Source organism: Streptomyces sp. NPDC102283, assembly GCF_044766265.1.
Classification (GTDB): domain Bacteria; phylum Actinomycetota; class Actinomycetes; order Streptomycetales; family Streptomycetaceae; genus Streptomyces.
The window spans coordinates 1-57,364 of record NZ_JBIWLQ010000032.1 but is presented as its reverse complement, the minus strand read 5'-3'; the positions used below and the strand labels follow the sequence as shown (position 1 = coordinate 57,364).

The 57,364-nt window shown below is 69.8% G+C and carries 49 protein-coding genes and 3 pseudogenes (1 of these 52 cut by a window edge); 21 read left to right on the top strand and 31 right to left on the bottom strand.

Annotated elements, in window-relative coordinates:
- The 7 genes from ACIRJT_RS37415 to ACIRJT_RS37385 form a co-directional block, all read left to right on the top strand.
- Positions 1 to 1,253, top strand: partial view of a tetratricopeptide repeat protein gene (locus tag ACIRJT_RS37415; RefSeq protein WP_403918681.1) — the 3' portion only. It extends 103 nt beyond the left edge of the window; the window shows 1,253 of its 1,356 coding nt (coding positions 104–1,356); the start codon falls outside the window, past its left edge; the stop codon is at positions 1,251 to 1,253.
- Positions 1,250 to 2,914: a nickel/cobalt transporter gene (locus ACIRJT_RS37410; protein WP_403918680.1), complete on the top strand. Its 1,665-nt coding sequence runs from the start codon at positions 1,250 to 1,252 to the stop codon at positions 2,912 to 2,914. The genes ACIRJT_RS37415 and ACIRJT_RS37410 overlap by 4 nt, the downstream gene beginning before the upstream one ends.
- A gap of 179 nt (positions 2,915 to 3,093) precedes the next feature.
- Positions 3,094 to 4,404: a hypothetical protein gene (locus ACIRJT_RS37405; RefSeq protein ID WP_403918677.1), complete on the top strand. Its 1,311-nt coding sequence runs from the start codon at positions 3,094 to 3,096 to the stop codon at positions 4,402 to 4,404.
- 56 nt (positions 4,405 to 4,460) lie between these two features.
- Positions 4,461 to 4,961 carry a hypothetical protein gene (locus tag ACIRJT_RS37400; protein ID WP_403918674.1) on the top strand — a complete coding sequence of 167 codons (501 nt, stop codon included), beginning with the start codon at positions 4,461 to 4,463 and terminating at the stop codon, positions 4,959 to 4,961.
- Positions 4,962 to 5,232: 271 nt separating this feature from the next.
- Positions 5,233 to 6,882 (top strand): DUF4331 domain-containing protein, encoded by a 1,650-nt coding sequence (locus ACIRJT_RS37395; RefSeq protein ID WP_403918672.1) that lies wholly within the window; start codon positions 5,233 to 5,235, stop codon positions 6,880 to 6,882.
- Between the two features lie 251 nt (positions 6,883 to 7,133).
- Complete coding sequence (locus ACIRJT_RS37390) at positions 7,134 to 7,616, top strand: class F sortase (protein ID WP_403918670.1); 483 nt, start codon at positions 7,134 to 7,136, stop codon at positions 7,614 to 7,616.
- A gap of 359 nt (positions 7,617 to 7,975) precedes the next feature.
- Positions 7,976 to 8,359 (top strand): dihydrofolate reductase family protein, encoded by a 384-nt coding sequence (locus ACIRJT_RS37385; protein WP_403918667.1) that lies wholly within the window; start codon positions 7,976 to 7,978, stop codon positions 8,357 to 8,359.
- A gap of 283 nt (positions 8,360 to 8,642) precedes the next feature.
- Here ACIRJT_RS37385 and ACIRJT_RS37380 read toward each other — a convergent pair whose 3' ends face one another.
- Both ACIRJT_RS37380 and ACIRJT_RS37375 read right to left on the bottom strand, forming a co-directional pair.
- Entirely contained in the window at positions 8,643 to 9,545 is a 903-nt protein-coding gene (locus ACIRJT_RS37380) for a DUF4394 domain-containing protein (RefSeq protein WP_403918665.1), read from the bottom strand.
- A gap of 1,034 nt (positions 9,546 to 10,579) precedes the next feature.
- Positions 10,580 to 10,988, bottom strand: a pseudogene (locus tag ACIRJT_RS37375) (MarR family winged helix-turn-helix transcriptional regulator); the annotation flags it as partial.
- Positions 10,989 to 11,729: 741 nt separating this feature from the next.
- On the opposite strand from ACIRJT_RS37375, the gene ACIRJT_RS37370 reads away from it, so the two are divergent.
- The gene (locus ACIRJT_RS37370; RefSeq protein WP_403918663.1) at positions 11,730 to 12,209 is read left to right on the top strand and encodes a ricin-type beta-trefoil lectin domain protein; all 480 of its coding nucleotides are present in this window, start codon (positions 11,730 to 11,732) and stop codon (positions 12,207 to 12,209) included.
- A gap of 221 nt (positions 12,210 to 12,430) precedes the next feature.
- Here ACIRJT_RS37370 and ACIRJT_RS37365 read toward each other — a convergent pair whose 3' ends face one another.
- Entirely contained in the window at positions 12,431 to 12,700 is a 270-nt protein-coding gene (locus ACIRJT_RS37365; protein WP_403918661.1) for a hypothetical protein, read from the bottom strand.
- Positions 12,701 to 13,242: 542 nt separating this feature from the next.
- On the opposite strand from ACIRJT_RS37365, the gene ACIRJT_RS37360 reads away from it, so the two are divergent.
- Positions 13,243 to 14,661 carry a beta-propeller fold lactonase family protein gene (locus ACIRJT_RS37360; protein ID WP_403918659.1) on the top strand — a complete coding sequence of 473 codons (1,419 nt, stop codon included), beginning with the start codon at positions 13,243 to 13,245 and terminating at the stop codon, positions 14,659 to 14,661.
- A 388-nt stretch (positions 14,662 to 15,049) separates the two neighbouring features.
- Here the strand turns inward: ACIRJT_RS37360 and ACIRJT_RS37355 are convergent, their stop codons facing one another.
- The 6 genes from ACIRJT_RS37355 to ACIRJT_RS37330 form a co-directional block, all read right to left on the bottom strand.
- A complete protein-coding gene (locus ACIRJT_RS37355) occupies positions 15,050 to 16,156 on the bottom strand; it encodes an RCC1 domain-containing protein (RefSeq protein ID WP_403918656.1) in 1,107 nt (368 codons plus the stop codon).
- A 1,030-nt stretch (positions 16,157 to 17,186) separates the two neighbouring features.
- Positions 17,187 to 17,636: a hypothetical protein gene (locus ACIRJT_RS37350; RefSeq protein WP_403918653.1), complete on the bottom strand. Its 450-nt coding sequence runs from the start codon at positions 17,634 to 17,636 to the stop codon at positions 17,187 to 17,189.
- 417 nt (positions 17,637 to 18,053) lie between these two features.
- Positions 18,054 to 19,187: an IS630 family transposase gene (locus ACIRJT_RS37345; protein WP_403918650.1), complete on the bottom strand. Its 1,134-nt coding sequence runs from the start codon at positions 19,185 to 19,187 to the stop codon at positions 18,054 to 18,056.
- 36 nt (positions 19,188 to 19,223) lie between these two features.
- Positions 19,224 to 19,556, bottom strand: a complete 333-nt coding sequence (locus ACIRJT_RS37340) for a glyoxalase superfamily protein (protein WP_398360759.1) — start codon at positions 19,554 to 19,556, stop codon at positions 19,224 to 19,226.
- A 111-nt stretch (positions 19,557 to 19,667) separates the two neighbouring features.
- Positions 19,668 to 20,063: an undecaprenyl diphosphate synthase family protein gene (locus ACIRJT_RS37335; RefSeq protein WP_403918690.1), complete on the bottom strand. Its 396-nt coding sequence runs from the start codon at positions 20,061 to 20,063 to the stop codon at positions 19,668 to 19,670.
- Positions 20,020 to 20,403: an undecaprenyl diphosphate synthase family protein gene (locus ACIRJT_RS37330; RefSeq protein WP_403918647.1), complete on the bottom strand. Its 384-nt coding sequence runs from the start codon at positions 20,401 to 20,403 to the stop codon at positions 20,020 to 20,022. Before ACIRJT_RS37330 ends, ACIRJT_RS37335 begins: the two co-directional genes overlap by 44 nt.
- Before the next feature lie 205 nt (positions 20,404 to 20,608).
- On the opposite strand from ACIRJT_RS37330, the gene ACIRJT_RS37325 reads away from it, so the two are divergent.
- Complete coding sequence (locus ACIRJT_RS37325) at positions 20,609 to 21,577, top strand: hypothetical protein (protein WP_403918644.1); 969 nt, start codon at positions 20,609 to 20,611, stop codon at positions 21,575 to 21,577.
- A 1,104-nt stretch (positions 21,578 to 22,681) separates the two neighbouring features.
- Here the strand turns inward: ACIRJT_RS37325 and ACIRJT_RS37320 are convergent.
- Positions 22,682 to 24,517 carry an FG-GAP-like repeat-containing protein gene (locus tag ACIRJT_RS37320; protein WP_403918642.1) on the bottom strand — a complete coding sequence of 612 codons (1,836 nt, stop codon included), beginning with the start codon at positions 24,515 to 24,517 and terminating at the stop codon, positions 22,682 to 22,684.
- A gap of 64 nt (positions 24,518 to 24,581) precedes the next feature.
- A complete protein-coding gene (locus tag ACIRJT_RS37315; protein ID WP_403918639.1) occupies positions 24,582 to 25,301 on the bottom strand; it encodes a hypothetical protein in 720 nt (239 codons plus the stop codon).
- 380 nt (positions 25,302 to 25,681) lie between these two features.
- Between ACIRJT_RS37315 and ACIRJT_RS37310 the strand changes: the two genes are divergently transcribed.
- Positions 25,682 to 26,776 (top strand): hypothetical protein, encoded by a 1,095-nt coding sequence (locus ACIRJT_RS37310; RefSeq protein ID WP_403918636.1) that lies wholly within the window; start codon positions 25,682 to 25,684, stop codon positions 26,774 to 26,776.
- A 40-nt stretch (positions 26,777 to 26,816) separates the two neighbouring features.
- On the top strand, positions 26,817 to 27,317 hold the full coding sequence (locus ACIRJT_RS37305) for a hypothetical protein (protein WP_403918634.1): 501 nt from the start codon (positions 26,817 to 26,819) through the stop codon (positions 27,315 to 27,317).
- A gap of 52 nt (positions 27,318 to 27,369) precedes the next feature.
- Here the strand turns inward: ACIRJT_RS37305 and ACIRJT_RS37300 are convergent, their stop codons facing one another.
- The 3 genes and pseudogenes from ACIRJT_RS37300 to ACIRJT_RS37290 all read right to left on the bottom strand — a co-directional run.
- Positions 27,370 to 28,896 carry an RICIN domain-containing protein gene (locus tag ACIRJT_RS37300; RefSeq protein WP_403918632.1) on the bottom strand — a complete coding sequence of 509 codons (1,527 nt, stop codon included), beginning with the start codon at positions 28,894 to 28,896 and terminating at the stop codon, positions 27,370 to 27,372.
- Positions 28,897 to 29,349: 453 nt separating this feature from the next.
- Positions 29,350 to 30,012: a GPP34 family phosphoprotein gene (locus ACIRJT_RS37295; RefSeq protein WP_403918629.1), complete on the bottom strand. Its 663-nt coding sequence runs from the start codon at positions 30,010 to 30,012 to the stop codon at positions 29,350 to 29,352.
- A 16-nt stretch (positions 30,013 to 30,028) separates the two neighbouring features.
- Positions 30,029 to 30,253, bottom strand: a pseudogene (locus tag ACIRJT_RS37290) (hypothetical protein); the annotation flags it as partial.
- A 115-nt stretch (positions 30,254 to 30,368) separates the two neighbouring features.
- Here ACIRJT_RS37290 and ACIRJT_RS37285 point away from each other — a divergent pair.
- A pseudogene (locus ACIRJT_RS37285) lies at positions 30,369 to 31,122 on the top strand (transposase family protein).
- A gap of 19 nt (positions 31,123 to 31,141) precedes the next feature.
- A complete protein-coding gene (locus ACIRJT_RS37280; RefSeq protein ID WP_403918626.1) occupies positions 31,142 to 31,453 on the top strand; it encodes a hypothetical protein in 312 nt (103 codons plus the stop codon).
- Positions 31,454 to 31,897: 444 nt separating this feature from the next.
- Here the strand turns inward: ACIRJT_RS37280 and ACIRJT_RS37275 are convergent, their stop codons facing one another.
- Entirely contained in the window at positions 31,898 to 33,226 is a 1,329-nt protein-coding gene (locus ACIRJT_RS37275; RefSeq protein ID WP_403918623.1) for a class I SAM-dependent RNA methyltransferase, read from the bottom strand.
- A 217-nt stretch (positions 33,227 to 33,443) separates the two neighbouring features.
- Positions 33,444 to 35,492 carry an APC family permease gene (locus ACIRJT_RS37270; RefSeq protein WP_403918620.1) on the bottom strand — a complete coding sequence of 683 codons (2,049 nt, stop codon included), beginning with the start codon at positions 35,490 to 35,492 and terminating at the stop codon, positions 33,444 to 33,446.
- Between the two features lie 322 nt (positions 35,493 to 35,814).
- Between ACIRJT_RS37270 and ACIRJT_RS37265 the strand changes: the two genes are divergently transcribed.
- Complete coding sequence (locus ACIRJT_RS37265; RefSeq protein ID WP_403918618.1) at positions 35,815 to 36,483, top strand: potassium channel family protein; 669 nt, start codon at positions 35,815 to 35,817, stop codon at positions 36,481 to 36,483.
- Positions 36,483 to 37,160, top strand: coding sequence for a TrkA family potassium uptake protein (locus ACIRJT_RS37260; RefSeq protein ID WP_032793112.1), 678 nt, complete (start codon positions 36,483 to 36,485; stop codon positions 37,158 to 37,160). Before ACIRJT_RS37265 ends, ACIRJT_RS37260 begins: the two co-directional genes overlap by 1 nt.
- A gap of 90 nt (positions 37,161 to 37,250) precedes the next feature.
- Here the strand turns inward: ACIRJT_RS37260 and ACIRJT_RS37255 are convergent, their stop codons facing one another.
- From ACIRJT_RS37255 to ACIRJT_RS37220, 8 genes are all read right to left on the bottom strand, one after another.
- Positions 37,251 to 38,042, bottom strand: a complete 792-nt coding sequence (locus ACIRJT_RS37255) for a DUF3159 domain-containing protein (RefSeq protein WP_403918615.1) — start codon at positions 38,040 to 38,042, stop codon at positions 37,251 to 37,253.
- Positions 38,043 to 38,045: 3 nt separating this feature from the next.
- Positions 38,046 to 38,471, bottom strand: a complete 426-nt coding sequence (locus tag ACIRJT_RS37250) for an OB-fold nucleic acid binding domain-containing protein (protein ID WP_403918613.1) — start codon at positions 38,469 to 38,471, stop codon at positions 38,046 to 38,048.
- Positions 38,472 to 38,546: 75 nt separating this feature from the next.
- Positions 38,547 to 39,242 carry a response regulator gene (locus ACIRJT_RS37245; RefSeq protein WP_403918611.1) on the bottom strand — a complete coding sequence of 232 codons (696 nt, stop codon included), beginning with the start codon at positions 39,240 to 39,242 and terminating at the stop codon, positions 38,547 to 38,549.
- A gap of 124 nt (positions 39,243 to 39,366) precedes the next feature.
- A complete protein-coding gene (locus tag ACIRJT_RS37240; protein ID WP_403918608.1) occupies positions 39,367 to 41,910 on the bottom strand; it encodes a DUF4118 domain-containing protein in 2,544 nt (847 codons plus the stop codon).
- Positions 41,911 to 42,091: 181 nt separating this feature from the next.
- The gene (locus tag ACIRJT_RS37235; RefSeq protein WP_403918605.1) at positions 42,092 to 42,826 is read right to left on the bottom strand and encodes an ABC transporter ATP-binding protein; all 735 of its coding nucleotides are present in this window, start codon (positions 42,824 to 42,826) and stop codon (positions 42,092 to 42,094) included.
- 159 nt (positions 42,827 to 42,985) lie between these two features.
- Positions 42,986 to 43,759 carry a DUF3710 domain-containing protein gene (locus ACIRJT_RS37230; protein WP_402103103.1) on the bottom strand — a complete coding sequence of 258 codons (774 nt, stop codon included), beginning with the start codon at positions 43,757 to 43,759 and terminating at the stop codon, positions 42,986 to 42,988.
- A gap of 1 nt (position 43,760) precedes the next feature.
- On the bottom strand, positions 43,761 to 44,291 hold the full coding sequence (gene dut / locus ACIRJT_RS37225) for a dUTP diphosphatase (RefSeq protein ID WP_403918602.1): 531 nt from the start codon (positions 44,289 to 44,291) through the stop codon (positions 43,761 to 43,763).
- A complete protein-coding gene (locus ACIRJT_RS37220; protein WP_050360243.1) occupies positions 44,288 to 44,872 on the bottom strand; it encodes a PaaI family thioesterase in 585 nt (194 codons plus the stop codon). Before ACIRJT_RS37220 ends, dut begins: the two co-directional genes overlap by 4 nt.
- 58 nt (positions 44,873 to 44,930) lie before the next feature.
- On the opposite strand from ACIRJT_RS37220, the gene ACIRJT_RS37215 reads away from it, so the two are divergent.
- Positions 44,931 to 45,389 (top strand): DUF3093 domain-containing protein, encoded by a 459-nt coding sequence (locus tag ACIRJT_RS37215; protein WP_403918599.1) that lies wholly within the window; start codon positions 44,931 to 44,933, stop codon positions 45,387 to 45,389.
- A gap of 39 nt (positions 45,390 to 45,428) precedes the next feature.
- Here the strand turns inward: ACIRJT_RS37215 and ACIRJT_RS37210 are convergent, their stop codons facing one another.
- The 4 genes from ACIRJT_RS37210 to ACIRJT_RS37195 form a co-directional block, all read right to left on the bottom strand.
- Positions 45,429 to 46,382, bottom strand: a complete 954-nt coding sequence (locus ACIRJT_RS37210; RefSeq protein WP_403918597.1) for a hypothetical protein — start codon at positions 46,380 to 46,382, stop codon at positions 45,429 to 45,431.
- A 13-nt stretch (positions 46,383 to 46,395) separates the two neighbouring features.
- The gene (locus ACIRJT_RS37205) at positions 46,396 to 46,692 is read right to left on the bottom strand and encodes a DUF4193 domain-containing protein (RefSeq protein ID WP_003965732.1); all 297 of its coding nucleotides are present in this window, start codon (positions 46,690 to 46,692) and stop codon (positions 46,396 to 46,398) included.
- A gap of 405 nt (positions 46,693 to 47,097) precedes the next feature.
- The gene (locus ACIRJT_RS37200; protein ID WP_403918594.1) at positions 47,098 to 48,342 is read right to left on the bottom strand and encodes a sensor histidine kinase; all 1,245 of its coding nucleotides are present in this window, start codon (positions 48,340 to 48,342) and stop codon (positions 47,098 to 47,100) included.
- 5 nt (positions 48,343 to 48,347) lie between these two features.
- A complete protein-coding gene (locus tag ACIRJT_RS37195) occupies positions 48,348 to 49,001 on the bottom strand; it encodes a response regulator transcription factor (protein ID WP_030577291.1) in 654 nt (217 codons plus the stop codon).
- Positions 49,002 to 49,385: 384 nt separating this feature from the next.
- Between ACIRJT_RS37195 and ACIRJT_RS37190 the strand changes: the two genes are divergently transcribed.
- Positions 49,386 to 49,559 (top strand): hypothetical protein, encoded by a 174-nt coding sequence (locus ACIRJT_RS37190; RefSeq protein WP_403918592.1) that lies wholly within the window; start codon positions 49,386 to 49,388, stop codon positions 49,557 to 49,559.
- Between the two features lie 104 nt (positions 49,560 to 49,663).
- Here the strand turns inward: ACIRJT_RS37190 and ACIRJT_RS37185 are convergent, their stop codons facing one another.
- Together ACIRJT_RS37185 and ACIRJT_RS37180 are read right to left on the bottom strand one after the other, a co-directional pair.
- Complete coding sequence (locus ACIRJT_RS37185; RefSeq protein ID WP_361881325.1) at positions 49,664 to 50,464, bottom strand: inositol monophosphatase family protein; 801 nt, start codon at positions 50,462 to 50,464, stop codon at positions 49,664 to 49,666.
- 45 nt (positions 50,465 to 50,509) lie between these two features.
- Entirely contained in the window at positions 50,510 to 51,637 is a 1,128-nt protein-coding gene (locus tag ACIRJT_RS37180) for a ferrochelatase (RefSeq protein ID WP_403918589.1), read from the bottom strand.
- A 221-nt stretch (positions 51,638 to 51,858) separates the two neighbouring features.
- Here ACIRJT_RS37180 and ACIRJT_RS37175 point away from each other — a divergent pair, with 221 nt between their 5' ends.
- Both ACIRJT_RS37175 and ACIRJT_RS37170 read left to right on the top strand, forming a co-directional pair.
- Complete coding sequence (locus ACIRJT_RS37175) at positions 51,859 to 53,103, top strand: MFS transporter (protein ID WP_403918586.1); 1,245 nt, start codon at positions 51,859 to 51,861, stop codon at positions 53,101 to 53,103.
- Entirely contained in the window at positions 53,063 to 54,382 is a 1,320-nt protein-coding gene (locus ACIRJT_RS37170; protein ID WP_403918584.1) for a D-arabinono-1,4-lactone oxidase, read from the top strand. The genes ACIRJT_RS37175 and ACIRJT_RS37170 overlap by 41 nt, the downstream gene beginning before the upstream one ends.
- A gap of 90 nt (positions 54,383 to 54,472) precedes the next feature.
- Here ACIRJT_RS37170 and ACIRJT_RS37165 read toward each other — a convergent pair whose 3' ends face one another.
- On the bottom strand, positions 54,473 to 55,528 hold the full coding sequence (locus ACIRJT_RS37165) for a hypothetical protein (RefSeq protein ID WP_403918581.1): 1,056 nt from the start codon (positions 55,526 to 55,528) through the stop codon (positions 54,473 to 54,475).
- Positions 55,529 to 56,103: 575 nt separating this feature from the next.
- Between ACIRJT_RS37165 and sepH the strand changes: the two genes are divergently transcribed.
- Positions 56,104 to 57,201 carry a septation protein SepH gene (sepH, locus tag ACIRJT_RS37160; protein WP_403918578.1) on the top strand — a complete coding sequence of 366 codons (1,098 nt, stop codon included), beginning with the start codon at positions 56,104 to 56,106 and terminating at the stop codon, positions 57,199 to 57,201.
- Positions 57,202 to 57,364: the final 163 nt, after the last annotated feature.

Genomic DNA, 57,364 nt, shown 5'->3' with positions numbered 1-57,364 from the left:
CGATGTTCGCCGTCGGCGCGGTCATACTGACACCCGGCGGGAGCACCGCTCCCAGTACGGCTGGCATCGGCCAGCCGGGTGGGGCGCCCCGTGGGTCGGTCGAGGCGCTCCAGGCCCGGGTGACCCGTCTGCCGAAGGATCCCGGCGGCTGGGCCGCCCTGGGGATGGCCTATGTCCAGCAGGCGCGCAGCACCGCCGACCCGGCCACCTACGACCGGGCCGAGAAGGCGCTGCGTACCTCTCTCTCGGTACAAAGCGTGGACAACACGGACGCGGAGACCGCCATGGGCGCCCTGGCCGCGGCACGCCACGACTTCCCCACCGCGCTGCGCTGGGCTCGCAAGGCCACCACCAGCGGGCCCTACAGTTCCTCCGCCTACGGAGTCCTCGCCGACGCACACACCCAACTCGGCCACTACGAAGAAGCCGACGAGGCCGTCCAGAAGATGACGGATCTACGCCCGGACGCCGCCTCCCTCGCCCGCGCCTCCTACGCCTTCGAGCTCAAGGGGAACACCGACCGGGCCCGCGCCCTGATGCAACGGTCTCTGGCGGCAGCGGCCACCCCGGCCGACAAGTCGTTCGCCCACAGTGTTCTGGCAGCCCTTGACCTCCAGGATGCGAACCCCCGCCAGGCCCTGGTCAGGACGCAGAACGCGCTCAGGACCGCCCCGACGGATTCGGCCCTCCTGGAGACCCGGGCCCGCGCCTACCTGGCTCTGGGCGACACCACCCGGGCCGTCGCCGACTACCGGGCGGCCGTCGCGATCGCGCCCCTGCCGCACTACCTGTTGGGCCTGGGCGAACTCGAACAGTCCCTGGGCCACCGTGAACGGGCCAAGGAGAGCTACGGCCTCCTGCGCGCGCAGGACCGTATCCGGGAAGCCGCCAACGACCCGGCGGACACCGACGCGATCCTCTTCGAAGCCGATCACGGCAACCCGCGACGCGCTGTCACCCTGGCCGAGGAGACCCTCCGCAACCGCCCCTTCGTCGCCGTCCACGACGCCTACGCCTGGGCCCTGCACCGGGCCGGCCGGGACACCGAAGCCCTCGTCCAGGCCGACAAAGCCCTTGCCCAGGGCACCCGCAGCGCGCTCTTCCGCTACCACCGCGCCGCCATCCACCACGCCCTCGGCGACCCCGGCGCGGCCCGCCGCGACCTGACCGAAGCGCTGCGCGAGCCGGGCTTCCACCCCCTGCACGCCAACACCGCCCGCGACCTGCTCCAGCGAATCGACACCACACCATGAACCACACCCTGCGCCGAGCCCTCACCACCCTGGCCGCCGGCGCCCTCGTCGCCGTCGCGAGCGTGGCGTCCGCCCCCGCCGCCACCGCCCACCCCCTGGGCAACTTCAGCGTCAACTACCACACCGGCCTCGTCCTTCGCCCCGACCGGATCGACGCCCACGTCGTGGTCGACCATGCGGAGATCTCAGCCCTCCAGGAACGCTCCGCCATCGACACCGATCACAACGGCAGGGTCAGCGACAACGAATCGCGCGTCCACGCCGAGAAGACCTGCTCGGACCTGAGCGGACAGCTCCACCTGAGCGTGGGCGGTACCCAGGCGGACTGGAGGCGGTCCTCGGCCACCCTGGTGTACGAGAACGGGGAAGCGGGCCTCAAGACCAGCCGCCTCACCTGCTCGCTGACCAGCCCGGCCGACCTCACCGAGCCCGCCGGCATCCGGGCCGAAACGGACTACGACACCAAGCGCGTCGGCTGGCACGAGATGACCGCGACCGGCCAGGGCGTCAGGATCACCCGGACCGACGTACCGGCAGCGTCCACCACCCGCGAACTGCGCCAGTACCCGCAGGACCCCCTCGCCTCCCCGCTGGACCAGCGCAAGGCAGAACTGCGCAGCGAACCCGGGCAGGGTGCGGGGGCCCTTCCGGCGATGGCGGCGGACCTTCCCGGCGCGGTTCTGGTCAGCGAGGCGCTCGCCAAGGTCACCGGGGCCTTCGACTCGCTCGTCGGCGCCCGCGAGATCACTCTGCCCGTGGGACTGCTGGCCCTGTTCCTGGCGCTCGTCCTCGGGGCGTCCCACGCGGCGATGCCCGGCCACGGCAAGACCATCATGGCCGCCTACCTGGCGGGCCGCCGCGGCACCCGGCGGGACGCCCTCACCGTCGGCGCCACCGTCACCCTCACCCACACCGCAGGCGTCCTCGTCCTCGGACTGGCCCTCCCGGTCTCCACTCATCTGGCGGGTGAGACCGTCCTGTTGTGGCTCGGTGCCGCTAGCGGCCTCCTCGTCACCAGCATCGGCCTCTGGCTCCTTCTGGGCGCGGTCCGGGGCAGGCCGCAACACAACCACCATCACCACGGCCACAGCCACAGCCACAGCCCCAGCCCCAGCCACAGCGGCGTCGGCCATCACCACAGCCACGACCACGACCACGGGCCCGGTCGTCCCCACCACCACGGGCCCGCCGTACCGGCCCCCGCGATCGACAGCGCGCCGGCCGAGGAGCTTCGGTCGAACCCCGCGGTCGTGACCCTCAGCCCGCCGGACCACGAGCACCACCTGTCAGGCACATCAAGGGCCCCTGAGAAGACCCGGCGTACGAGCAGGTCCGGCCTCATCGGTATGGGCATCGCCGGCGGTCTTGTCCCCAGCCCCTCCGCCCTCGTCGTACTCCTCGGCGCCGTCGCCCTCGGGCGTACGGCCTTCGGCGTCCTCCTCGTCATCGGCTACGGACTCGGCATGGCCGCCACCCTCACCCTCGCCGGACTCCTTCTCGTCCGCTTGCGCGAAAGGATCGAGAACCACGACCGGGCCCGGACCCTCCGCCACAACACCCTGCTCAGGAAGCTGGCACGGACCGGCCCCGTCATCACCTCACTCCTCGTCATCGCCGTCGGCCTCGGCCTGACCCTGCGCGCGGCCGCTGGCAACGGCTGACTTCCGCCTTGCACCTGGCGAACCAAGCGTCCGCGCCCGGAGCATCAGCATGCGGCGGGTTTTCCTCGGGTACTCATGGAAGGTCTGCTCACCATGAGCTGAGCGGAGGCGGTGGGGTTGATGTGAACGCTAGGCACGGGCTTCTGGTGCTGATGGGCTCCGGCGAGACGAGCCCGACCATGGTCACACTGCATCGGGAGGTCACTGCCCACCTTTCCCGCGCAGCCGACGCGGTGATCTTGGAGACGCCGTACGGCTTTCAGGTCAACCGCGACGACATCTCCACCCGCGCCAGGGAGTACTTCCGTCGCTCGGTGAGCCTCGCGACCGCGGTCGCTCCGGACGCTGAGATCGACGGCCCCTCGGGCGAGGGCGGCGCGGACAAGGTTCGCGACCGAGTCCGCAGGGCGGAGTGGGTCTTCGCCGGTCCCGGCAGCCCGTCGTACGCGCTGGGCCGCTGGAACACCATGCGCCTCGGAGAGATTCTCCGCGAGCGAGTGAGCCGCGGGTACGGCGTGACGGTCATGGCTTCCGCGGCGGCATGCACGGTGGGATTCGCGGCGCTGCCCGTCTACGAGATCTACAAGGCCGGACATCCCCCCGAGTGGCTCCCCGGGCTGGACCTGATGAGCACGCTCGGACTACGGGTAGCGGTGATCCCGCACTACGACAACACCGAGGGCGGCACGCACGACACGCGACTCTGCTACCTGGGCGAACCCCGCCTCATCGCTCTGGAAGAGAGACTGCCTGACGACAGTGCCGTCCTCGGCATCGACGAGCACACAGCCGTCATCGTCGATCTCGATACCTCGCTAGTACGGGTGTGGGGTCGGGGCACCATGACGATCCGGCGTAAGGGAATCAGCACCCCGGTGTTCGGCGGCACCACGCTGCCCTTGGAGCAGTTGCGTGGCCTGGTGAGAGGCACACCATCCGCAGCGGTCCCCCCGTCTCGTCGGTCCCCCGAGGACGCCGGCGACGTCGCGCACCGGTCCGGGGACGACGCAGCCACGCTCCAAGAAGCTTTTGCTGCGGCCGAGTTGAGATTCAGCGCCGCCCAAAAGGCGAGGGACGCCGCGAGAATGGCCGACGTTGCGGTGGAGCTGGAGTCGGTGATCGCGGCCTGGAGCGCCGACATGGAGGAAGACCTGGGTGGGGAAGGGGCCCGCACGGTTCTGCATGGCATGATCCGGCGTCTCGCAGGAGCCGCCGGACGGGGTCTGTGCGAACCGGAGCGCACACTCGGGCGGATCGTGACCCCTCTGCTGGAGCTCCGTACGAGGCTTCGCACGGGGGGGCCTACGAGCTGGCCGATGTGGTGCGCGAGGCCGTGGCAGCCGGTGGCGTCCAGGTCCGCGACTCAGCACAGGGCAGCGAGTGACGGTGGGAAGGGGAAGTCGACGACCAGCAGGCCGGTTCCCGTGCGGAAACGCAGAAGATGCGACCCTTTTCGACTGAATTGCGCATCTGCGTATGGTTTGCAATAAGATCATCGAAGGACGCCTCCCCTCTGGGGTCACCGCCGACGATGGAGCCGTGCACCATGCCGCTCACCCCGCCCGAAGCGCCCGATGCGCCGCCGGTCGCTGTCGAGGTGGTGCTGCTGCGGCACGATTCGGCCGAGGGCTTCACCTACCGCCGACTCGTCACGGCGCTGGGCAGGGGAATGAACCCGGACCGGGCAGCGAGGAGTCTCGCGCTTCTGAACGGAGACGACGACACGCATGTGGTGCACTCGACCAGCTGGCGCGCCACCCGCCAGGGCAGGATCACCCTGACCTATGTCGTCCACCCGGACCCCACCCCTGACCGCCCTGGCACTCCACTACTTGAACCGCACGTGATCGCACACTCCCCCCGGCCGGGCCACCCGACGCCTCCGAGCCTGGAGATGGACCACGTCGTGGCACACGCCGTACGGCACCTTGCGTTCCTCGAAGGCGCCGCCCCCGCCATCGCCGCGCATCTCGCCACGCATCCCGAACTCGTGCGCTCGCTGCGCTCCCTGCCCTCGACAGCCGCCGGAGAAATCCAGTACGCCTGACTCACGCCACTTCGAGCGCATCCGGCCACGGCGGGCCGGAAGGCAGGTGCGTCTCCATTCAGCTCAGCCGCCGTTGCGGTGCCGTCTGCCTCATGGTGACCTGAAGTCGACCCAGAGTCACATGATGGGATTGTTTCCGCACCGATCGTCACTCAGAGCGACTTCGTGCGGTCCCGTGGCCTTGGAAGCTTCAGCTCCCAGCCGCCCCACCTGGACTTTCCGGAGGGCAAGCGGCTCTCACCGGAAACGGACCCTCATGCACTCTCCCCGCATGCTCCGACGACGCCCCGCTTCCCGCCGGGCCGAGCGCACCCTCGCCGCCACCGGCGCGCTGGCCCTGCTGACCGCCGCAGCGGTCACCGGCCTCACTCCCGCCTCCAGCTCGGCCTCCAGCCACCGCGAAGCGCCGCTGATCGCCGGAGACCCGAGGGCCGACAACACCGATGTCTACGCCTTCACCAGTCCGGACAAGCCCGACACCGTCACCCTGGTGGCGAACTGGCTCCCGTTCCAGGAGCCCAACGGCGGTCCGAACTTCTACCCGTTCGCCGAGGACGCCCGCTACAACATCAAGATCGACGCGGACGGCAACGGCAAGCCGGACACGACGTACACGTGGGAGTTCACCGACCACGTCCGCGACGACGCCGACCAGTTCCTCTACAACACCGGTGTCGTGAAGTCGGTCAACGACGAGACCCTGAACTTCCGGCAGACCTACAGCCTGAAGGTCACCGACAGCAGCGGGAACACCAAGACGCTCCTGAAGGACTCCCCGGTCGCGCCCTCGAACGTCGGCAAGGCGTCGATGCCCGACTACGCCTCCCTGCGCAAGGAGGCAGTGGTTCCGCTGCCGGACGGCGGGACGACCTTCGCCGGCCAGGCGTCCGACCCGTTCTTCCTGGACCTGCGGATCTTCGACCTCCTGTACGGGGGCGACCTCTCGGAGACCGGCCACAACACGCTGGCCGGCTACAACATCAACACCCTCGCCGTCCAGGTGCCCAAGTCGACGCTGGCGCTCAAGGGCGACGCGAAGCGCAACCCCGTCATCGGTGTGTGGTCCACCACGGACCGTAGAGGAGCCGACGTCACGGGCGCCGCCGGCAAGGACAGCGAGGACGCGAAGGCGACCGGGGCCCGGGGTGCGCGTGCCAAGGACGGGAACACCGACGAGTGGCGGCAGGTCTCCCGTCTGGGCAACCCGCTCGTCAACGAGGTCGTCGTACCGCTGAAGTACAAGGACGCCTTCAACGCGCTCAGCCCGGAGAAGGACGCCACGATCGCCCCGGTCGTCGACAAGGTCAAGGACCCCATCGTCCCCAAGCTCATCCAGAACATCTACAAGGTCCCCGCCCCCGCCACCCCGCGCAACGACCTCGTCGAGATCTTCCTCACCGGGATCTGCAAGGAGTGCGGTCCGATCAAGGCGGACCTCAACTCGCAGCGCCTCAACCAGGACGTCGACAAGGCCGCGGTCGTTCCCGCGGAAATGCTGCGCCTGAACATGGCCGTCCCGCCGGCCGCCAAGCCCAACCGCCTCGGCGTCCTGGGCAAGGACCTGGCCGGCTTCCCCAACGGCCGCCGGCTCAACGACGACGTCGTCGACATCGAGCTCCAGGCCCTCGAAGGCGCCGCCCAGACCGGGAAGATCGTGCCCGCCCTGGCAGCCGGCGACGCCGTCGACACGCCCTACCGCGAGCCCGGTGACACCTTCCCCTACGTCGCGCTGCCCAACACCGCGGCCGTCAACCAGGCCGACTCGCTCCACCCCGACGGCGGCGTCGGCGCCGGCCTCGGCGGCCTCGCCTCCGGCGACGGATTCCCCGTCGCACCCGTCACCGCCCTGGGCGGCGGGGCACTCCTGGCCGTGGCCGGAGTGCTGGCCCTGCGCCGACGACGCGGCGCCGGCCAGGCATGAACAGCCCGTACCTCCCCGGTCGCCCGATCCGCCGTCGGCGGGTCGGGCGACCGGCCCGTGCCACCACCACCACCCGCCGCCCACGACTGCGGCGAATACCCGGCAGGCGGGGAACCGCTGGAACGATCGCCATAGCCGTCGGGGCAGCACTGGCCTGCATCGGCTTCTCCACTCTGAGCACCGGCTCCGGACAGGTACCAAAACTGATGGACAGAGGCAGCCTGCCCGTTCACCCGGGATCCGGCCAAGCCATGACATCCGGCGACCTGACGCCCGCACCACCGGTCCGCATCCGCATACCTACCATCGGAATCGACCAGCCCCTGATCGGCCTGCGCGTCCAGCAGGACGGCCGTCTCGGCGTTCCCGACGAGCCCGAAAACATAGGGTGGTGGAGCGACGGTCCCCGCCCCGGTGGCCCCGGCGCGACGGTCGTCGTCGGCCATGTCGACTCCGCCACAGGCCCCGGAGCCTTTCACGGACTCTCCACGATCGGCCCGGGCGACGAAGTGACTATGGTCCAGGAGGACCGGTCCACCATCACCTTCACCGTGCGGGCGCTGCGCCAGTACGGGAAGGACGCCATCCCCGACAGCCAGGTCTATGCGACCAGCGGACCACCCGCCCTGCACCTGATCACTTGCTCGGGCACCTACGACCGCAGCCGCCGCGAGTACCGGGACAACCTCGTCGTCTACGCCACCCTCGACAACGCGGGTGTGCCGAAGGGATGAACGCGAGCCCCGAGACCGGGACCTCCTACGGTCACCGATATCGATCGCTCGCGCACCTTCCAGACCGCGGTCTCGCGCTCTGCGACCGACCGCCCCGGACTGCTTCGCCGAGGGCCGTGTCCGCCGAAAGCAGGCGTCACGATCGTCATCGGGCATGACCCGCCCGGCTCCCCTGCTTGACGTCGGTGGTTTCGAGCAGTTCTGGAACGAGAGCTTCGACCGATTGGACGCCTACGTGCGGGACCTGAAGCAGACGAGTGAAGCGGAGTAGCTGATGAGCAGGACAGGACAAGGAACGCCGGCGCAGTCGGCGACAGCCGACCGTGAGACCGTCGTCTCCCAGATCATCGTCGCTCCTGGTGTTCGAGGCGTTCACCGACGTCCGACACCTGCCGCACTGGTGGGGGCCGGAGGGGTTCACCACCACCACGCGTGACCCCTGGGTGCTGCCGGGCGAGACCACGTTCCACTTCGTCAACGACGGCATCGAGTCCGCGCTCGAACAGGCCCGCGAGGCCGCCGGTGATCGCGACGTCCGCATCGCGGGCGGCGGCGCGACGATCGTGGAGTACGTGAACGCCAGCCCGATCGACGAGTTCTCCATCGCGCTGTCACCCGTGATCTTCGGCTCCGGAATCCGTCTGTTCGAGGGCGTGGACGCGGCCCGCGTGGCCCTGGAGCAGGTCCGCGCGGAGCCCTCCCCGAGGGTGACGAATCTGACCTACACCGTCCGGGAGCGGTGACCGCCCCGAACTCGGCACGCTCCCTCCGCGCTCAGCTGCCTGCGGACGGCCCAGCCCGCCCCGGCGGCGAAGACGGATGGCGATACGCGCTCACCTATTGGTGCGAGGAGCTGGCCCTGTACGCCGACACGGTGTCCGAAGTGCTGTCGCGAGTACCTGACTGAGCTGTACACCGGCGCCTCTACCGGCAGGTCCGAATGCTGATCACGGCGGTGGTGGAAGGAGCTGGTGTGGGGCGGGAAATTGGTGCCGGCCTCGCTGGCCGGCACCAAGCCCTCTGTGCTCAGCTCTGGTTCAGGGGCAGCGCGACGTCGGTGACCTGGTGGTTTCGGGGGAACTCTCCGATGCTCTCGGCCTGGCCGGTCAGGACGTTGACCTCGTAGAAGCGGTAAGCGCCGTTGACGCTCAGCGCCGCGAAGCCGTGGTTCGTGCGGGTCCGGTGGGAGAAGTAGATGTCGAATCCGGCGTTAGGGCCGGCGTTGACCCCGAGGTTCCCGGTGGGGACGAGGGTGCCGACGTTGGCGGGCGACTGGAGCGAGACCCGGTCGTTCGTCGCGTCGATGTCGAACAGCGAGGTCGCGGTGTCCGCGTTGAGGTCGTTGTTCGTGTAGGCCGCACCGGTCACGCCCTTGGCCGATGACGGGGGCGTCGTCGGGTTGGTCAGCGGGCCGTCGACGGTGGTGGTGAGCGGGGCGGCCGGGTCGTCGATGTTGTGGCGCAGGTTCTGGCCGGTGTCGCTGATGACGCGCAGCCGGTTCGCCGCCGGGTTGAAGTCGACTCCGAAGAAGTTGCCGGCCGGAGCCACGGTCAACTGCGAGACCTTGGTCGCCTTCGCGTTGCGGGTGTTCAGGGTGTAGATGCCGCCCTTGTCGCCGACCCCGTACAGCTTGGCGTTCTGCACGCGGAAGTCGATGCCGACCAGCTTGGTGTCCTTCTTCAGCCCACTGACCTTGCCCAGCTGCCAGGGCTCGGACGGCGCTCCGGTGCGGAACTCCACCAGCCGCTGACCGGAGGTCAGGCCGATCACCGCGAGCCCGTCGTCTCCTGCCTTCTGCTCCCGCGTGTCACCGGGCCCGCCCTGTACGGCCTGCGTGGGCAGCGGACCGGCCGCCCACGCGCCTGCCGATGCCGGCACAACCATGGACACCGCTGCGGTCAGGGCCGCGACGAGAACTGCTTTGCGCATCTGTGTCTCCTACGGGGTGCGACTCCCGACCATCGGGCGTCAACAGCGACAGGAACACGTACGCACCTGGGCCGCCCGTCGCACAGGCCCATCCAGCCCCAACCCCACGGGGAATGGCGACCGATACTCCAGCGGGCGGGGACAGGCCCACCGCGCCCTCGATGAAGCTCGCACGCAGGTTCGCGAGGTCTCGTCTGCCGTTGGGAGAGCGACCGCTCGCGGGCCACGGGAAGTGGCCCTGTTCCACTGTCCAAGGCGCGATCAAGTACGCCGACCCCCGGTACATCTGACACCTGGCTTCCATGCCCGGTGCCACCCCAACGCCATCGTCAAGGACTCCCCCGGTAGTCCCGCTCATGTCGCCGCCGCGGCCCCGGAAGTCAGCTCGGCGGTCGTTCAGGAGGCGATGATGCCCCATCCGGGCCCTTGGTCCTGCCGGCTGATGCGCGGGTTCGGTGTGGTGGTCATGGCCGGAGCGTACGCGCGGCGAACCACTGAGAACAGCCCCGGACACCTGCCTCACGCCGGACGGTTCAGCCGCTGCGGCGCGGCCGCAGCCGGGGTGATCGTGGTCAACCCTGCCGATTCGGCGGCTAGGCGTTGCAGGGCCCGTGCCCGGGATGCCTCGCTGGGGCGCACCTGCCCGCTCGGCGGCCACTTTGGTACAGAGCTCCTCGAGGGCCTGGCGGCCGTCTGCGAAGTTCTCCTCCGGTTCCCGGAGCCGTTCCCGGAGCTGCCGTTCGGCCGGCTTCTGGATCTTGGGGCGGGTGTGCTGCCGGGTGGTGGTCCAGGTGGCGCGGTGGGCGGCGATGACCTCGCGGTATCTTTCCGGCGGACCTGCCCGCTGCATCGGTGCGGCGGGCGCTGTCGGCTGCGGGACCGATTGGATGGCCGCCGTGGCGGGGCCGGCCTCTACGGGAGCGGGCGCCAGGACGTGCAGGGAGCGGATGTTCGCGCCCTGCACCCTCTCGTTGGCCGCCGCGATCAGCTTCGGTGCGCTGGGCCGTGACGCCGGATCGTCGCATAGAGCGGCCTCATGCGAAGTCGTCGGGGACGATACGCATCTTCTCCGCGATCCGGGCGAGGGCCTTCTGGTCGGCGGTACTGAGGGAGCCCAGGACCAGACTGCGTACCGCGCGCAGGTGCGTGGGTGCCGCCCGGTCCACGATGTCGAAGCCTGCGTCGGTGAGTTCGGCAAGGGTGTAACGCCCGTCGGCCGGGTCAGGGGTCCGGACGACCCAGCCGCGCTGCTCGCACCGTTTGATGACGTTGGACAGCCGGGAGAGCGACCCGCTGGCGAGGAAGGCGAGCTCCCCCATTCGCAGCTTCCGCTCCGGGGCCTCGGAGAGGTGGCTGAGCACGAGGTACTCGAACAAAGGTGATGCCGTGCTCTTCCCGCAACGGTGACTCCAGCTTCCCCGGCAGCAGCAGCACCAGCAAGATCGGAGTGACACCGAGCTGGTCCAGGGCGCGGGCCCGGTCACCGAGGTCGAGCTCACGGGGGATGTTCAGGCCCCTCGGTCAGAGGGTGTAGACGGGCGCCTCCATGCCAGCCCGGTGTCTTCGGGACTGGCACCCAGTGGCAGCAGCTCGGTCACCTCGTGACAGCCATGATCACGACGGCTGGGGTGCCTGCGCAGGGACAAACGTGGCCATCATGGCTGATTCCCATCTGATGCCACCGACGTGCCCATTCACAAGCAGTCGTGGAGGGTGGCTGTGAAGCCGGGCGGGGGCCCGTGTCCTGCTGCCCTTCGGCCGGCCTCACTTCGCACTGGATTTTCATCAGCATTGCGGCGTGCTTGGGCCGAATTCTCGGGGACGTACTGGATCCGAACCGCTACGGAAGACGATTCCGCGTCAGTGAGCGGTCGTCGCTGCTCCTCGATCGAGATCTGAGCCAGACTCTCAGGTCAACCCGCAGGTCAACCGGTCAAAGCCGGTCTGTGGAGCGGATCCCGGGGCGGTGCCGTAACTGGGGTGTCCTGGTGTACTTTCTGGCTTCTTTTGAGCGACTTTCGGGTCATCTTACGTAGCGGATCTTTTGGATGAATATTCTAAGCAGGAACCATTGGCCAACCCTTGAGCGGTGTAGTAATTACTCTGCGTTCGGCGCCGAGTTGCCTATCCATCTCGAAGGTCGGGCGTGAATCCCGCTTCTCTAGCAAGGATGGATTTCCTCGCATGGCAATCGCTATCCGCAAGACACTCGCTCTCACAGCTCTGGCGCTGACCGCTTCCTTCCTGCCGACTGCCGGGGCACAGGCCGTGGAAGCGGCTTCCCCGGCCCTGCGTGCTCCCGGGCTGTACTGTCTCGCGAATGCCTGGAACACCCCAAACGTGTCCACGAAGCCGTGTGACGCGAAGGACCAGGGCCAGCACTGGACCCTTTCGGGCCACCAGATTTCCCTGACCAACGCCCCGGCCTACTGCCTCGCCAACACCTGGAACGCCGCGGACGTCTCGGTGAAGCCGTGCGACCCCAAGGACCAGGGACAGTACTGGAATGTTTCGGGCCAGCAGATCGCCCTCACCTATGCGCCGGCCTACTGCTTCAGCAACGCGTGGAACACCCCGAACGTCTCGACCAAGCCGTGCGACGCGAAGGACCAGGGCCAGCACTGGGTGATCTTCAAGGACCAGATCAGCCTCGCTGCCGCCTGACCCCCGCTGCGCAAACGGCCTTCCCGGCCAGTCCTCGCAAGCAAGGGACCTGCACTCCCAGCCGGCAGAGGTCCCTACGACTTCTGACATCCCGCCCGTAGGTCGCCGCACCGGCCGAACCCCGACCTGGTTATAGCGGCGACCTGCGAGGCTGGCACGGATCCTGGAGAGCAGAGGCAGCCGGTCGGCGAGGTCACCGTCATAGCCGCGGACTCCGGCGGCTACCACCAGCCGCCGGGGGAACGCCAGATCGGGGTGGGCCGGCCGGTGATCCTCCGGTGCGCGAGGACACCGAGGATGTACCAGCCTTTCACCGACCACCAGGCGATCCACGCCTCGGCTACCAGCAGGCAGACCACCAGCTTGACCACGCCGACGAAGAGGGCGGCTCCGCCACCGGAACCACCGCCTCGGCTCCGGCCCCCGAAGAGAGGGACGGAACCGCCGAGGGACAGCGGACCGGGCAGCGGGACGGACCAACGCAAGCGCACGGTGTTCTCCTGACGTTGCGGCACTGGGACGGATACGCCGCACCGACAGGTACAACGAGACAGGGGTTCGGGCCGCTTCGCGGGGCCTATCCCGACGACCAGGCACACATGTGCTGGTGGTCGGTATCCGGAGGCGCTCTGCGAACACCCCGAGCCTGGCATAGCCCCGCCACCCGGTGAGAACTCACACACGGCCGCCCTCCCGGCGGCGTCAAGCAACCGGTGCGTCAGCTTTTGCCGGGAAGCGGACAACTATGGAGGTTCTGCATCGCTGACGTTGTCGGGTCGCAAGGATGTGGTGACTTCGCCGGACGTCGGCTCTGCCGGTGTGCGGGCGGGGTAGGGCTGTTGCGGTGCTCGTTCCTGCCGCAGCGGTGCGCGAGGTGTGCAGCGTGCCCAGAGTGGTGGCGCGGTGCGCGCTGTACGAGGCCCTCGGACCCAGTGGTCTAGACCGCGGGGTGGGGCCGCGCGACCGCACCGCTGCCGGTTTCCGGGTCCTTCGGACCCGCCGTCGGGTGCGGACTCGATGAAGGGGAAGTCCTGTGACTTCTGCACCCGCCAGACCACGCCGTATCCTGGCCAGCTTCGGGCGGCGGCTGATCTCCCTCGCCGCCGGGACCGCTCTGGCCGTCTCGGGCCTGGTGGCGCTCGCCGCACCGGCCCAGGCCACGAACGGCCCGCTGGCCTACGTGACCAACTCCGGCGGCAACACCGTCTCGGTGCTCGACACGAACACCAACACGATCACCGGCAGCGTCACCGTCGGCAGCCAGCCCATCGGCGTCGCGGTCAACCCGACGCAGCCGCGCGCCTACGTCACCAACCTCGGCAGCAACACCGTCTCGGTGATCGACACCGCGACGAACACGGTCACCGCGACCATCCCGGTCGGGAGCACTCCCGTGCTGGTGGCGGTCAACCCGGCCGGGACCCGCGCCTACGTCGCGAACAACAGCAGCAACTCGGTCTCCGTCATCGACACCGCGACCAACACGGTCATCGCGACCGTGCCCGTCGGGGCCGGCGCGAACGGCGTGGCGGTGAGCCCGTCGGGCGCCACCGTCTACGTGACGAACAACTACGCGGCCAGCGTCTCGGTGATCAGCGCCGCGACGAACACCGTCACTGCGACCGTCCCGGTCGGTTCTTCCCCCTCCGGGGTGGCGGTCAGCCCGTCAGGGACCACGGTGTACGTCACAAACAACAGCGCCGACGACTCCGTCTCGGTGATCAGCACGGCGACCAACACCGTGACCGCGACCATTCCGGTCGGGTCAGCCCCCAACGGAGTCTCCTTCACCCCCTCGGGAACCCGGGCCTACGTCGCCGACAACGGCGGCTCCGACGTGACAGTCATCAGCACTGCCACCAACGCGGTGACCGCGACCGTCCCCGTCGGCGCCGCCCCCGCCGAAGCCAGGGTCAACCCCGCCGGCAGCGCCGCCTACTCCACCAACCTGAACGACAACACCGTCTCGGTGATCAGCACCGCGACCAACACGGTCACGGCCACCATCACCGGGTTCAACAGCCCCTACGACATCGCCTTCTTCCCCAAGCCGTCGCCGAAGCAGGCCGACATCGACGTCAACCTCGTCGCGCAGCCCCACCTGGGCATCCTCGTGCCCTACCTCAGCTACACCCTCACCGCCCTGAACACCGGCCCCGACGCGGTCACCTCCGCGACCCTCACCGCGGCCCTCCCCGCGGGCACCACCGCAACGAACCTCTCCCCCGGATGCACTGTTTCCGGCACCACGGTCACGTGCGCCTACGGGGCCATCGCCAACGGGACGAGCGTGAACAAGACGTTCCGCGTCCCGCTGAGCGTGCTGACCCTCGGCCCGGTCACCGTCACCGGCCTGCGCACCGCCTCCGCACCCACCGATCCCAACCCCGCCAACGACAGCGCCACCGCCACCTGCACCGCCATCTCCATCATCCTCGTCACCTGCCCCTGACACCTCCCACGCGGTGAACCGCGTACCACGCACCACCGTTGCCCTCCACCGCCGCACCGGTGGAGGGCAGCGGCACGAGAAGCGCGGAAGACCCAGCGCCGGGGAAGCGCCCTCCATACAGTGCAGGCCGCCGACGTCTTCACAGAGGCTCATCCCGATCGTTCGCCCGACCCGCCGCTCCATCCGCGCGCGCCAACAGGCACACGCTGGAGTGAGAGCTCACCTACAAATGGAGTCGATCGTCACCGACAAAGCCACGCGCCTGTTCCTGACGGGCGGTGGGGAGGCCGGAGGCAGGAATTTCGGGTCGCTCGCGTCGGTACGGACACGCGCCCCGCGCCGGAGGCCGGTGCGGGGCGCGTGTGTAGTGCGCGGTGCCGTGGTTCGGTCAGTACACGTAGGTGGTGTTGCCGCCCAGCGAGGCGATGACGGCCTTGTAGCCGGAGCCGGGCAGCTTGACCGCGTCGAACCCGGAGGTGGCGGTGCCGTTGCCGAGTTGTCCCTCGGCGTTGTTGCCCCAGGCGTGGACGCTGTCGCCGATGATCGCCAGGCCGTGTTGAGCACCTGCGGTCAGGACCTTGGCGCCCTTCAGCCGGGGGATCTCCACCGGGGCGGTGCGGTTGGTCCGCGAGGCGTTGTCGCCGAACGTCTCATCGCCTTCCAGGAGCTGGCCGTCCTGATTGCTGCCCCAGCCCCACACGTTGCCGTTGGCGGTGACCGCGTAGTGGTGGTGGGTGCCGGCAACGATGGTCTGCACGCCTTCCAGCCAGTCGACGTCCACCGGCACGGTGCTGCTCTTGGTGCTGCTGTTGCCCAGCTGCCCGTAGAGGTTGTAGCCCCAGCTCTTGACGGTGCCGTCCGCGGTCAGTGCGAGGGCATGGTGACCCCCGGCTGAGATCGCGACGATGTTCTCCAGGCCGGTAACCTGGCGCGGCACCGAGCTGGTGGCCCGGCTGCCGATACCGATCTGGCCGTGAACGCCCCGGCCCCAGGCGTAGACCTTGCCGTTTTCCAGGAGCGCGAGACTGAAGTCGAAGCCAGCGGCGATCTGCTTGACCTTCGGCATTCCCTGGACCCGGTCAGGCGCGGTCCGCATGTCGCCGGTTCGGTTGTTGCCGAGCTGCCCGTAGGCGTTGTCGCCCCACGAGTACACCTGGCCACTGCTGTCGAGGGCCAGGGCGTGCGAGCCGCCGGCGGCGATGTCCTTGATGTTCGCCAGCCCCGGAACGCTTCCCGGCACCAGCTGGTCCTCGGTTCCGCCGTTGCCGAGCTGCCCCGTCACGTTGTCGCCCCAGGCTTTCACTGTGCTGCAGGTCCGCGCGAGCACGAAGGCGCTCCCCGAGGAAACCCCGCCCGCCACGAGCTGGTCCACGTCCGCCCGCAGCAACGACGTGACCGGACCCGGCGCGTGCCGGTCCTCGGTGGTGCCGTCACCCAACTGGCCCGTGTCTCCCGCGCCCCAACTCAGAACCGCCCCGGCCTGCGCATCCGCCATGATCGTTTTCCTGTAGCCGCAAAGGTTTTGCCTGTACGCGGCCAGCCTGTCGGTCAGGCGCTGCAAGATCGACCGACGTGCTGGGACGTCACTCGAAGGGGTAGGGCCCTGCTGGATATCAAGATCGCCTGTCAATCAGTCAAGATCACCTGCCAACGGTCAGTCACGGACGCTTGCCGCTCGAGTACGCGCCCTTCGCGAGGAACACGGATGGACGCCCGAGCGCCTGGCGAAAGAGGCCGGTATCCAGCCCGCGACGCTGGCGTGCCTGAGCGCGGGGGTGTGATTCAGCCAGGTTTCTTCACTGTTGGCGCACTGGCCGAGGTCCTTGAGGTCTCGCTCGATGAACTGTTCCGGCAAGCACAAGGCGGCATCGGCATTGTCGCTGGGCGGAGGGCCCGCGCGATGTCTGGCCCGCATTTGCCGGCCGCAATCAGGGACGTTGGGCAGCGATGGTCACTCGCATGAGTGACCATCGCCTGTCGCCGGTCTTCCCCGGCCTCCACGAACCGAATCGCCGCGGGCGGGAGCGCACCGGAGCCGGGGCTCGCCGGGCGGGTTCGTGCCCGACGGGCGGCCGTGGGCTCTCGGCCCTGTCCGACCGGTCGCCGTGGTGCCCCGCCCGCACTGGGGCGGTGGTCAGGCGTTAGGCGTCCTGGCCGACGGCCTTGGCGGCTCGTTCCACCACGTCGGAGGGCGTGTCCTTGACGTCGCCCACGGGGGCGGCGACTCGCTCGGCGGCGGGCCTCGCCCTGCGAAGGGTCCTGCGTGCTCTTGGTGGCCTCGTCGGCCTCGGAGGCGAGGTCCTTGAACTTGTCCTGGATGCCCATGCCGGGATGCACCTTACGGTCGGTGTCCGGGGTGGGTCGTAGCGACTGCTGCTCTGGGCTCTGGGTGGCCATGCGGCGGGTCGCCGGACGGCGCAACGCCCGTCCGGGCGGTCTCGGAGCGGCGCGCATCGGTCAGGGCCTCGGGTTCGCGCGCAGCCCGCTCCTGCCTGATCCGGGCAGGAGCGGGCTGCTTCGAGCGCCTACACCGCTGCTACGGCGCGCTGCGAGGTGACGGCTTCCCGGCCCATCGTCCTCGTCACGGTGACGTAGAGGGCCTTCTCCCCCTCGAGCTCGGCCGTCAGGACTTCGCCGAGCTTCCCCGCCGGCAGCGCAACCGTGTCCGTCGTCTCGCCCGTCGTCTCGCTCATCAGCGACAGGTAGCCCTCGGACACGCCGTTCAGCAGGTACTCGGTCCGGGTGACCTTCGGTAGGTCCATGTCGGCGGTCCCGGAGACGGTGTCCTCATACTTCTTGCCGGTGAGGATGTCGATGCCCACGAGCTTCACCTGTCCGCCCGTGGTGGCGAGCTCCACGATCTTGCACGGGAAGCCCTTGAGCACCACGTAGCCGTCCTTGCGCAGCTCCGATGCCCGCACCGCGTGGGTTCCGGAAGTCACTGCGGTGCCATCGTCGGCGAAGTCGTCGTCCATGTCTGTTTCCTCTCGGCCAGCCAGGGTCGGCGAGCGACCCGCCGCCCCGCCTCGCGGCCCGTCAAGACGCTCGCACCGTACGGCTGGCACAACGAACCGGCGCATAAGAGGTATCGGCCCCGAACGGTCCACTGACAGCTCCCAGGTCCAACCACGTGCTGGCCGCTGTCCTTGACGGCACCACGCCGCAGGCGCACGTCCGGGCAGGTAAGTGGCTCTCGGCGCACAGGGCCGGTCCAGTTACCGGCGGCGGCCAGCCCGATGCCCGGCATGCCGACGAGCAGGACGTTGCGCGGCTGGAGTACGTCGGTGACGGTCCGGGTCACCGTCGTGCGGCCGGCACGCTCACCCTCTTCAGAGCTGCCGGGTCGTTCGTGCGGCCGGTGCGGGGGTTCGTGCGTGCCCGCTAGTGCCGCATCAGGCAACGTTCGCCCTGTCGACCACGGCTCGTAGTCGTTGATCGGCGGCGTGACGGTTTCGCCAGATGATGTAGCGGCGGATCATGCTGCCCTGCTCCTTGTGGCTGGCATGGTCGGTGCCGTCCAGGGCGAAGTAGCGCAGGGCGGTGAACTGGGCCTCAATGCGGTTCAGCCACGAGCTGTTCGTAGGCGTGTAGGCGAGCTCGACGTTGTTGGCCGCGGCCCAGTCGCCGACCCGGCTGTCCTTCTTCGTGGTCAGATGCGGGGAGAAGTTGTCGAACACGATCGCGATACGGATCTCGGGCGGGTAGAGGGTTCGCAGGTAGCGGCAGAACCCCAGGAACTTCGTCCGGTTCTTCTTCAGCCCGACGTGGCCGTAGAGCTTGTCCCGGGCAAGGTCGTAGGCGGCGAACAGGTGCCTGACCCCGTGCGGGCGGGTGTAGGTCGCCCGCCGTCGGGGCCGGGGCTCCCGGTCGGGGTCCTTATGCCGTCCGCCGCGCTCGGCCCACTGCCGACCGGGGTGGGGCTGGAGGTTGAGCGGCCCGAACTCGTCCAGGCATAAGACGACTTCGGGCTCGCCCTCCTCGGGTATGACCTCGTCGTCGGCGATGGCATAGAGGTGCTCGACGCGGGCCTTCTTGGCGGCATAGTCAGGGTCGCGGGATGTCTTCCAGGTCTTTATGCGTTGAAAGGACACGCCCTCCTCTCGGAGCAGGACCCGAAGGCCCTCGTGGCTGATGTCGTCGACCACCCCCTCGGCGACCAGGAAGTCGGCCAGCTTGACCAGGCTCCAGGTCGAGAACGGCAGACCGTGCTCGGCGGGCCTGGACTTGGCGATCTTCTTGATCTCGCGCCGTTCGGGCAGGGTGAACGTCCTGGGCCGACCGCCCTTGTACTTCGGGTAGAGGGACTCGAAGCCGTCGGCGTTGAAGTTGTGGATCACATCCCGGACCCGGTCCGCGCTGGTGAACGTCACCTCGGCAATCTTCGCCACGGGCATGCCCTGCGCGGACAGCAGCACCATCTGCGCCCGTCGCCAGGTCACCACCGATCCGCTGCCCCGGCGGATGATCCGCAGCAGGCGCTGCCCCTCGTTGTCATCGATCTCGCAGACGCGTACTCGCTCAGCCACCAGCACAGCTTCCCTGCCGCGCGCTGCCGGCCATGGTCATTGCGTCGGCGTGCCGATCCGCAGCCGGTTGCCGTCAGGGTCGCGCAGTTCAATCTCACGCGCCCACGGAGCATCCTTCGCCTGCACACCGAACTCGGAGGCGATGGCCTCGACATCACGAACGCGGAGGTAGACCAACGTGTCGGGACGGGCATCGCCCTTGTGCTCCGACAGGAACAACCGCACCCCGCCCCGGGCGACCTCGACGAACGCGGGAAGTCCCGCTTCGAAGCGGTGTTCCCACTGGTTGGCGAAGCCCAGCCGCTCGTACCAGGCGACCGCCGCCGCAGCGTCCTCGACGCGAAGAATGGGAATGACCTCTTCGTCCATGGAGTCATCGTCGCAGACCACCCAGGGCGAACGTTGCCTGATGCGGCACCAGCAGGGGGCCGTCGGACGGTGTGAGGCTCATGTCCCTTTTCCTCTGCTGCATCACCGGGCCTACAGTCCCAGCCGACGCTGTCGTGAGGCGTAGTTGTGCAGCGCCTCACGCAGGTCTTCGTGGGTGACGACGGGCCACAGCCGCTCGTAGAAGTACAGCTCCGACTGCGCTGTCTGCCAGGTCAGATACCCCGACATCCGCTGCTCGCCCGAGGTGCGGATCACCAGGTCGGGGTCGGCCAGCCCCGCCGTGCCCAGATGGGACGCGAACTCCCCCTCCCACCAGGACAGGTCCTCGGCCGGCTCCTGCGGCCACCGCTCCCGGTACTTCTGCGCCAGTGACCGGGCCGCGGCGGCGATCTCCCATCGTCCGTCGTAGGCGACGGCGAAAGTTGGCCTGCACTCCCTCGACCTACTCGGTGTGCCGCTGCACGTCCTGGAACGCCTTCGCGACAGGTGGGGGCAGCAAGTCCAGGGATCCGATCACCCTCACCTGCCAGCGCTGTGCCTCGGTCAGACGTGCGCACAGGCTGATGAACGACTGGTAGAGATCTGCAAGTTCCTGAGGGCTGCGCTGCAGGTTCCAGACGGAGAGGATCCACTGCGTCACCATGGTGACCCCTTCCTCCTCGCACCACTGCAGGACATCAGGGATCTTGCCGATGCCGCGGCGGTGCCCCTCGTCCGTGCCGAGACCACGCTGGGCGGCCCAGCGCCGGTTGCCATCGAGAACGAGAGCGACATGCGCCGCCACTCCCGGGCGCACCGTGGTGACGAGTACGGACGATTCGGTCATCGCGGCTCCCAGCCCAGAGCTGATGGAGAAGACAGAAAAGGAACAGCCCGACAAGTAAGAAGGACACTCCCGGTGGGCGACGACAGAGTGGTACGCCAGGGTGCACAGGCCCGCGACCGGCGACCAGTTCGTCTGTTCGTCCGAAGGGGTGAGGGATCACATGTGGGCGTGTGCGTGGTCGCTTCGTTGGGAGACGCTGCTGTCCATGATCTCTATCGAGAAGCTGAGGCAGCCCGCTGTCCGGGCGTTCATCGAATCCCTGAACGACCGGGACGAAAAGGCGTTCGCCGAAGCGGTCCATGGGAAGTTCACCTACACCTGCGGGGCGGAGGAAGGCGATGCCGCCGGCTTTTACCCGGCCCACATCCAGTTCGTGGTGACGGACCAGAGCAGTGACGGATGCACTCTGACCGGCGTCATGCTCAAGGCAGACGATGAGGTCGCCGCCCGGTTGACGTTCTTCCCGGCGGGATACGAGAGTGTGGGCAAGCTGGGCATCTCCACGGACGTGGAGATCCCGAGCGATTCCTTCATCGACGCCCTGGCCCACCTCGGCGGCGGCCGGGCGGAGCCCAAGCCCGCGGTGGGTACCCTTCGCCGGCTGAAGCTGGGTGACCACTACTTCGTGCACCGCTGGGGACGGGGAGGGATGGGCAGTGCCGACTGGATCAACACCGGGGAGAAGGCGTCCGATCCGGACGTCTACCAGAGCTTCCACAGCCCGGCCCATGGCGAGCAGACCGATGAGGTGCGGGTGAGCCGTGTGGTCTCGCGCCTGAGCGTGGACCTCGGCTGGGACGGTACCTATCAGAAGGCCACCGCCCGCTTCCACGCGACGCTGTCGTTCTGGGAGGCGGTGGCCTGGTTCTCGGAGAAGTACCGCCTGGCCGGCGATTCCATTCCCAAGGTCATGGGGACGCTGACGCTGACCGGTCCGCCGACCCTGACTGCCCCCGAAGGCAAAGTGATCAGCACCGAGGAGATCACGGTCACGGGTGGCAAGCCGCCCTACCCGATCGACTTCACGCGCGAGTTCCCGCTCACCGGCCTGCCACTGGGCACCTACACGCTCACCCTGGCCAACGCTGTGAAGACGGGCGGCTACTGGTCCAGCAAGTACAACACCACCGTCGCACTCAGGGACCACACCATCAGCTTCACCGTCGGGGGCTGACGCCCCGCGGCCCCGGTGCGGGCCGCCCGCACCGGGGCCGCGACCTGGGCGGTGGCCCGGCCGCCCCGGTTCGTGCGGCACCAGGGCAGCATGTGCGGCCGGTACGCGTCGTTCCCGCTGCGCCGCTGCCCAGGACCTGCCGCACCTGTGCGAGCCGGAGCCCGTCGACTGGAGTGAACGCGGTCAGAGAGGGGCGCGGGTCGGACACGCGCCGGTGTCCCGTCCGGGGAGGACCCGGACGGGACACCTCGGCGTCGGCGACTTCGCCGACGACGTCATCGCCGCCCACCGCGCCTACCTGCGGCTCTCCCACTAGGGCAGCAACGACCGGGCCCGACGCGCGCCACGGCAGCACCGCGGCCAAGGCTCCCAACCAGCCGCACCAGCTGGCCCCGCTCCTGACCGCCTACCTCGACAACCTCCACCGCACCGGACTAACGCTCCCGGGCCGGACCGGAGCGGACGGCCGCCTGGAACCGCGCCGCCGACCGCCTCCTCGCTGGCACCCCCAAGTACTCCAGCAGCCGGCTCTCGGCCGAGCAGCTCGCCGCCGAAGCCCAGGTCAAATACTGGATCGTCGCCCAGAAGCACACCGACCTGCGCGACCACTTCCAGCTGCTGCAGATCTCGGTGATACCGGAGGTGGTCCAGAGCTGTTGCAGCCCGTCCATCATGGCGAGGGCGGTCTCCTCGTCGGCTGCGTGATGTCGAGTACGACGAGCCCGGGCTCGCTGACGTGGCGGACGTCGATGACGGAATCCATAACTGGGGCGACGCCGCGGCCGCGGTTCCGGTTCGCGGCCGGGGTGTGCGCCACCCAGATAAATGAGCGCGCGAGTGTGACTGTGCACGGTAGTCGGCGTTGATGGACAACTACCGTGCTCAGTATCCCTGAGCGCGCCAGTTGGCGTCTTTCGCCAGGTGGCGCGCTCAGGTACGTCTGGTTCCTGACCCGCATGCGGCAGACATACGGACCGTCGAATGACAGCACCGTTTCGAGGCGGCGTCGGGGCAGACCCGCCGGATCAGGTACTTCTGCGGGCCGGCACGAGCCCACCTTCCCGGCCCTCCCCGGCCGCACGCGCATGCCACGCTGTTCTCAGGTCACCGGGTCCTGAAGCGGCGGAAGAGGTTGCGGGCGACGTGTACGCCCGGCCCGCCGAAGCCGACGATGTCGACGCGCCCGTCGCCGGTGATGTCGGCCAGGAAGCGGGAGTGGCGGTCGACCCGCCAGCCGCCTGCGTCCTCGTTGTACCCGAAGCCGCGGCACACCAGCTGGGCCTGCTCGAACGTGCCGTCGCCGTTGTTGTGGGAGACCCAGACGCCTTCGTTGCCGAAGCCGATGATGTCGGGCTTTTTGTCGCCGGTGACGTCGGCGAGGAGGCGGGGGTGCTTCTCGCCCGTCCACCCCTGGGCCTGCCCGTAGTCGTTGAGGACGAGCTGGGAGGGCTCGAACGTGCCGTCGCCGCGGCCGCGGGCGATGACGACACCTTGGGGGCCGAAGCCGACCACGTCCGGCACTCCGTCGCTGGTGGTTTTGATCAGGAACCGGGGGTGCTCGTCGATGGAGCTCCATCCCTGGTCGACCCCGAAGTCGTCGAGGATGTAGAGAGGTTCGGCGAATACCCCTTCTTCGTCCTGGAGGGAGACCCAGAGGCCGTCGTCGTGGCAGCCGACGATGTCGAGCCTGCCGTCGCCGGTGGTGTCGGCGAGGAAGCGGGGGTGCTTGTCGATGAGCCAGCCGCCGGCTTCCTCGCTGTGGCCGAAGGCCCGGAGTGCGGGTTCGTCGGGGAGCGGTGCGAACTTTCCTTCGTCGTCCTGGAGGGAGACCCAGAGGCCGTCGTCGTGGCAGCCGACGATGTCGAGCCTGCCGTCGCCGGTGGTGTCGGCGAGGAACCGGGGGTGCTTGTCGGCGAGCCAGCTCCCGGCCTGCGGGCCGTGGCCGAACGCCTTCAGGGCCGGTGCGCCGCCCGCTGGCGTGAACGTGCCGCCCTCGTCCTGGACGGACACCCGGACGCCTTCGGCGGCAAGCACCACGACAGTTGGACGGCCCTCGCCGTCGAGGTCCGCGAGGGTCCACAGATCCTTGGGACTCGCGGAGGACGTGGGCGGGTGAAGAACCCGTTCCTCGTCGTCGAAGGTCCCGTCCCCTCGGCTGGAGGAGGTCACCGCTCCCTTCGCGGGTTTGATCCCGATGATGTCCGCGAGCCCGGTTCCGGTGGTGTCGGCGAGGAACCGTTCGCCGAGCCCTGCCCACCAGCCAGGTTGTCCGGCAGGGCAAGGGCTGGAGTTGACGGTCTGCCACTTTCCGGCGTCCTGGTCGCTGCCGAACTTGTCCAGGACCAGCAGGACGTTGCTGAAGGAGGGCGTCGCGTCGGCCGCCGGCCGCAGGGCGGTCTTGTTGTGGGCCAGTCGCCAGGACTGGCGACTGTTCCAGTGGCTCAGCGTGGCCCAGTGCAGCACCAGGTCGCTGGTGCGCTCCGGTTCGGCCGGCACCAGGCGCCACCGCTGGCTCTGCGCACTGCCGTCGTACTCACCAAGGACGATCCGGGTGTCGTCCGGGCCGGGTTCGGCGAGGTCGAGAACGGTTCCCTCGACCGCGCCCTCGATGAGGTAGAGGCCCGCTTCACCGTCGACGGGGACGAGGCGCCACTGCTGGCCCTTCTTGTTCGCTGCGGCGTCCCACTGGCGGACGCCGCGGTCCGCGGCGGCGGGGTTGTCGAGCACCTTGCCGCTGACCGCGTTGCGGATCACATATGCCGGATCGTCCTGCGCGCCGGGCGCGGGGGTGAACTGCCACTGTTGCGGGCCCGGGCCGTCCTTGGTGTGATCGCGGACGACGAGTGCCCCGTCCGCGCCCGGTACGGCCTTGGTGCCCAGGGGCTGGCCTGTGGCGGCGTTGACGATCTCCAGCTTCAGTTCGTGCGTGGGCACGGGCATCGTGGTGCCTCTTCCAGGCGGGTGGTGCGACGGCTCGGGACAAGTGCGGCGTGATAGCTGCGGATCACGTGAAGACGTGGTGGTAGGGGACGTCCCACTCGTTGGGGAGCCGCGGGTAGAAGGTGTTGATGACCGTTCCGGTGAAGTCCCCGCCCCAGTTGTAGGTGAGCCGCGCTTCACTGTCCTTGACCACCGCGTGGTCCTTGAACCCGAGGATGGCGTCGGGGTGGGTGATCGGCACGAAAGTGATTCCGCCCCACGGCGTCACCGTGACAACCCACAGCTGGGTGTCCTCCACCGCACCGTTCTTCCCGCGCCACTTGTCGCCCACCTTGGAGGGCAGGCCCACCTGCAAGGTGTCGGCCGTGCTCTGCGGGGCGTCCTGGTGGACGGTGACGCGCCTGCGCTGCGGCTTCGGCGCCCCGTCGTCGCCGCGACCGGCATCCGCGTCGCCCGCGCCGGCAGCCGGAGGTGCGACCTGGCCTGCGGCGCTCTCGATGAAGTACAGCGGGCGCTGGCCGAAGAAGCCGCCGGGGGTGATGTGCCAGAGGTGGCCCTGCGCCTCCTTGGTGGCCGGGTCGAGCGCGGTGGCCAGCTTCACGCCCTTGTCGTGGCTGCTCGCCCCCAGTTCCGCGGGTCGCAGATATCCGCCGTTGAAGGCGTGGACGAGCATGACCGGGCGGTTCTCGACCAGTGCGGCCACAATCGCGTTGTCGTAGCTGTTCACCGCCACCGGGCCGCCGACCACCAAATTCGACATTGCCGTGCGTTCTTGGGTGTACATCGCGGAAACCTCACCTGTTCTTGATGTGGAGAACAACGCCTCATGCGCTCAGTGAAGTGGTTTATCACGTGCCATTACCGCACGCTCCAGCACTCGCGATCGGTTCGGCTTCATAAGCGAATGTATGATCGGAGTAAATGCACCCAAATTGGCAACTTTCGAGGTCAGGATGCTAAGGCGGGATGCTGGGAGGTCCTCGATCGGGTGATCAAAGCTGCCGAAAGATCTTGATCACCCGTTTGAGTGCGATACCCGGAGACGCCTCCACGGGCTGATGGGGTCCTGCTAGCTTCGCTTGCCGGAGCGTGTGCAGATTCCTCCTTTTCCCTTTTTGCCATTTCACCGAGTGCGGTTTCGGCCAGATCATTCGAGGACAGAAATTGCCTTCCAACGCGTACAACCTGGAACGGGCCAAGCGCCGGCCGCTGACGAAGAAGAACCTGCGGGAACTCAACATCGAGCAGACCTGGCAGTCCATCCTGGATCACCCGAATCTGGTCTACGTCGACGATTACGGGGTGCGGCACAAGCCCGTGGGGTTCTCGGTGAACAAGTCGAGCTTCGGCTCCTTCCCCGGCTCCGCGTACGGGCTGGGCTGGCTCGCCTACATGAACCTCGGGGAGCCCCTGATCGAGGAGCGGCGCAACATCACCCAGCCCCCGCCCGACACGTTCTCCTCGCGCACCTACGTCAACCGCAGCGGCTCCGATATGACCTTCACCGACTCGGTCGACTTCACCGTGTCGAACGGCGCCACCTGGTCGCTCTCGGGAGACACCAACCTCACCTTCGGCGGCAACGTCAGCGCCCAGCTCCAGCTGGAGCTGCAGAGCAAGCTCGGTCTGAACCTCCAGGGACAGCTGGGGACGCAGCTCGCGAACCAGATGGCGAACAGGAACGCCAACACGGTGAGCAACAAGAACAGCAAGGACAGTGTGGGGGTGGACAACGACAATACGGTCGAGACGGCGGTGAGCAACGGGATGACGAACTCCGCCTCGGCCACGATGACCGGCTCTGTGGACTTCACCACCACGGGCAGCGCCTCCGGCACAGCGGGCCTCAACGCCGCGCTTGCCGCAGGCATCGCGGCCTCCGTCGGCGGATCCCTGACCACCGGCTGGACATCACAGTCACAGATCTCCGGAACGGTCCCCCCGGGATCCCGCGTCGAGACCATCGTCACCCAGCGCCGTGCCCTCAAGCAGTACACCTACGAGATCCCGGTGACCTTCTCCGGGCTCCTCGCGGTGAACTACGCCGTGCCGGTGACCGTCCTGACGCCCCCGCAGCCGGACAACTACCCCCCACTCGCCAAGCTGGTCGCCCGCGACATCGCCGACCTCGACCTCGCCGGCGGCGGCTTCCGCATGAACGGGCTCGCCGAGGTCGTCTCCGCCTTGGAGGTCCACCACACCATGTTCGACGGCGAGAACCTCACCGACAGCGAACGAGACCTGTACAAGCAGCCGTGACCGGCAGGCAGTACCGCCACAACGACCAGAGGTGACGACCATGGTGTTCAAAAACGTCTTCGACTCCGCCGGAACGGGCGCCGGGCTCTTCTCGGTGACCACCAGCGGCGACAAGCCGCAACCAGGAGCGGGTGTCGACTTCGAGGACGCCGACGACGACACGTACGACGACACGACCACGAGCCTGTTCACCAGCGGGATCCACGGTGCTTCCCACCGGGCGAAGATCGTGCAGGAACAGGCGCCCGAAGCCCGGGCCATCCTGGGCTTCCTCGCCTCCTTCATCCAGACCACCCAGGCATCCGCCGGCACCCAGGCCGCCTACGCCCAGGACCCCGGATCCGTATCCGCTGCTGCGGCCGCCGGCATGGACAAGTCCAGCGAGACGGTGAAGCAGAACGGCGACCTGCAGAAGGACGAGGGCCTGCAAGCGCCGAAGAGGGACGACTTCAAGGCACCGGACGCCCCGGCGTCCCCCACGGCAGAGGAGCCTCCCAAGGCACCCAAGGCCACCGCCGAGAAGCCGTCCGATCCCAAGTAGGTTCACAGGTCCGAGGGGTCAGGGGCGGTACCGCCCCTGACCCCTCGCGTGTTCACACGGGCAGCAGCTGCCACTGGCGGTCGCGGTGGTCGCCCTGCGCGCTGTATTGCTTGATCACCGTGGGGGCGTTGGTCTCGACGCGCAGCAGCAGACCGCTGTTGCGGTTCGCGATCTCATACACCCGCGGGCTGTCGGTCACCGATCCCACCGGGATCAGCCTCCACAACTGGTGCTCGGCGTCGCTGCCCTCGTAGGCACGCTGCGCGACCACCGCCCCGTCCGCGGTGCCTCCTCCGACGACCTCCAGCACCTTCCCGCTGCGCACGTTCTCGATCCGGTACAGGATCTCGCCGTCGTCCTGGCCCGTCGCGATCAGCCGCCACCGCTGGTGAGACCTGGGCGAGGCGAGGGACTGGTGGATCTCGGCTCCGTCCTTGGTGGACTCACGCTGGACCCCCATCCGCAGCCTGCTGCGCACATTGGCCCAGGAAACCACCGTGCCCGACTCGGGCAGCCCGGCCATCTTCTCCGACGCGATCTTCCGGATCCGGTGGTTGAGGTGGTCGGCGATGTAGAGGGTGTCGACACAGTCCACAGCGAGGCCGAACGGACTGTTCAGCTTCGCCGCGGTGGCCGGGCCGTCGTCCCCGCCGAAGGCCGCAGCGCCCGTCCCGGCAACCGTGCTGATCTTTCCGTCAGCCGCGACCCGCCGAACCCGGTGATTACCGTACTCGGAGATGTAAAGAGCTCCGGTGGTGTCCACCACGATCCCGTATGGCCTGTTCAGCTTCGCTGCGGTAGCCGGGCCGTCGTCCCCCGCGAAACCCGCAGCACCCGTCCCGGCCACCGTGCTGATCTTCCCGTCAGATGCCACCCGCCGAACACGGTGGTTACCGGAATCAGCGATGTAAACGGCATCGTCACGGTCCACTACCACCGCGTACGGAGTGTTCAGCTGGGCCGAACCCGCCGCCCCTCCGTCGCCCCCGGAACCGGCGGCTCCAGTGCCCGCGAACGTGGTGATCTTCCCGTCGTCCGTGACCCGCCGAATCCGGTGGCTGCCGATCTCGGCGATGTAGAGAGCCCCGGTACTGTCCACAGCGACCCCGAACGGCTTGTTCAGCTGCGCCGAAGCAGCGCGTCCGTTGTCGCCACCGGAGCCGGCAACGCCCGTCCCGGCAACCGTGCTGATCTGCCCGTCGGCCGTAATCTTCCGGACCCGGTGGTTCGCCGCGTCAGCCACGTAGACCGTGCCAGTACGGTCCACCGCCACCTCGCGCGGGCAGTTCAGCTGAGCCGAGGCGGCAGAGCCACCGTCCCCCCCGTAGCCCGCGGACCCAGTTCCGGCGACGGTGCTGATCTTCCCGTCAGTCGTGACCCTCCGGACACGGTGGTTGCTGTAATCGGAGAAGTAGAGAGTGCCGGTACTGTCCACCGCGATCCCGTACGGCAATTTCAACTGCGCGGAGCGGGCGGCATCGTTGTCCCCTGCGAACCCAGCAACCCCGGTCCCCGCGACCGCGCTGATCCGGGGTGCCGAGTCCTCGCTGCCGTTGGCTGCCGTCTGAGGAGTGCTCACTGTCGTCCCTTCGCCGTTCACCGACCGCTCACTACAGTCGGCTGTAGGTCGATTCCAACAAGACATGCGGGCGTTCGGTCGGCAAAGTCACCAATGGGTGCCTTAACGAATAACGTTGACGGAGGACCCCGCAGATCTGCTGCGATCCGCAGTCAGCGCCTGAAGGTGACAAACCGGCGCGGCGAGGCGTGCAGACGGCGATCTGCGCGGACACCTACCCGGTAGCCGACCGACATGCTGCGCATCTGGAGGAGACACGGAGCCCTTTCCAACCTGACGGTGTGCGCCGGTGGTTGGCGGGTTGCGCGAAGCGGTGAAGCTCCTGATCCCTCGGGCAGCCGGTCCTTTGCGACAACGAGGCTGCTGATGCCCGTGCGGGTGCAGCCTGCCCTGATCGGTCGGCCGCACCCGACCGTGTGGCCCCTGCCCGTAGTGCGCCCGGCGCCGGGGCGGTCAGCTGCCGACGATGGCTGATGTGATCACGGTAGTGGTGACAATCGCTGTCAGCGCCTGCTGAGCGGCTTGAATGACCTGCCGAACAGCGGGCGCCGCCCACTGACCCTGCGCGATCACTGCCATTCTGGCTTCGACGAGGGGCTTGTCAGCGGCAGGGAAGGCCAGCTTGGCCAGTCCTGCGCCATGCAGGAGAGCGATCAGGCCCACCGTCTGCTCCTGCGGTTCTTCGCCGTGCAGCACAGCAGCTTCAAGTCGCTCTAGGACGGCCGCCTCGACTGAGCTGTCGGCCTCGGGGTAGCGGTGCACCGGGAAGAGCCCCAAGACCTTCTTGGTCTCCTCGCGGACCAGGCCCTTGTCCACCAGGCCCTTGCTCGCTGCGGCGACCGCGTCCTTCTTCAGGTACTCAATCCAGTCAGCGGTCTTGCCAGGCTTCTTGTAGTCCGCGATGGCGCTGAGTGCGTCGTCCAGGCTCGGGAGGCCGACCGGCGTGGAGTCAGTCACCGAAACGATGTCGCCGTCCACGGCGATCCGGCCTGCGATTGCGAGCTCCACCAGGGACGCCCCCGCGATAGCCGCAGCTACGTTCGCGGGCTCACGCGCGACGCCGGATTTGTCGTCCAGCGACAGGAGTAAAAGTTGTTCTCCCAGAGTTGTTTCCATCTTTTCTGACTCTCCTTCATTCGTGCTCAATAAACATGCTCGTAGTCGCTGGACCTAGCGTTGGAGACGTGTAGATCGCGAACTCCCGGCGCAGCGCCGAAAGTGCCGCCAGATACCCGGACATTCCATGCACGCTTGGTCCCGGCGGAGTCGAAGCCGAGCACAGATAGACCCCGGGCAGGGGGGTTCGATAGGGGTCGAAGCGTGCAGTGGGGCGCAGGAGGCTCTGCCGGATAGTGAGCCTTTCAACCCGCCCGCGATGCCGCGCTGTTGGGGGTCAACGGGCTGTACGTAACGACGAAGCTCCTGGTAGACGGGTCTCGACCAAGATCACCCGTGTTCGCCAGGAGCTTCTCGTGCTCGTCTACCCGTCCTCGATCGATCTGTCCAGCAGCACCCTGCGGTACCTGACCGAGCAGCTCGCAGTACGGCAACGGGAGATCGGTACGCGGTGGCGGCGGCTGCCCGCCAGCCGTCAAGCCCTGCTCGCCCTGGCCCACCTGCGGTGCGGCGACACCTACGCCCAGCTTGCCGCCGGCTTCGGAATCGGCATCGCGACCGTCTACCGGTACATACGCGAGGCCATCGAAGTCCTGGCCGCTCGCGCCGACCCTGGCCGAGGCGATGGAGACCGCCCGGACGAAGGCATTCGTGATTCTGGACGGCACCCTGCTGCCGATCGACCGGATTGCCGCCGACGGCCCGTACTACTCGGGCAAACACAAACGGCACGGCATGAACGTGCAGGTCCTAACCGACCCGTTCGGTCGCCTGCTCTGGGCATCCCCGGCCCTGCCCGGCTCCACCCACGACCTGACGGCCGCACGGACGCACGAGATCGTCGACGCGCTCGCCGCCGCGGGACTGAAATGCTGGGCGGACAAGGCGTACCAAGGCGCCGGCCGACAGATCCGCGTCCCCTTCCGTGGCCGCCGGCTCAAGCGATGGAAGCGACGACACAACAGCAGCCACGCCAAAATCCGGTGCGTCGGCGAGCAGACCATGGCCGTCCTGAAAGGCTGGCGCCTACTGCGGAAGCTCCGCTGCAGCACCAACCGGATCACCGACATTGTGAAGGCCGTCCTCGTCCTTCACCACGCCTCAACGTGAAGTTGGAAAAGGCTCATGGATGCGCATCGCCCGCTTCGACTACACCCCCTCAAACCGCCTGCGCTTCATCCTCCGCGGCGGCAGCCCGCACCATGCGAGCGAATGGGCCGATGTCCCCGACCGGCCACTAGAAGACCAACTCGCCGAAATCGCACAAGAAGTCGACCTCCGCGGCAAAGCCGCAGAACACAAACGCCTTGCAGACCAGCAGGCCAGGGAAGCCCAGCAGAGGTGCTGGGAAACCGCCATGGAGGAAGCGCGCACCGCATACGCCTATCGCGTCAAGCACCTCGAGAACAAGCAGACGCCTGGCACCAGACCAAGCGCCTGACCGAATACGTCACAGCAGTACGCGACCACGCCACATCGCTGCCACCCGGACAGGAAAGAACAGAGATCGAGGCGTGGCTCGCCTTCACGGACGCCCGGCTCCAGCACCTCACCGAGTCCGCCACAGCGCCGAAGCTGCCCACCCCAGCCAAACCCAGCGGCGACGGCCTCAAGCCTTTCCTCGGCCACTGGAGCCCTTACGGACCCCGTTCCTACTGAGCCTTAAAACCGGCGATATCGAGCATCGGTTCACCAAGAGACGGTAAAGAGGGAGCCCCCTCAAGCCGTACTCGACACACCGTCACCTGCAGAAACGGGCATCTGACACCTCATCAGAACGTGCGTCAAACGTGCGTCAGAAGGGCCCAACGTGCGTCGAATATGCGTCAAGATATCGCCCGTAACGCCCACAGCGCACATAACGCACACTCGGCGAAACCGCAGGTCAGACGCCCTTTGCGGCGGGCTCAAGGATCGCGACGCACTCGACATGGTGGGTCATCGGGAACAGGTCGAACGCCCGCAGCGTCCGCACCTTGTACCCCCCGTCCCGGAAGTACGCCAGGTCCCGTGCCAACGCCGCGGGATCACAGGCCACGTAGGCGATCTTGCGTGCGCCCAGCCCCGACAGGTGCTTGACGACCTGCTTGCCGGCGCCCGCGCGCGGCGGGTCCAGGACGATCAGGTCGCACTCCGTGATGCCGGTGCGGGGCAGGACCTGGTCGACCTTGCCGTGTTCGATGCGGACCCGGTCCAGGTCCTTCAGGTTGTGGCGGGCGTCCTCGACCGCGCGCTTGCCGGACTCGATGCCGAGGACCGCGCCCTTCTCCCCGAGGCGCTGGCCGATGGCTCCGGCGAACAGGCCGACGCCGCAGTAGAGGTCGAGGGCCGTGTCGTTCTTGCGGGGCAGCAGGCCCTGCATGACCGCGCGGACCAGAGTGTTGGCCGCCTGCGGGTGGACCTGCCAGAAGCCGCCGGAGCCGACGCGGTAGGTGCGGTCGTCGGCGCGCTCGCGGACGAAGGCGCGGCCGTGGACGCGGTGGACGCCGCCGTCCTTCTCCTCGACGCGGAGCACGGAGACCGGCTGGTCGAGCTCGACCAGGGGGAGCCGGCCGCCGGGCTTCGGAGTGAGGATGATCTGGCGGTCGTTCGAGCCGGTGGCGGTGATGGCCTCCACCGCGGCGATCTGGGGCCACTCGCGCTTCTCGACGCCGAGCTCCGAGACGCCCGGCGCGGCGATCAGGCAGCGGTCGATCGGCTGGACGTCGTGCGAGCGGTGCTTGCGCAGGCCCGCGCGGCCGTCGGCGTCGACGGCGTACTGGACACGGGTGCGCCAGGCCGGCACCTCGCCCGCGGGGAGCTTGTCGCCCTCGGCCGGCATGACCGTGCCGTCCCAGCCGGCCTCCTCGGGGGTCAGGCCCGCCAGGCGCAGGAGCTGCTCGGCGATGACCTCGCCCTTGAGGCGGCGCTGCGCGCCCGGCTTGGCGTGCTGCCAGTCGCAGCCGCCGCACATGCCGGGGCCGGCGTACGGGCAGGGGGCCTCGACGCGGTCCTTGGACGGCTCGATGATCCGTACCGCGTCGGCCCGCAGGAAGCGGGAGTCCGTGTCGCCGTCGGTGACCCTGGCGATGATCTTCTCGCCGGGGAGCGTGTGGCGTACGAAGAGCACCTGGTTCCCGTCGGTGCGGGCGATGCAGTGACCGCCGTGCGCGACGGGCCCGACCTCGACCTCGTACTCCTCCCCGACCAGCGACGACGTGGGTTCGTTCTGCATGAGGGGAGGCTCCAGGGAGAAAGGGGGCAAACGGTCGGGCCTGCGGCCGGACGACAGCCCACCAGTCTACGCGGGCGTGGTCAGGACGCTGACCACGCCTGGCCCCCGCCGCCTCGCGCCCGCAGGCCTGACCCTGGCATCCGCACGTCACGGACTGGCCCCACCCGTCGCGGTCACACTCGCGCGGCCTCACCCTGACGGCCTCACCCTGAAGGCCTCACCCCTTGCGGGTCGGCTCCTTGTGCCTCCGCTCCACCGGGCCCCGGCGGACCGAGCCCGGAGCGCTCCAGTCGGCGCGCTTGCGGGCCCGCTTCTTCGCCGCCTCGGAGGACTGGAGCTGGTACGGGACGGAGGTGACCATGACGCCCGGGGTGAAGAGCAGTCGGCCCTTCAGGCGCAGGGCGCTCTGGTTGTGCAGCAGGTGCTCGTACCAGTGGCCGACCACGTATTCGGGGATGTAGACGCTGACCACGTCGCGCGGACTCTGGCGGCGCAGGCCCTTCACGTACTCGATGACCGGGCGGGTCACCTCGCGGTAGGGCGAGTCGAGGATCTTGAGGGGGACGTTGACGGCGCGCCGTTCCCAGTCCTCGCGCAGCGCCTTCGTCTCGTCCGGGTCGACGCTGATGGAGAGCGCCTCCAGGTGGTCGGCGCGGATCAGTTGGGCGTAGGCGAGGGCGCGGAGCGTGGGGCGGTGGAGCTTGGACACGAGGACGATGGCGTGGACGCGGGAGGGGCGCACGCTCTCGTCCGCGGGCGTCTCGTCGGCGGCGATCTCGGCGGCGACCCGGTCGTAGTGCTTCCGGATCGCGGTCATCGTGCCGTAGAAGATGACCATGCCGAGCAGGGCCACCCAGGCGCCGTGGGTGAACTTGGTCGCGAGGACGATCACCAAGACCATGCCGCAGAAGAAGGCGCCGAAGGCGTTGATGGCGCGGGAGCGGGTCATGTGGCGGCGCTTGGCCTGGTCCCGTTCGTCGGTGAGCAGGCGGTTCCAGTGCCGCACCATGCCGGTCTGGCTGAGGGTGAAGGAGACGAACACCCCGACGATGTAGAGCTGGATCAGCCGCGTGGAGTCGGCGCCGTAGACCCAGACGAGCAGGATCGCGGCGCCCGCCAGCAGCACGATGCCGTTGGAGAACGCGAGGCGGTCGCCGCGCGTGTGCAGTTGGCGCGGCAGGTAGCGGTCCTGGGCGAGGATCGAGCCGAGCAGCGGGAAGCCGTTGTACGCGGTGTTCGCGGCGAGGAAGAGGACCAGGGCGGTGGCGGCCGCGAGGACCATGAAGAGGAAGGAACCGTGGCCGAAGACCGCCTCGGCGACCTGGGCGATGACCGGGTCCTGGGTGAAGTCCGCGCCGACCGGGACGCCGTCGCGGATCAGGTCGACCGCCGGGTTCTCGGCCATCTTGACATCGGTGGCCAGGGCCAGGCCGATGATGCCGCAGAACATGGTGACGGCGAGCAGACCCATCATGGCGAGCGTGGTCGCGGCGTTCTTGCTCTTCGGCTTCCGGAAGGCGGGCACCCCGTTGCTGATCGCCTCGACCCCGGTGAGGGCGGCGCAGCCGGAGGAGAAGGCCCGCAGGAGGAGGAAGACGAGCGCGAAACCGGCCAGCCCCTCGTGTTCGGGCTTGATCTCCAGTTCGGAGGTGGGCGCGTGCATCGTGTCGCCGAGGACCACTCCCCGGAACGCGCCCCACAGGATCATGAGGAAGACGCCTGCCACGAAGAGGTAGGTGGGAATGGCGAAGAGCTTCCCGGACTCCTTGACGCCCCGCAGGTTCATCAGGGTGAGCAGGACGATGGCGCCGATGGCACAGAGTGTCTTGTGCTCGATGACGAACGGGATCGCGGAGCCGAGGTTCTCGACGCCGGAGGAGATCGAGACGGCGACGGTGAGGACGTAGTCGACGAGCAGGGCGCTGGCGACGGTCAGTCCGGACTTGGGGCCGAGATTGGTGGTCGCGACCTCGTAGTCGCCGCCGCCGCTCGGGTAGGCGCGGACGTTCTGCCGGTAGGAGGCGACGACCGTGAACATGAGGACGACGACCGCGACGGCGATCCAGGGGCTGAAGTGGTACGCCGACACCCCCGCGATGGACAGCACGAGAAGGACTTCTCCCGGTGCGTACGCCACCGAGGACAACGGGTCGGACGCGAAGACGGGGAGAGCGATGCGCTTGGGGAGGAGGGTCTCCCCGAGCTTGTCGCTGCGCAACGCCCGGCCGATCAGGATCCGTTTGGGCAGGTCGGTCAGTTTGGACACGCTGAGGATCGTAAGCGGAGCCCGTGGCCGAAACGCACGCCCTTTCGACGTGGCCCCGCAATCTCCTGCGGTCGGCGGAGAACGCCCCGTCATTCTTTAACGCAATCCTTGCACTTGTTCGGCCTATTTTGCTTTCCCTTTGCCGGAGTGCGCGAGGATGCGGACACTCGGATGAGGGATCGACTTCCCCGGCGCTTAAGCTCGACACCGGGCCGCGCCGCGGGTGTGTGTCCCGTTGTTTGCCCAGCAAGCTGAGAGAGAAGTGTGAGCAGCGTGTTTTCGCAGGTCAGCCGGATGACCAGGACGGCGGGGTAGGCGCACAGTGCACATCGTCATCATGGGCTGCGGGCGCGTCGGAGCCGCTCTCGCACAGACCCTGGAACAGCAGGGGCACACCGTCGCGGTGATCGACCAGGACCCCACGGCGTTCCGTCGCCTCGGGTCCGGATTCGGCGGTCGCAGGGTCACCGGGGTCGGCTTCGACCAGGACACTCTCCGCGAGGCGGGTATCGAGGACGCCGGGGCGTTCGCCGCGGTCAGCAGCGGCGACAACTCGAACATCATCGCGGCCCGGGTGGCCCGCGAGATGTACTCCATCGAGAACGTCGCGGCGCGGATCTACGACCCTCGGCGCGCCGAGGTCTACCAGCGCCTCGGCATCCCCACCGTGGCGACGGTCCGCTGGACGGCGGACCAGATGCTGCGGCGGCTGCTGCCTTCGGGCGCCGAGCCCCTGTGGCGCGATCCGAGCGGAGGTGTGCAGCTCGCCGAGGTGCACACGACGCCCTCCTGGATCGGCCACAAGATCAGCACGCTCCAGGAGGAGACGGGGGTCCGTGTCGCCTTCCTCACCCGGTTGGGCGAGGCCATACTGCCCAGCTCGCAGACCGTCCTCCAGGAGGGCGACCTGGTCCACGTGATGATGCGTACGGACGAGATCGCCAAGGTCGAAGAGGCCTTCGCCCAGGGTCCCGAGGAGGACGGTCACTGATGCGTGTGTCGATTGCCGGGGCGGGCGCGGTGGGCCGTTCCATCGCCGCCGAGCTGCTGGAGAACGGGCATGAGGTGCTGCTGATCGACAAGGCGCCGACCGCCATCTCGGTGGAGCGGGTGCCGATGGCCGAGTGGCTGCTCGCGGACGCCTGTGAGATCACCTCGCTGGACGAGGCCGCGCTGCAGCGGTGCAACGTGGTCATCGCCGCGACCGGGGACGACAAGGTCAACCTGGTCGTCTCGCTGCTGGCCAAGACCGAGTACGGCGTGCCGCGCGTGGTGGCCCGGGTGAACAACCCGAAGAACGAGTGGCTGTTCAACGAGTCCTGGGGCGTGGACGTCGCCGTCTCGACGCCGCGCCTGATGTCGGCCCTGGTCGAGGAGGCGGTGAGCGTCGGCGATCTGGTCCGGCTGCTGCGCTTCAGCCACGGCGACGCCAACCTGGTGGAGCTGACCCTGCCGCCCGAGTCGGCGCTGGCAGGCACCCGGGTGGGGGACGTCGCCTGGCCCGAGGACACCTCGCTGGTGACGATCATCCGGGGTACGCGGGTGCTGACGCCGAGCCCGGAGGAGTCCCTGGAGGCCGGTGACGAGCTGCTGTTCGTGGCCGCCCAGGCGCGCGAGGAGCAGCTGGAGGACCTGTTGTCGGTCCGCCGCGATCCGTCGGAGGACTGACCGGCAGGACCGACAGGACCGACCAGGGGAAGGGGCCCGGAACCGCTGAGCGGTTCCGGGCCCCTTCCCCTGCGATGCCAGGTGTACGGGTCAGGCGTCCGGGGCGCGAGGCGCCGCGGCGGCCTGCGCCTTGCGCTCCTTCTCGGCCTGTTCCTCGGCCTCCATCTCGGCGAATACGTCGATGGGCGCCGGCGCCTTCGCGAGAAAGACCCAGGTCAGATAGACCGCGAGCAGGAACGGCGGGATCTTCAGCGCGATGAGCACCCAGCCGAACTCGGTGGTGTCGCCCCACCAGTAGAGCGGGAAGAGGATCGCGCACTTGGCCAGCAGGATGAAGCCCCAGGCGTAGCTGGCCTTGGTGTACGCCTTCTTCCGTCCCGGGTTACGGGTCCGCCAGGAGAGGTTCTCCTTGAAGACCGGGCCGAGGATCAGGCCGATCAGCGGCACCCCGGCCACCGCGGTGCCGATGTAGGCGACCGCGAGGCCCAGGGTGTAGAGCATGCCCGGCAGGTAGAAGTCCTTGGCGTCGCCCGTCATCTTCGCGAACAGAACGCCGAAGGCCACCCCGAAGACGCCGCTGAAGGCGTGCTTGACGGTGTCCCGGCGGATCAGCCGCACGGCGACGAGCGCCAGGGACACCGCCAGGGCCGCGAGGGCCGAGGCGTTCAGGTTCTTGTTGATGGTGAAGATCGTGACGAAAAGCAGCCCGGGCAGGACTGTCTCCACCATGCCGCGCACGCCGCCGAAGGCCTCGAAGAGGGCGGCCTCCGTTACGGCCTTCGCCTCGTCGTCCTGCTGGGCGGTGTGCCTCCCGCCGGCGTGCTGCGGGGCCGTACGGTGGGGCTGGTCCGTTTCGGACGTCGGCTTGTCGAGAGACGTCACCGGCTACTCCTTGGCGAGCGGTCGGAGTTCGTATGTGGGGTTGAACAGCACCCGGCGGCCATGGCTCATGGCGACCCGCCCCGAGGCGATGATCCTGCGGCCGGGCTCGATACCGACGATGGAGCGACGGCCGAGCCAGACCACGTCCAGCGGCTCGGTGCCGTCGAAGAGCTCCGCCTCCAGGGCGGGCACTCCGGCCCGGGGACGGAGGGTGACGGTCCGCAACGTACCAGCCACCTTCACGATCTGCCGATCGGAGCACTCGGAGATCCGGGTGCACCCGGTGGCCTGCGCGTCCTCCTGCAGCTCCCGGGACTCCAGGTCCTCCTGGGAGCTGGAGAGCCGGTCGAGCATACGGCGGAAGCGCCCGGAAGGTCTCGCCGCATTCCCGGCCTTCCCGGCTTTCTCGGATCGGGGAACAGCACTCATACCCGAAGGGTACCGGTCCTACGGGCGGTACACGGAGGCCCTGGGCGACCACTCGAAAGGATGACCCGGCGCCCGTCAGTCGCGCTCGAAGCGGTAGCCCATGCCCGGTTCGGTGACGAAGTGCCGGGGGTGCGAGGGGTCCGCCTCCAGCTTGCGGCGCAGCTGGGCCATGTAGACCCGCAGATAGTTGGTCTCGGTGCCGTAGGAGGGGCCCCAGACCTCCTGGAGGAGCTGCTTCTGGCTGACCAGACGGCCGCCGTTGCGGACGAGGACCTCCAGCAGATGCCATTCCGTGGGGGTGAGGCGTACGTCGCGCCCGGACCGGTGCACCTTCTTCGCCGCCAGGTCGACGGTGAAGCCCGCCGTCTCGACCAGCGCGAGGTCCTCGGCGCCGCCCTCCTGACCGACCGGTTCCGCACGGCGTACCGAGGCACGCAGCCGGGCCAGCAGCTCGTCCATGCCGAACGGCTTGGTGACGTAGTCGTCCGCCCCGGCGTCCAGGGCCTCCACCTTCTCGTCGGAGGTGTGGCGCGCGGAGAGTACGAGGATGGGCACCCGGGTCCAGCCGCGCAGGCCCCTGATCACCTCGACCCCGTCCATGTCGGGCAGCCCGAGGTCGAGGAGGACCACGTCGGGGTGGCGGGCGGCGGCGAGCTGGAGGGCGGTCGCCCCGTCGGGCGCGGCGTCGACCTCGTACTGGCGCGCCTTCAGGTTGATCACGAGGGCGCGGACGATCTGCGGCTCGTCGTCGACCACAAGCACCCTGGTCATCGCGGACCTGCCTTTCTGCTGCACGGGGAGGAGGGGAGAGCTGTGTACGGGGAGGAGGCGGCGGAGGGAGGCGTCCGGGGACGGGCGGCGTGCGCCCGGCGGCGTCCCGGGCCTCGGGAACGTGTCATGAGGTGGCCCGGGCCGGCAGCTCGGCCTCCGCCCGGACGCCGCCCGGCGCCGCGGTGAGGGTCAGGACCATGGTCAGCCCGCCGCCCGGGGTGTCCTCGGCGTCGAGGGTGCCGCCCATGGCCTCGGCGAAGCCCCGGGAGACGGCGAGGCCGAGGCCCACTCCGGCGCCGCGCGGGGCGTCCCCGTACCGCTGGAAGGGCTCGAAGATCCGGTCCTTGGCCTCGTCGGGGACGCCCCGGCCGCGGTCCACGACCCGTAGCTCGACCCGGCCGCCGAGGGCGCTGGCGGCCACGGCGACGGGCTCCTGGCCGGGGTTGTACTTGACGGCGTTCTCCACGATGTTGGCGACGACCCGCTCCAGGAGTCCCGGGTCGACGGCGACCATCGGCAGCGTCTCGGGGATGTCGAGGTCGACGCTGCCCTCCGGGACGCCGCCGAGCGCCATCGGGACCACCTCGTCGAGGTCGATCTCGCGGATCAGCGGGGTCACGGTGCCGGTCTGGAGGCGGGACATGTCCAGCAGGTTGCCGACCAGGTGGTCCAGCCGGTCGGCGCCGTCCTCGATGCCTTCCAGGAGCTCCGCCTCGTCCTCCTCGGACCAGGCCACGTCGTCGGAGCGCAGCGAGCTGACGGCGGCCTTGATGGAGGCCAGCGGGGTGCGCAGGTCGTGGCTGACGGCGGCGAGCAGGGCGGTCCTGATCCGGTTGCCCTCGGCGAGCCTGCGGGCCTGCTCGGCCTCCCCGACCAGGCGCTGGCGGTCCAGGACGACGGCGGCCTGGGCGGCGAACGCGCCGAGCACCCGGCGGTCCTCGGCGGGCAGCACCCGGCCGGAGAGCGCGAGGGCCATGTTGTCGCCGACCGGCATGTCCACGTCGGCGTCGTCGGGGCGGGTGACCGGGGCCGGCCCGACGGACCCGGCGCAGGTCCACGGCTCGACGTCGCTGCTGCGCTCCAGGAGGGCGACGGACTCCATGGCGAAGGTCTCGCGGACCCTCTCCAGCAGGGCGTCCAGGGCGGTCTCGCCGCGCAGCACGCTGCCCGCGAGGAAGGAGAGGATCTCCGACTCGGCGCGCAGCCGGGCGGCCTGGTGGGTCCGGCGAGCCGCCAGGTCGACCACGGAGGAGACCGCCACCGCCACCGCGAAGAAGATCACGATGGCGACGAGGTTCTCCGGGTCCTGGACGGTCAGGGTGTGGGTCGGCGGGGTGAACCAGTAGTTCAGCAGCATGGAGCCGACGGCCGCCGAGGCGAGCGCGGGCCGCAGTCCGCCGAGCAGGGCGGCGGCCACCGTCAGGAAGAGGAAGAGCAGGACGTCGTTGGCGAGGCCGGGGGCGTCCTCCATGGAGCGCAGCACCACCGCGAGCAGGACGGGGCCGACGACGCCGACGAGCCAGCCCCAGATGATCCGGGCGCGGCCGAGCCGGGCGCCGCGGGCCATGGGCAGACCGCGGCCCTTGGCGACCTCCTCGTGGGTGACGATGTGGACGTCGAGGTCGGGCCCCGACTCGCGGGCGACGGTCGCGCCGACCCCGGGACCGTAGATGTACTGCCAGGTCTTGCGGCGGCTGGAGCCCAGGACGATCTGGGTGGAGTTGACGCCGCGGGCGAACTCCAGCAGGGCGGCCGGTATGTCGTCGCCGATGACGTGGTGGAAGCTGCCGCCGAGGTCCTCGACCAGGGTGCGCTGGACGGCCAGCTCCTTCGGGGACGCGGAGGTCAGGCCGTCGCTGCGGGCGATGTAGACGGCGAGGATCTCGCTGCCGGAGCCCTTGGCCGCCATCCGGGCGGCGCGGCGGATGAGGGTGCGGCCCTCGGGTCCGCCGGTCAGTCCGACGACGATGCGTTCGCGGGCCTGCCAGGTGGTGCGGATGTTGTGCTCGCCCCGGTACTGCTGGAGGTACTCGTCGACCCGGTCGGCGACCCAGAGCAGCGCCAGCTCGCGCAGCGCGGTGAGGTTGCCGGGGCGGAAGTAGTTCGAGAGGGCCGCGTCCATCTTGTCGGGCTGGTAGATGTTCCCGTGCGCCATCCGGCGCCGCAGCGCCTGGGGCGACATGTCGACCAGCTCGATCTGGTCCGCCCGGCGCACCACCTCGTCCGGCACCGTCTCCCGCTGCCGCACCCCGGTGATCGACTCCACCACATCACCCAGCGACTCCAGGTGCTGGATGTTCACCGTGGATATGACGTCGATCCCGGCCCTCAGCAGCTCCTCGACGTCCTGCCAGCGCTTGGCGTTGCGCGAACCGGGAACATTCGTGTGCGCCAGCTCGTCCACCAGCGCCACCGCCGGCGCCCGCTCCAGCACCGCGTCCACGTCCATCTCCGTGAACACCGAGCCCCGGTACTCCAGCTCCCGACGCGGCAACAGCTCCAACCCGTGCAGCATGACCTCCGTCCGCGGCCGGTCGTGATGCTCCACGAATCCGATGACCACGTCGGTGCCCCGCTCCACCCGCCGGTGGGCCTCCGAGAGCATCGCGTACGTCTTGCCGACGCCCGGTGCCGCGCCCAGGTAGATCCGGAGTGTGCCGCGTCCCATGGCCCCATTGTCTTCTTCCGTCCGGCCCTGTCGTGTGGAGGGCCGGTGGCGCCCGGTGCGGCTGCCGTCCTCGACGCTACTCCGCCCGGGGCCGTGGTTCGGTCCCGGGAGTGCAGGTGGGGAGCGTATTGACGGAACTCTGATGCGCGCCGGAGCGGGCGGCGGGGGCGCTGGGGGAACGTCAGCCGTGTTCGACGATGTGGCCGTCGCTCAGCTCCAGGACCCGGTCGGCGAGGCCCAGCAGCTGAGGGTCGTGGGTGGCGACGAGGGCGGTGACGTTCTCGCTGCGGACGACCGCACGGAGCAGTTCCATCACGGCGAGCCCGGTCTCGGCGTCTAGCTGTCCGGTGGGCTCGTCGGCGATCAGGAGGGCGGGTCGGTTGGCGAGGGCGCGGGCGATGGCGACGCGCTGCTGCTGGCCACCGGAGAGCTCGCCCGGACGCTGCTCGGCGTGGTCGGCGAGGCCGACGAGGGAGAGCAGCAGCGCGACCCGCTCGTCACGCTCGGCCGGGTCGGCCCTGCGCAGCCGCAGGGGTACGCCGACGTTCTCGGCGGCGGTCAGGATCGGGATGAGGCCGAAGGACTGGAAGATGAAGCCGACCCGGTCCCGGCGCAGCTCCAGGAGCCCCTTCTCGCCGAGCCCCGCCAGCTCGGTGCCGTCGACGGTGATCCGGCCGTCGTCCGGGGTGTCCAGGCCGCCGACCAGGTTGAGCAGGGTGGTCTTGCCGGAGCCGGAGCGGCCCTTGAGCGCGACCAGTTCGCCGCGGGGGATCTCGAACGAGACCCCGCGCAGGGCGTGCACGGCCGCCGCTCCGCTCCCGTAGGAGCGGTGCAGGTCCTCGACCGTGACCATGACCGTGCGGGCCGGGTCCTCGGCCAGGGCCGTGCCGGACTGCCCGCTGGTGCTCTCGGTCATCATGCTCCCCCGTACTCACGTGCTCACGTGGCCTGCGTCGTCGCCCGCCAGTATGTGCGTGCGGCACACGGCCGGGCAATGGCCGGTGGGCCGCACCCGCGGAAAGGGTGCGGCCCACCGGCCTGTGCTGCGACTACCGCGAAGTCCCGCCGCGTACCGCTAGCGAACCTCGGTGATCTCGGGCCCGCGCTGGAGCTGGCCCATGCCGCCGGAGAACTTCGAGCTCTCCTGGTCCTCCTGCTGCACACCCTCGGGCACCATCTGGGCGTCGTTGGGGAGCTTGAGGACGATCGGGTCGCGGGGAGCCATCGGGCCGTCGCCGCGGACGACCACGGTGTCCCGGAAGATCGTCTCCAGCAGCCCGGCGGCCTCCGGCTGGACGGCGCCCTGGCCGGAGATCACTCCGCGCAGGAACCAGCGCGGCCCGTCGACGCCGACGAAGCGCACGAGCTGCACACCGCCCGTGCCGTCGGGAAGCTGTACGGGGACCTGCGCGCGCAGCTCCCAGCCCAGCGGGCCCTCGACCTCGTCGATGATGCCGCCCTGCTGGGTGATGCCCGAGGCGATCTCGTCGCGGACCTCGCCCCAGATGCCCTCTTTCTTGGGGGCCGCGAAGGCCTGCAGCTGAACCGCGCTGTCGCGCAGCACCACGGTGGCGGCGACGATCGCGTCCCCGGCCACCTCGACGCGCAGTTCCATGCCCTCGACCCCGGGGACGAAGATGCCTCCCAGGTCGACCCGGCCCTCGCCGGGCTGGGTGACCTCGGTGCTGTCCCAGGGTCCGTCCGGCCTGGGGGCCGGCGGAAGGTTCATCCGACGGGTGCCCTTGGCGGCGCCGTCACTGCCCCCGGGCTCGTCGGCGACCTGCTCGGCCTCGCGCACCTCGTCCGCCTCGTCCTCGGCGGAACCACTCTTCTTGCGACGTCCGAACACGTCACTGTCCTTCCCGGTCGGATACGACCGAAGCGTAGCTGTTCCCACCGTGGGTGATCCCGCCCTCGGCGCCGTCCACCGACGCGTGGCCGCCGGTGGACCCGAAGCCCCCTTCGGCCCGCGCCGAGCCGGGAAGTTCCGCCACCTCGTGGAAGCGCACCTTCTCGACCTGCTGGACAACCAATTGGGCAATCCGGTCGAACCGCTCGAATCGCACGCTCTCGCGTGGATCGAGGTTGACCACGATCACCTTGATCTCCCCACGGTACCCGGCATCAACCGTCCCTGGGGCATTCACGAGGGCCACTCCGCAGCGGGCCGCGAGGCCGGAGCGCGGGTGGACGAACGCGGCGTACCCGTCGGGCAGGGCGATCGACACCCCGGTGGGGAGCACCGCGCGCTCGCCGGGGGCGAGTTCGGCGGCCTCGGTGGTCACCAGGTCGGCCCCGGCGTCGCCCGGGTGCCCGTACGCCGGAATCGGCACCTCCGGGTCGATGAGGCGGATCAGTACGTCGACGGGGTTGCGGGTCACGGGTTCACCTCGAACGCGCGGGCGCGCCTGACCTGGTCGGGGTCGGACATGGCGGCCTGGATCTCGGCGGGCCTGCCGTTGTCGATGAAGTGGTCGACCTTGACCTCGATGAAGAGGGCGTCGGCCCGGACCGCGACGGGCCCGTCGGGGCCGCCGATCCGGCCGGTGGCGGTGGAGTAGATCTTCCGGCCGTGCACGGCGGTGATCCGGGCGTCGAGGTGCAGCACGGTGTCCACGGGGACGGGCCGGACGAAGTCGGTCTCCAGCCGTCCGGTCACCGCGATCGTGCGCAGCAGCCAGTTCAGCGAGCCGAGGGTCTCGTCCAGCGCCGTGGCGAGCACGCCGCCGTGGGCGAGGCCGGGAGCGCCCTGGTGGGCGGGCTGCACGGTGAACTCGGCGGTGACGCTCACCCCCTCACCGGCCCGCGCCATCAGGTGCAGTCCGTGCGGCTGCCCCCCGCCGCAGCCGAAACAGTGTTCGTAGTGCGCTCCGAGAAGTTCGCCCGGGGCGGGCGCGTCGGGGTGCCGGACCGGCGCGACGGCGTCGGCCGGGGGTGTCAGAGCCGCTGATGTTCCACTCACAGGCGCAGACCTTACCCGCGCGGCGGTCCGCCGGTCGCGCCGTGCCAAGCTTGGTTCCATGCAGCCTTCCGCACCGCCCTTCGACGAACGTCTCACCGCGCCCCGCTCCTGGTGGTTCATCGCCTTCGGGGTCGGTATCGCCTGCGCTCTGATGCTTCTGCCGCTGGGCACCCTGCCGCTGCTCGCCGGGCTGGCCGGCGGCACGGTCGCCGCCGCGCTCCTGGTGAGCAGCTACGGCTCCGCCCGGATCCGGGTGGTGGCGGGGGCGCTCGTCGCCGGCGACGCACGGATCCCGCTGTCGGCGCTCGGCGAGCCCGAGGTGCTGGACGCCGAGGAGGCGCGGGCCTGGCGCACGCACAAGGCCGACGCCCGTGCGTTCATGCTGCTGCGCGGCTATGTGGAGACGGCGGTGCGGGTCGAGGTCACGGACCCGCAGGACCCGACTCCGTACGTCTACCTCTCGACCCGGGACCCGCAGGGCCTGGCGGCGGCGCTGAGCACCGTCCCGACGGCCTGAGCGCCGCCGAGACCCTGACGCGAGGGCCCCGAAGGGGGCTCAGGGGCCCTCGATCTCCTTGGGCAGTTCGGCCGGGTCCAGGGGCTGTTCCAGCGGAGGCAGCGCGGGCAGCCGGTCCCAGCGGATCCGGTCCTTGCGCAGGTCGTTCCTGATCCGGTCGGCGAGCTTGCGGGTGTCACGGCGGTTCATCGTGGCGCCGACGGCGGCGCCGATCATGAACGGGATCAGGTTGGGCAGATTGCGCGCCATGCGCTTCATGATCTGCTGGCGCAGTTCGCGCTTCAGCTGGCCGCCCAGCGCGGCGTTGAGCGTGGTGGGGCGCGTGATGTCGATGCCGCGCTCCTCCGTCCACGACGTCAGATACGCGGTGCTGCGCTGGCCGATATTGCCGGGAGGCCGGCGGCCGTAGACCTCGTGGAGCTCGGCGACGAGCTTCATCTCGATCGCGGCGACGCCGGTCACCTCCGCCGCCAGCTCGGCGATCATGGCGGGTGGTACGGGCATCATGGCGGCGGCCCCGATGCCCGCGCCGACGGTCGCGGTGGCCCGGCAGGCTCCCGTGACCAGCTTGTCGGCCAGCTCCTCGGGCCCCAGCCCCGGGAACTGCTTCCGCAGGGTGGCGAGGTCGCGCACCGGCACGCGCGGGGCCGTGTCGATGATGCGGTCGGCCAGCTGTGCGGCCAGTGCCTTCGCGCCGTCCCGGCCCTTGCTCACACCCCGTTTCACTGCGTGCAGGCGGCCCCCGGTCGTGGGCTCCGCCTGGTCCTGCTCCGCGGACCGGTCCGGCGACGCTGCCGCCCCGGCCACCTCGAGCGAGGCCGAACGGCCCCGCTCGTCGTCGGAACTGCCGGAGTGATCCGGCAGGGTGGCGGACCGCTCGGCAGACGCGTTACCGCCTTCTGCCGGGCCTGTGCCGCCTGTACCGTCCTGGTTCGCCTCCGGGCCGTGCCGGCGCCAGGGGCGCCGCTTCCGGAACGGTGTATCGCCTGCCACGGCCGACCCGACCTCAGTCGCAGTCGCGGCAGATGGGCTGACCGTTCTTCTCGCGGGCCAGCTGGCTGCGGTGGTGCACCAGGAAGCAGCTCATGCAGGTGAACTCATCGGCCTGCTTGGGCAGCACCCGGACGGCCAGCTCCTCGTTGGAGAGGTCCGCGCCGGGCAGCTCGAGTCCTTCGGCCGCGTCGAATTCGTCGACGTCGACGGCGGATGCCGTCTTGTCGCTCCGACGCGCCTTGAGCTCTTCGAGGCTGTCCTGGTCCACGTCGTCGTCGGTCTTGCGTGGGGTGTCGTAATCCGTTGCCATGTCGCTCTCCCCCTCTTGGGTGTCTACGGGTGTCTCAGCGCACGTAACGCGTGAGAGGCCGGACTTGTGCCCGACCTGAGGCGGAGATTTTGCCTCACATCAAGGTCTGTTACTCAATCGACACCCAACCGGGCGCCTCGACGAGGCTCGGCTTGGGTGGCGATGGGGACCGTACACGGTCCCGACTGCGCAGTTCACGGGTACCACCCCGTGTACTTCCCGTGATAACGATCCTCGAAAACCCGGACGATTACCGGCTTTCCGACAGAGTCGCGATCACGGAGAGTAGATGACCGGAAAATCGACTCTGTGATCGATCACACATGACCCACCCGGGAACGGGTCCTGAAAATTCCGCCCAAAGCGAACATGAAGATTCGGTGCAGAGTCACATCGTGCAGCCTCTCAGACCGGCAGGGTGACGCGCATCACGAGACCGCCGCCCTCGCGGGGCTCCGCGATGATACGGCCTCCATGGGCCCGCGCGACGGACCGGGCGATCGACAGGCCGAGCCCGACACCCTTGTCGCTGCCCGTGCGCTCCGTACGCAGCCGCCTGAAGGGCTCGAAGAGGTTGTCGATCTCGTAGGCCGGGACCACCGGGCCGGTGTTCGAGACGACGAGCAGGGCCTGGCCGTCCCGCACCTCGGTGGTGACCTCCACCCAGCCGTCCACGGGCACGTTGTAGCGCACGGCGTTCTGTACGAGGTTCAGCGCGATCCGCTCCAGCAGGACGCCGTTGCCCTGGACCACCGCCGTGGCCCGCTCGCCCCGGATCTCGACCTTCTTCGCCACCGCCTCCGACCGAGCCTGGTCGATGGCGCGCTCGGCGACCTCAGCGAGGTCGACCGGCTTGCGCTCGACGATCTGGTTGTCGCTGCGGGCCAGCAGGAGCAGTCCCTCGACGAGCTGCTCGCTGCGCTCGTTGGTGGCCAGGAGGGTCTTGCCGAGCTGCTGGAGCTCCGGCGGGGCCTCCGGGTCGGAGAGATGGACCTCCAGCAGGGTGCGGTTGATCGCCAGCGGGGTGCGCAGCTCGTGCGAGGCGTTGCCGACGAACCGCTGCTGCGCGGTGAAGGCCCGCTCCAGCCGGTCCAGCATGTCGTCGAAGGTGTCCGCCAACTCCTTCAGCTCGTCGTCCGGGCCGTCCAGCTCGATCCGGCGGGTGAGGTCGGTCCCGGCCACCCGGCGCGCGGTCCGGGTGATCCGGCCGAGCGGGGACAACACGCGTCCGGCCATCGCGTAGCCGAAGGCGAAGGCGATCACGCTGAGGCCGACCAGCGCCAGCAGCGAACGGTTGAGCAGGGTGTCCAGCGCCTGTTTGCGCTGCGACTCGTTGCACGCCTTGAGCGCCGCGTTCGCCTCGTCCGCCGAGAGCCCCGGCGTGAGGGCGGGACAGGCGTTGTTGGTGAGCTGGATCTTGCTGTCGGGCAGCAGCTTGAACGGCAGATCCGTGCCGACGTGCAGCGCCTGCGCCGCCAGCATGTAGATGATCGACAGCAGCACGATGCCCGCGATCAGGAACATCCCGCCGTACAGCAGCGTGAGCCGTATCCGGATGGTCGGGCGCAGCCAGGGGTACGGGGGCTCCTGCTGCTTGGGCTCCCAGGTGGGTTTCGGAGGCGCCGCGGAGGGCCCGGGGGTGGTGGCCATGGTCCTCAGATCCGGTATCCGGAGCCCGGCACGGTGACGATGACGGGCGGTTCGCCGAGCTTGCGGCGGAGCGTCATGACCGTGACGCGCACCACGTTGGTGAAGGGGTCGGTGTTCTCGTCCCAGGCCTTCTCCAGCAGCTGCTCCGCCGAGACGACCGCGCCCTCGCTGCGCATGAGGACCTCCAGCACCGCGAACTCCTTCGGGGCGAGCTGGATCTCCGCCTCGTCGCGGAAGACCTCGCGGCGGTTCGGGTCGAGCTTGATGCCGGCGCGCTCCAGGACCGGCGGCAGCGCCACCGTCGTGCGGCGGCCCAGCGCGCGCACCCGGGCGGTCAGCTCGCTGAAGGCGAAGGGCTTGGGCAGATAGTCGTCCGCGCCCAGCTCCAGGCCTTCGACCCGGTCGCTGACATCGCCGGACGCGGTGAGCATGAGCACCCGGGTGGGCATGCCGAGTTCGACGATCCTGCGGCATACGTCGTCCCCGTGCACCACCGGGAGGTCCCGGTCCAGCACGACGACGTCGTAGTCGTTGACCCCGATGCGCTCCAGGGCCGCGGCACCGTCGTAGACGACGTCGACGGCCATGGCCTCCCGGCGCAGTCCGGTGGCCACCGCATCGGCGAGCAGTTGCTCGTCCTCGACGACGAGTACGCGCACGGCGCAGTCCTTCCTTCGGTCCTTCGATGGGTTTCACAGAGCAGACGGCCCACGTGGGGCCCGCCCGGACACGGGCGGCAAGGGCCGACTGTGCGCCTCCATCCTGCCCGCAACACGCATAAACCGGCGGTAAGGCGGCGGCGCCCGGACCTCCCGGCGGCGGCCCACCGGGAAACCGGCGGATTTCCGGGCCAGTTGAGGTTTCTCCGAACCCCGGCGCGGGGAAGAGGGGTTCACACCCGCGATCACGCCTGTCACGTGGCATGCCACTGCCCGCTCTCTTTTCCCCGGAGCGGCGGCGCGATCACCCGCTCCTCCGGCCCCCCGGCCGGGGGGATCCCGGGCACACCCCCGTGCCACCTACCCACGATGAGGGGGCGCATCATGGACGCTTTCACCGCAGGTCTGCTGCAACGCATCAAGACGACCGAGACCGTCCTCACCCGGGCGCGCGAGGACGGCGACGACTTCCTCGCGGACGTCGAGCAGGGCGAGCTGGACGATCTGCGCCGGCTCGCCGCCGAGCACGGCGTGGAGATCGGCGCCACCACCGTCTGAGCCGTACGCCGCGGGGCCCCGGACACCGTCAGGGTGTCCGGGGCCCCGCGGCGTGTACGGCGGCCTCAGGCCCCCCGCCAGGGCCTTCCTCGGGGCGGGGCCCGTCAGTCGTGCCAGGCGCCCAGCTCGTCGAGTGCGGCCTGCAGCGGCTCGAAGACGCCGGGGGTGGCGGCCACCGTCAGGTCGCCGTCGGCGGGCAGCCCCGGACGACCACCGGTCAGCGCGCCCGCCTCCCGGGCGATGAGGTCTCCCGCCGCCAGGTCCCAGGGGTGCAGCCCGCGCTCGTAGTAGCCGTCCAGCCGGCCCGCCGCCACGTCGCAGAGGTCGACGGCCGCCGAGCCGCTGCGCCGGATGTCCCGGAGCCGGGGGATCAGCTGCTGGGCGATGTCCGCCTGGTGGGCGCGGACGTGTCCCACGTAGTTGAAGCCGGTCGAGACGAGTGCCTGGTCCAGCGGCGGGGCGGGGCGGCAGCGCAGGGCTTCGCCGTTCGCGAACGCACCGCCGCCGAGGACCGCCCGGTAGGTCTCCCGGCGCATCGGGGCCTCGACGACGCCCACGACCCGCTCCCCGTCGCGCTCGGCGGCGATGGAGACCGCCCACGTGGGCAGACCGTAGAGGTAGTTCACCGTGCCGTCGAGCGGGTCGATGACCCAGCGGATGCCGGTGCTGCCCGGGGAGCTGGCCCCCTCCTCGCCGAGGAAGCCGTCGTCGGGGCGGAAGTCGGAGAGGTAGCCGGTGATCAGCTTCTCGGCGGCGATGTCCATCTCGGTGACCACGTCGATGGGGCTGGACTTGGTCGCGGCCACCCCCAGGTCGGCCGGGCGGCCGTCGCGCAGCAGGGCTCCGGCCCGGCGGGCGGCCTCCAGGGCGAGGTCGAGCAGTTCGGACAGGGCGGGGTCGGTCACGGCGCTCCCAAGGGGTCGGTGCGTACGGGCAGGCGGTCCTACGGGCTACGCGTACGGGCTGTCGGCGCCCGCGGCGGCGGGTTTCGGGGCCCGGGCGGGGCAGCAGCCGACGGGACAGAGGTCGTGGGAGGGCCCCAGGGACCCCAGCGCGCAGCGCTCAACCTCCCGGCCGCGTTCGGTCGCGGCGCGCTCCAGGAGCAGCTCCCGTACGGCGGCGGCGAAGCGCGGATCGTCGCCCACCGTGGCGGACCGGCGGACCGGCAGACCGATCTCGGCGGCCTTCGCGGTGGCCTCGGTGTCGAGGTCGTACAGCACCTCCATGTGGTCCGAGACGAAGCCGATGGGCGCCATCACGACCGCGGGAGCTCCCTCGTCGCTCAGGGTCTCCAGGTGGTCGCAGATGTCGGGCTCCAGCCACGGGATGTGCGGGGCGCCGCTGCGGGACTGGTAGACGAGCCGCCACGGGTACGCGATCCCGGTCTCCTCGCGCACCGCCTCGATGATCAGCCGGGCCACGTCGAGGTGCTCGGCGACGTACGCGCCGCCCTCGCCGTGCGCGTCGGCCGGGCCCGAGGCGTCGGCGGCGGACGTCGGGATGGAGTGGGTGGTGAACGCGATGTGCGCGCCCGCGCGGACGTCCTCGGGGAGGTCGGCGAGCGAGGCGAGGACGCCGTCCGCCATGGGCGTCACGAAGCCGGGGTGGTTGAAGTAGTGCCGCAGCTTGTCGACCCGGGGCACGGTCAGCCCCTCGGCCTCCAGTACCGCCAGCGACTCGGCGAGGTTCTCGCGGTACTGGCGGCAGCCGGAGTACGAGGCGTAGGCGCTGGTGGCGAGGACGGCGATCCTGCGGTGCCCGTCGGCGGCCATCTCGCGCAGGACGTCGGTCAGATACGGGGCCCAGTTGCGGTTGCCCCAGTGGACCGGGAGATCCAGGCCGTGCTCGGCGAAGTCCTCGCGCAGCGCGTCGAGCAGGGCGCGGTTCTGCGCGTTGATCGGGCTGACTCCGCCGAACAGGAAGTAGTGCTTGCCCACCTCCTTGAGGCGTTCCTCGGGGATGCCGCGGCCGCGGGTCACGTTCGCCAGGAACGGGACCACGTCGTCCGGGCCCTCGGGACCGCCGAAGGAGAGCAGCAGCAGGGCGTCGTAGGGAGCGGGATCGCGCAGATCGGACATGGCATCGATCCTGCCACCCGCCTCCGGCAGGGCGGCAACCGACATCCGACGCCCCGTCGGAAAGACCGGCCGGAAGGCCCGGGAAGGCCGGCAATCCCGGCGGTCGGGCAGCCGCGCCGCTCCCCGGGCCACCGCCCGGAATCCGGTGTCCGGAACGTCCGGTCGGCCGTAAGCTGTCTCGGCCAGCTATACGCCTGACAGGCACGCGACCGGAGTACCCCTTGCCCAGCCCCTACCGCGCCATCTTCTCCGCCCCCGGCTCCAAGGAATTCTCCGCGGCGGGCTTCTTCGGCCGGATGCCGTTGTCCATGATGGGCATCGGCGTCGTCACCATGATCTCCCAGCTCACCGGCCGCTACGGGCTGGCCGGGGCGCTCTCCGCGACCCTGGCGATGTCGGCGGCGGTCTGCGGCCCCCAGGTCTCCCGGCTGGTCGACCGCTACGGGCAGCGCCGGGTGCTCCGACCGGTCACGCTGGTCGCGGTGGCGGCGGTGGCGGGCCTGCTGATCTGCGCCCAGCAGGGGGCTCCGGAGTGGACGCTGTTCGTCTTCGCGGCGGGCGCGGGCTGTGTGCCGAGCGTGGGGTCGATGATCCGGTCCCGCTGGGCGGAGATCTACCGGGGCTCCAGCCGGGATCTGCACACCGCGTACGCGTGGGAGTCGATCGTCGACGAGGTGTGCTTCATCTTCGGCCCGATCATCTCCATCGGTCTGTCCACCGCCTGGTTCCCGGAGGCGGGGCCGCTGATCGCCGCCGGCTTCCTGCTGGTCGGCGTCTTCTGGCTGACCGCGCAGCGGGCGACCGAGCCGGTGCCGCACCCGAAGTCGCAGCACACCGGGGGCTCGGCACTGCGCTCGCGGGGGCTCCAGGTCCTGGTGGCCACCTTCGTGGCGACGGGCGCGATCTTCGGGGGCGTGGACGTAGTGACCGTGGCCTTCGCCGAGGAGCGCGGGCACAAGGCCGCCGCCTCCCTGGTGCTGGCCGTCTACGCGCTCGGTTCGTGTCTCGCGGGGGCCGTGTTCGGGCTGCTGCACCTGAAGGGGAACCCTTCGACCAGGTGGCTGGTGGGTGTCTGTGCGATGGCCGTGAGTATGATCCCCCTCCTACTGGCCGGGAACCTTCCGTTGCTGGCCGTGGCGCTCTTTGTCGCGGGCCTCGCCATCGCACCGACGATGGTCACCACCATGGCCCTCGTCGAAGCGCACGTACCGCGCACCAAGCTGACCGAGGGCATGACCTGGACCAGTACCGGGCTCGCTGTCGGAGTGGCGCTCGGCTCCTCGGCCGCCGGCTGGGTGGTCGACGCCGCCGGGGCGAAGGCGGGGTACGCGGTGCCCGTCGTGGCGGGAGCGCTCGCGGCGGCGGTGGCGGTCCTGGGATATCGCCGGCTGGCCGGGCCGGCTGCGACGGGAGGGCGCGGGGAAGATGACCGACACCTACGCACGGACGACGAACGCGTGGCGTAACTGGGCGGGCACCGTCACCGCCCGGCCCGCCCGTACCGAGTCCCCCGCGTCCGTGGACGAGCTCGCGGACGTGCTGCGCCGGGCCGGCGCGGAGGGCCTGCGGGTGAAGCCGGTCGGCGCGGGCCACTCCTTCACGGCGGCGGCCGCCACGGACGGGGTGCTCATACGCCCCGACCTGCTCACCGGGATCCGGGACATCGACCGCGCGTCGATGACCGTGACGGTGGAGGCGGGGACTCCGCTCAAGCGGCTCAACACCGCACTCGCCCGCGAGGGCCTGTCGCTCACGAACATGGGCGACATCATGGAGCAGACGATCGCCGGGGCGACCTCCACCGGCACGCACGGCACGGGCCGGGACTCGGCGTCGATAGCGGCGCAGATCCGCGCACTGGAGCTGGTCACCGCCGACGGCACGGTCCTGGTCTGCTCGGAGCGGGAGAACCCGGAGGTGTTCGCCGCGGCCCGGATCGGGATCGGCGCCCTCGGGGTGATCACCGCCGTCACCCTCGCCGTGGAGCCGATCTTCCTGCTGACGGCACGCGAGGAGCCGATGAGCTTCGACCGGGTCACCGCGGACTTCGATGCCCTGGTCGCCGAGAACGAGCACTTCGAGTTCTACTGGTTCCCGCACACCGGGAACTGCAACACCAAGCGCAACAACCGCAGCGCCGGTCCGTCCGCCCCGCCCGGGAGGGTGAGCAGCTGGATCGACGACGAGCTGCTGTCCAACGGGGTCTTCCAGGTCGCCTGTTCGCTCGGCCGCGCGGTCCCGGCGACGATCCCCTCGATCGCCAGGCTCTCCAGCCGGGCGCTGTCGGCGCGTACGTACACCGACATCCCGTACAAGGTGTTCACCAGCCCGCGCCGCGTGCGGTTCGTGGAGATGGAGTACGCCGTTCCGCGGGAGCGGGCGGTGACGGTGCTGCGGGAGCTGAAGGCCATGGTCGAGCGGTCACCGCTGAAGATCAGCTTCCCGGTCGAGGTGCGCACCGCTCCGGCCGACGACATGGCCCTGTCGACCGCCTCGGGCCGGGACAGCGCCTACATCGCCGTGCACCTCTACAAGGGCACGCCGCACCGGTCGTACTTCACCGCGGTCGAGCGGATCATGACCGCGCACGCCGGCCGCCCGCACTGGGGCAAGATCCACACCCGCGACGCGGCCTATCTGGCGGAGGTCTACCCGCGCTTCGGCGAGTTCACCGCGCTGCGCGACCGGCTGGACCCGGACCGCCTGTTCGGCAACGACTACCTGCGGCGCGTGCTCGGCGACTGAGTTCACAGGCTTCCGGTACGCCGTCGGCCCCGGTCCTCTCCCTGCGGAGGGGGGCCGGGGCCGACGTGGTGTGCGCGGTACGCGGGTGGGTCACTCGGCGTCGGCGCCGGGCGGGGCCTGCTCCCCCTGCCCGGGAGCGACGCCCGTGCCGGTCGAGGGCTCGCCGGTTCCGGCGTCGTCGGACGGCGACGGGGCGGGCGGCACGGGGTCGGGTGTGGTCCCGCCGGCGGAGCCGGAGGGCGTCGGCGTGGGAGTGGACCCGGTGCCCGGGTTCTCGCCGCCCGTGCCCGTCCCGGGGCCGGGGCTCTCACTGCTGCCGCCGTCCCGCTCCGTATCGGGGCCGGAGCCGGTGCCGTCACCCGGGGTCGGACCCTGCTCGTCCGCTCCGCCGTCCCGGTCGGTGTCCCCGGAGGGTGTGGGGTCGGCAGGTCCGGAGTCCTGGTCGCCGCCACCGCCTCGCACGACGGAGCTGAGGGTGGTGCCCTGGCCGCCGCTCAGGTCGTTGCCCGAGATCATCTCGAACGCGGTGATCCCGGCCATGGAGACGGCGAAGACCGCGGCGGCCGCGAGCGCGGGCCGCTTCCAGCCTCGCAGCCTCGTTCCGTGGGTGACGCCCTCGCCGAACGCGTCCTCGCCGGCGGCCGTGCCCACCGCGGGCCGCGGGATCATCCGCGTACGGTCGGCGGCGTGCGGCAGCATCTGCGTACGGTCGGCTCCGGGCTCCGCGCCCGGCGCGACACGGAGCATCCGGGTGCGCGCGTCGCCGAGGTCCAGCAACTGCGTCCGGTCGGTGTCGACCGGCTTCAGCAGCTGCGTGCTCTCCGCGTCCGGGATCACCTCCGGGACCGCGCCCGGGTCGACCGTGGGCAGCACCGTGGTGGCGTCCTCGGCCGGCTCCGGCTCGGACCGCCTGGCGGCGCCTCTGTGCCCGGCGGGCGTCGTCTCCTTGGTGTGCACCGTCACCTGGCGGCCCTCCGGGTGGGTCACCTGGACCGTCACCTCGCGGATCTGCTCGCCGGTGCGGCGGAAGAAGTGCTGGAAGACCGAGCCGCCACAGGTGGCGACGACGCTCATCACGCCCGCTCCCGCGATCGTGCCGTACACGCCCAACTGCGAGGCCAGCACGGCCGCCGCGACGGCTGCCACGGCACTCCCGGCGACCTGCGGGAGGCTCAGATCTATGCGCCTTTCCTTGGGTTCTGTGTCACTTTCCGGCGTATGAACCATTACCAGCCCCTGCTTGACATCTCTCCCACCATGCAACAGGAAGGGACAAATGAGCGAAGTGGATAGTTCCGTTTCCGGAGATTGTGTGAAGCACAACACGCATCGGGGGCGTTTCACGGAGAACTGGGTAACTCAACTCCCGCGCCCCACGAGAAGTTCGGCGGCGCGCCGGTCCACCTCGATGGCTCGAATGGAGTACTGTGACGAGCCCTGGGGCGGACTCCGACGTGGGAATCCGCAGCCACCGGAGAGTCCGACGGCACCACTCGAACCGACGGCGTGAAGGCATCACACGGATGCCTGCTGCACAGAGCGGCCAAATCGGTCGCTTTGGGGTGCAATGGGTAACCGTGTCATGGTGGTGCACCAGGACGAGCGCCCGACACGCCGGGCAACTTGGCAAGGTTGTGGCAGGCTGCACCCGGGCAGGTCACACTCGACTAGCGGAAGCAGCGACGCACGTGACGTCGGCAGGCACCACCCGGGAGGTCCCCATGCCCGAACTGCGTGTCGTGGCCGTCTCCAACGACGGCACACGACTGGTGCTCAAGGCTGCGGACAGCACGGAGTACACGCTTCCGATCGATGAGCGGCTGCGCGCCGCCGTGCGCAACGACCGCGCCCGGCTCGGCCAGATCGAGATCGAGGTGGAGAGCCACCTCCGTCCCCGCGACATCCAGGCCCGCATACGGGCCGGTGCCTCCGCGGAGGAGGTCGCCCAGTTCGCGGGCATCCCCGTCGACCGTGTACGCCGCTTCGAGGGCCCCGTGCTCGCGGAGCGCGCCTTCATGGCCGAGCGGGCCCGGAAGACTCCCGTGCGCCGTCCCGGCGAGAACACCGGCCCTCAACTCGGCGAAGCGGTGCAGGAGCGTCTCCTGCTGCGCGGCGCCGACAAGGAAACCGTCCAGTGGGACTCGTGGCGTCGCGACGACGGCACCTGGGAGGTCCTGCTCGTCTACCGGGTCGCCGGTGAGCCGCACTCGGCGAGCTGGACGTACGACCCGCCCCGGCGGCTGGTCCAGGCCGTGGACGACGAGGCGCGCTCGCTGATCGGCGAGACCGACGACGTCGCCGCGCCCGAGCCCAGCTTCCCGTTCGTGCCCCGGATCGCCCGGCTGCCGCGCGACCGGCCGCTGGACCGGAGCCTCGACCGGCAGCTCGACCGCGACCGACCGCTGGACCGGGCCCTGGACCGGCAGATCGAGCGGCCCGCTCCGGCCGCCGCCGAGCCCGAGGAGTACGTGAGCAGTGCCTCGGCCGGTGAGCGCGACTCGCTGACCAGCCTGCTGGAGGCGGTGCCGAGCTTCCGCGGCGACATGGTCGTCCCCGAGCGGCCCACCCAGCCCGAGCCGCCCGCGCTCGAACCGGCGGAGGAGACGGAGGCGGACGAGCCGCCGGCCGCCGCCTCGGCCGGCGCGGGGTCCGCGTACGCGGATGTGCTGATGCCCCGGGCGGTGGCCGGTCACCGCGACCGGCTGACCGGGACGACGGACCGTCAGGCGGAGGCGGACGGAGTCCGGCCGGGCCGCCGGGCCGCCGTGCCGAGCTGGGACGAGATCGTCTTCGGCACCCGGCGCAAGAAGCAGGACTGACCGGGAATGACCACCGGTGGCAGCGGGGGGGGGGGGGGGGGGGGGGGGGGGGGCCCCCCCCGCCCCCCGCCCCCCCCCCCCCCCCCGCGCCCCCCGGGGCCGGCCCCCCCCGCCGCCCCCCCGCGCCCCCCGCCCCCGGCCCCGCCCCCCCCCCCCCCCGCCC

Coding starts and splice junctions, on each gene's coding strand:
- ACIRJT_RS37410 (WP_403918680.1), top strand. CDS start 1,250: ATGAACCACACCCTGCGCCGAGCCCTCACCACCCTGGCCGCCGGCGCC.
- ACIRJT_RS37405 (WP_403918677.1), top strand. CDS start 3,094: ATGGTCACACTGCATCGGGAGGTCACTGCCCACCTTTCCCGCGCAGCC.
- ACIRJT_RS37400 (WP_403918674.1), top strand. CDS start 4,461: ATGCCGCTCACCCCGCCCGAAGCGCCCGATGCGCCGCCGGTCGCTGTC.
- ACIRJT_RS37395 (WP_403918672.1), top strand. CDS start 5,233: ATGCTCCGACGACGCCCCGCTTCCCGCCGGGCCGAGCGCACCCTCGCC.
- ACIRJT_RS37390 (WP_403918670.1), top strand. CDS start 7,134: ATGACATCCGGCGACCTGACGCCCGCACCACCGGTCCGCATCCGCATA.
- ACIRJT_RS37380 (WP_403918665.1), bottom strand. CDS start 9,545: ATGCGCAAAGCAGTTCTCGTCGCGGCCCTGACCGCAGCGGTGTCCATG.
- ACIRJT_RS37370 (WP_403918663.1), top strand. CDS start 11,730: ATGGCAATCGCTATCCGCAAGACACTCGCTCTCACAGCTCTGGCGCTG.
- ACIRJT_RS37355 (WP_403918656.1), bottom strand. CDS start 16,156: ATGGCGGATGCGCAGGCCGGGGCGGTTCTGAGTTGGGGCGCGGGAGAC.
- ACIRJT_RS37350 (WP_403918653.1), bottom strand. CDS start 17,636: ATGGACGACGACTTCGCCGACGATGGCACCGCAGTGACTTCCGGAACC.
- ACIRJT_RS37340 (WP_398360759.1), bottom strand. CDS start 19,556: ATGGACGAAGAGGTCATTCCCATTCTTCGCGTCGAGGACGCTGCGGCG.
- ACIRJT_RS37330 (WP_403918647.1), bottom strand. CDS start 20,403: ATGACCGAATCGTCCGTACTCGTCACCACGGTGCGCCCGGGAGTGGCG.
- ACIRJT_RS37325 (WP_403918644.1), top strand. CDS start 20,609: ATGATCTCTATCGAGAAGCTGAGGCAGCCCGCTGTCCGGGCGTTCATC.
- ACIRJT_RS37320 (WP_403918642.1), bottom strand. CDS start 24,517: ATGCCCGTGCCCACGCACGAACTGAAGCTGGAGATCGTCAACGCCGCC.
- ACIRJT_RS37315 (WP_403918639.1), bottom strand. CDS start 25,301: ATGTACACCCAAGAACGCACGGCAATGTCGAATTTGGTGGTCGGCGGC.
- ACIRJT_RS37305 (WP_403918634.1), top strand. CDS start 26,817: ATGGTGTTCAAAAACGTCTTCGACTCCGCCGGAACGGGCGCCGGGCTC.
- ACIRJT_RS37295 (WP_403918629.1), bottom strand. CDS start 30,012: ATGGAAACAACTCTGGGAGAACAACTTTTACTCCTGTCGCTGGACGAC.
- ACIRJT_RS37280 (WP_403918626.1), top strand. CDS start 31,142: ATGCGCATCGCCCGCTTCGACTACACCCCCTCAAACCGCCTGCGCTTC.
- ACIRJT_RS37275 (WP_403918623.1), bottom strand. CDS start 33,226: ATGCAGAACGAACCCACGTCGTCGCTGGTCGGGGAGGAGTACGAGGTC.
- ACIRJT_RS37260 (WP_032793112.1), top strand. CDS start 36,483: ATGCGTGTGTCGATTGCCGGGGCGGGCGCGGTGGGCCGTTCCATCGCC.
- ACIRJT_RS37250 (WP_403918613.1), bottom strand. CDS start 38,471: ATGAGTGCTGTTCCCCGATCCGAGAAAGCCGGGAAGGCCGGGAATGCG.
- ACIRJT_RS37245 (WP_403918611.1), bottom strand. CDS start 39,242: ATGACCAGGGTGCTTGTGGTCGACGACGAGCCGCAGATCGTCCGCGCC.
- ACIRJT_RS37240 (WP_403918608.1), bottom strand. CDS start 41,910: ATGGGACGCGGCACACTCCGGATCTACCTGGGCGCGGCACCGGGCGTC.
- ACIRJT_RS37235 (WP_403918605.1), bottom strand. CDS start 42,826: ATGACCGAGAGCACCAGCGGGCAGTCCGGCACGGCCCTGGCCGAGGAC.
- ACIRJT_RS37215 (WP_403918599.1), top strand. CDS start 44,931: ATGCAGCCTTCCGCACCGCCCTTCGACGAACGTCTCACCGCGCCCCGC.
- ACIRJT_RS37205 (WP_003965732.1), bottom strand. CDS start 46,692: ATGGCAACGGATTACGACACCCCACGCAAGACCGACGACGACGTGGAC.
- ACIRJT_RS37200 (WP_403918594.1), bottom strand. CDS start 48,342: ATGGCCACCACCCCCGGGCCCTCCGCGGCGCCTCCGAAACCCACCTGG.
- ACIRJT_RS37190 (WP_403918592.1), top strand. CDS start 49,386: ATGGACGCTTTCACCGCAGGTCTGCTGCAACGCATCAAGACGACCGAG.
- ACIRJT_RS37180 (WP_403918589.1), bottom strand. CDS start 51,637: ATGTCCGATCTGCGCGATCCCGCTCCCTACGACGCCCTGCTGCTGCTC.
- ACIRJT_RS37170 (WP_403918584.1), top strand. CDS start 53,063: ATGACCGACACCTACGCACGGACGACGAACGCGTGGCGTAACTGGGCG.
- sepH (WP_403918578.1), top strand. CDS start 56,104: ATGCCCGAACTGCGTGTCGTGGCCGTCTCCAACGACGGCACACGACTG.